The sequence below is a fragment of the Nitrospirota bacterium genome (assembly GCA_023229435.1).
Classification (GTDB): domain Bacteria; phylum Nitrospirota; class UBA9217; order UBA9217; family UBA9217; genus JALNZF01.
The window spans coordinates 1-54,362 of record JALNZF010000022.1 but is presented as its reverse complement, the minus strand read 5'-3'; the positions used below and the strand labels follow the sequence as shown (position 1 = coordinate 54,362).

The window sequence follows — 54,362 nt, the reverse complement described above, 5'->3', positions numbered from 1 at the left end:
TTGTTTTTCTGCATGCTCAATTCATATCATATTTTCCTCATCCATTACAAGCTAAAAACCCTTACGTAGAGCGGGTTCTGTGAGCTTTCAAGCTCATTTTTACCCACTCGGTAAGGACAAGACCCTAAAAACAGAACAGGGCACGCCCTGCATTATGGATGAAACTGTCCTTGACTTTAGGTCTGTTAAATCAGTATACTTCATGAAAATCGAAAAAAGCATTCGACATTCACCAGATACGTGCAGCGTCAGGTTCTTTCTGGAGCGCGTAGATAATTTTTACTGAAGAGCCCGGAATACCTCATGTGATCGGAGTGCAGATCTAATGGAGAACCGAAGAAAGCATAAGAGATACAGTTTGGATCTGGTAGATATAAACGGCAAGATGAGCTTGACCGACATGGTCGAAGTCCTTGACATCAGTCTCGGCGGAGTTGCCCTGAAAGCGGACCGGAGACTTAATATCGGCAAAGAATATTTGATCAAGCTGCAAAAAAAAGGGGGCTTTCTCGAGGTGAAGGGCATTGTCGTCCGTTCGGAGTTAAGCGGTATGAAAGACAAAGGCCACGGAGAAGGGGCCTCGATATACACAGCAGGGTTGGTATTCAAAGACGGCTATACGGATAAGATCGCCGATTTTCTCAAACCGATCGAACATACGAAAAAGAAAGAACCGCCGGCTGTTGATAATCGGCGGCTCAATGTCAGGTTTCAAATCACCACCCCCGGGGAGGACATTTTGAACTATCCTCTCCAGTTCAAGGTGAGATCGATCAGCCTGGGCGGCATGCTCATCCAAACCGAGCAGTCCGTTGAGATCAAAAGTACTATCCCCATGGAATTGTCTCTGAATGCCGACAAGGCTGTTACGTTTATCGGAAGAGCTGTTTCATGCACGCAAACGGAAAATGCGGGACAAACATACTATAATATCGGCGTGGAGTTCACCGATCTGACAGAGAAAGATACAACCCTGCTTCAGACGTTTATCGACTATCTGGCGAAAATCGAGACTAAAAACAACGGCTCATAAACCGGCAAAGAGCTCGGATAAATAATCCTGCTCAGTGTTCCTTCGATGGAGCTCTTCCTGCGTTCCTCCTGAACAAAGCATTGCGTAATGTCAAAATCTAACCACAGAGTACACAGATAACGGCTTGAATTCAGGGGGTAAATACATATCCTACCTTCCTCCCCCTCTGTGTCCCTCTTATTAACCAGCGCTTCTGATCCTGTTCTTGACCCTTTAACCACGAGTTCTCAGAACATCTTACTGAAATAGTGATCTCACCAGGTCCAGGTTTTCACCCTAAATCCCTCGGTGACCTCTGCCTGCGCCCAGCGTTTACGAGTGGAACCGCGAGTGCAGGGTGTGGTTTCATAACTTTCCTCTCCGGTTTTCATAGAACTTTTGACAGTATCCGGACAAACCGGAACCAATTTTACCACGAAGACACGAAGGCACGAAGAAATACAGAAGTAACTTTATATCTTGATTAACCGTATAATTTAAAAGGTTTTCTTTGTGTCTTAGTGCCTTTGTGGTGAAATCTTTCCCCCATTACAGTCATGAAGACCTCGAAGAAAATCTTTTTTTCTCCCCTTCCTCGAATATTGTTACCTTCCCGAACTCGCCATCATACCCCGGCGAGATATGAACATTCCCCGCGCGCATGCGCGAGACAGCCTCGCGGATGAGCGGCGTGCCTGCTCGCTCAATATCATCGAGCGGCGCGTCCAGCAGTATCTTGAACTCATTGCCGAGCCGTTCGAGCATGGGCAGATACAGGGCGTTCACTTTCTTCGTGTTCACCCCGCATTCCAGTCCCTCGGCAATGATCTCCGGCAGGGGGATGATAGAGGCAAAAGGGGGAGCGCCCGAACGTTTGAAGCCTTCTTCCCGGTCCGCGAGTTTCGCAACCCGGTGCATAACGCCAATGGTCACCTTCCTGCCGCAGGCCGGGCAGAGATAATTATTCTCCATCGTTTCTTTCGGCGTCAGGCTCACCCCGCAAGCCCGGTGGCCGTCGTAGTGATACTTCCCCTGCTCGGGGAAAAACTCGATGGTCCCGAGAAATCCTTTTCGCGTCTTGATGGCCTTCATCATTGATGCGTAGGAGATGTCCGTGTCGAGGATGTTCGCCTCGCGCCCGATCTTTGCCGCGGAGTGGGCGTCCGAGTTCGAGACAAGCGTGACCGTATCAAGAGCGGAGAGCCGCCAGTTCATGAGCGGGTCTGATGAAAGCCCTGTCTCGACGGCATGGATATGCGGCGTCAGTTCCTCATAGCATTCTTCCAGTGAATCGAAGCCCGAGGCAGCGCCGAGTACGGAGAAGTGCGGCGTCCAGATATGAGCGGGGATGAGCATGGCATCAGGCGAGGCATCGAGGGTGATCCGGAGCAGTTTCTTTGCGTCGAGCCCCAGAATCGGCCGGCCGTCGGACTTGAGGTTGCCGATCTTTGACAGGGCCAGGTTCAATCGCTCGGCACTCGCGAAGTCCGGCGCGAGAATGATGGAATGGACCTTCCGCGTCCTTCCGTTCTTGCTGTAGATGCTGCTGATCTCGGCGGAGAGGATGAACGAGACATCCGCTTGACACGACCCGGGAACGTCCTCGGTCGTGTGCTTTTTCTTAAGCGTGAATAAACCGTTGCCGGCTGGATCGAGCTTCTTCTTCAGCTCTTTGATCCATTGGGGATGGGTAAAGTCTCCGGTCCCGATAACGGTAATGCCCTTGAGCTGGGCCCATTTCCAGATGCCTTCCGGGCACATATCCGGGCTTGTGGCACGGGAGTAGTGGGAATGAACGTGAAGGTCGGATATGAATCGCACGGCAGATTATAGCATTATCCCAGGGGTTGAGAAACAGAATTTTCGGGTCCGTCTCGAGATCATTTTCCGTGCGTTCACGTATCATGATAGCTTCGCTGCTCTCAAGCGCCCCATCGCTCGTCAAAGCAGAGCTCATCGAGAGACTTCCTCTTCGGACCGTCCTTCTTCTCCTCAATCGGATATCCCAGCGGCAGAAGCCCGATGATCCTGATCGAAGCCGGAATGTTCAAAAGTTTTTTCACCCTCTCCTCGTCATAGACGCCCACGAAGACCGAACCGAGGCCCTGGCCCCGCGCGGCAAGCATCAGATTCTGTGCGGCGATGCCGGCATCCACAAGATAGTAGTTCTGGTCCCAGAGCACGCCTGACAGGGCCGGATCAGCGCAGAATATGATGACCACCGGCGCCCCGGCAAGGGCCTTTTTCGAGGGATTGGACGTGTAGCCCTTGGACGCAAAGTAAGACTCCACGTAAGACAGGTCGCTGATCTTCTCCCGCGTTGCCTTGTCCTTCACCACCACCATGCGCCAGCACTGCATGTTCGCCCACGACGGCGCCATGCGCACTGCATCCAGCACGGACCGGAGCTTCTCGTCTTCAACAGGCCTGTCCTGATATGTGCGGACGCTCCTGCGTGTCTTGATTGCTTCGAATAGTTCCATGGTTACCCCTCCCCTTCATAGAGCATCGAGGCCATCCGGTCTTCATTGGCCTCGATGCTTTCAAGCAACCTGAACTGCACCCGGGCACGGTGAAGATTGTGTGTCGGATAGGCAATCTTGAAATAGGTGTCCCCGCGCAGATAGTCCGCAAGGAAGCGGAGACCAAGCTCAAACGTGATCACTTTCACGGATTGGGGAAGGAGTTCAAGCTCTTTTTTCGTAAGAAACACTCCTGCTTCGCGAAGATAACCCTCCGCGATGGCCTCGAAGAGCGTCATGTCGATGTTGACCGATTCGAGGTCCCTCGCGTTCTCTCCCGCGGGATTCGCGGCGGAGCGCACGCAGTCGCCGAAATCGAAGTGCACGATACCGGGTTTCACCGTATCGAGGTCGAGCATGCACAACGCCTCTCCGGTCTCCCTATGGATCATGATGTTGTTCACCTTCGGATCATTGTGCACAACCCTGAGCGGCAGCTGTTTCGAATCCATAAGCGTCGTGAGGACCGGGGCAAGCGCTCTCCTGCGGGAGACAACGGTTATTTCCGCTTTGACCTCGTCTGCGCGTTGTTTCACATTGGCGATCAGCGCGTCATCAAACTGCGTAAGATAGAGGGGCGTGTGGTGGAATCCGGGAAGCGTATCATGAAGCAAATCGGGCGACAGGTCCGAGACCAGCGCCTGGAATCTGCCGAGGCCGCGGCCGACCTCGTATGCGTGCTTCGCATCCGGGACCGTATCAGCCACAGCGCCGGATTCGATGAAATGGAACATCCGCCAGTATGACCCTGCCTCATCGCGCAGGAACGATCGTTCGTTGCGGGTGTGAATAAGCGCGGGCGTGACAGAAGCAGGATCTGAAATGCCCGAGGCGAGGAGCCTCTTCATGATGTGAGCGGTGACGATTTCGACATTCTCCATCACCTGTTCGGGATGCGTGAATACCGATGTATTGATACGCTGGAGAATGTATTTGCGAACGGAACCGCCTTCCCGGAACTCGCAGAGATAGGTGTCGTTGATCAGGCCGGAGCCGAACCGATCGGCCTTGATGAATGTTCCGGAAATGGAGAATTGGGAGATGATGGATGTGAGCATATTATTATCCGTTCGTGGTGAGCCTCTAATCCGTTCGTGGTGAGCATGTCGAACCACAATCCTATCCTTCGACAAGCTTCCTTCGACAAGCTCAGGATGAACGGAAATATAAACTACATGCAACATTATCCGTTCGTGGTAAGCCTCTTATCCGTTCGTGGTGAGCTTGTCGAACCACAATCCAATTATTTAGCCATCGGTCCAGTCCATGCACTTTTTTATAAAGATTTACCGCTGCACACTTTACTTTTTGCAAGCCTGCTTATCTCTGCCCAATCTCCCCGGATCAATGCTTCTTTTTTCTTTCGACTCCATCCTTTTATTTGCCGTTCGCAAACAAGGGCCTCTAACCGCGTTGGGAAATCTTGTGAGAATGACAAAGTAATTGGAAGCCGCGTCGATGTATAGCCGTGAAACTCACCTGACTGATGTTCGCTTATTCGAGTTTCCAGGTTATCGGTGTGACCTGTATAGTACGATCCATCTGAACATTTTAGTATATAGACCCAGAATGACAAAAGCAGGCTCCTGATAAAGGATTGTCCTTCGACAAGCTTCCTTCGACAAGCTTCCTTCGACAAGCTTCCTTCGACAAGCTTCCTTCGACAAGCTTCCTTCGACAGGCTTCCTTCGACAAGCTTCCTTCGACAAGCTCAGGACGAACGGTGTATCTGCTCGGCATGAACAGAAAGAATCGACGTTCCCCTTACTTCTTCGCGACGATCAAAAAAACCGGAAACTCTTTTTTCCCTCTTCCCTCGACGTCCCGTAGCATGGTCGTTGCCGTGGTATCACGAACATCGTGGAATCCGGCGGAAAGAAGCAGTTTTTTCAGGTGTTCACGGTCAAAGCCCGTATGGAACACTCCCGTGTTGTCGCCATGGAACGACCCGTCTTCAGCGTCAAGATCGGCAAAGCTCAAGAGCCCGCCCGGCAGCAGGAGTTCGTGCCATTGTTTGAACAGCCTTGCCGTGTCCGGCACATGGTGCAGGGTCATGCTGCTCACGAGCAGATGGAATCCGCCTTCAACGCGGCCGCCCTTCTCAAAATCCACGAAGCGGGTCCGTGCATTCGCGATCCCCTGCGTCCTGATCTTTCCCTCCAGAACACCGAGCATGCCCAAGGAACTGTCCACGCCAAGGATGGTCCTGACGAGAGGCTGCAGCCTGAGCGTGACCAGACCGGTCCCGCACCCGAAGTCCAGCACGTCCATGTCGCGCGCCGGCGCCGCCTCTCTGATGATCGCGTCAGCCACCTCGTTCGCAAGCTTCACCCGTCCCGGGTTTGCGTCCCACTGCGCCGCTTCCTTGTCAAAATCTTTTTTCTTTTCCGGTTGCATGGGTCGATCTCCTCTGACCATGATCCTGCATTCAGACGGCAACGATCAAGCCTCAACACCCCTTTTTTATTCCGCTGCTCTTTGCCTTGACGAGCGCCTGATCAGCGTGGTCGATGAGCGCTTTGCGGTCAATGCCGTCGTGGGGGAACGTGGCCGCTCCGAAGCTGATCGTGACACTGCCTCCCGGCAGATTCTCCCGACCCGCAAAAGGATATTCGGCAACAAGCACCCGGATCCTCTCGGCAAAAGCGATCGCCTCTTCCCAGGAGATCTCGGGCAGGATTACCGCAAATGTCTCGAACCCGTATCTGGCCGCGACATTCGATTTGCGGGTATTTTTTTTGAAGAGCTCCGCAATCGTATAGAGCACTTTGTCTCCCGCCGTCTGACCGTGGGTATCATTGTATTTCATAAAATGATCAACAGACATCAAAAGTACGGAAAACACATGGTTATATCTCTTCGAACGTTCGACCTCGGTCGCAAGCAACTCGTAAAAATGACGGTGATTGAACAAGCCGGTCAGGCCGTCCTGCATGGCAAGTTCTCTCAAAGCCGCGTTCATCCGAGTGGCTTCTTCGTTCTTCATTTTCAACTCTTCCAAAAGAATCCTGTTTTCCCGGATCAAATTCACTTTTTCCACCGCCCGCAGAGTTACCATGGAAATAACATTGATATCATCAAAAGGTTTAATAAGGTAGTCGTACGCGTTGGACCTCAGCGCTTCGATCGCGGTCTTCAATTCCGCATGACTGGTCATAATGATGACCTGCGTGTCCGCGCTGATCTGTTTGATCTTTTTGAGCAGATCGATGCCGCTCATTCCCGGCATGACGATATCGCTGATGAGCAGGGAATAATCACCTTTGGCAAATAACTCCAATGCTTCTTCCCCGCTTCCCGCAACATCCACATGATGGCCGTCTTCGGAGAGAACGAGCGATACTACTTGTGAGATGCTCGGTTCATCATCCACTACAAGAATATCTAACTTCATCGTCATCGGCTTCCTCCTCCACCGTTATCGGTTTTTTCACCTGGCGCGTGAACAAATCGTCAAAAGCCGCCACGAAGAACGCAGTTAACTGCATGCGATTACTATCGATATCAACCCTCTTCCGACAATTCCGTCCGGACAAGGGCGAGGATCGCCGAATGGGGCACGATAAGATATTTTTTCTCCTCGAACTCTATCTCCATTGATTGGTCTTTGAGGAAGATGGCGTAATCGCCATCGGCAGCCTGCAGAGGGAGGTACTTAATGTCCTTCTTGCCGGTCCTCCAGGATTCGTCGGGCGTGTTGTCCGGAATGGGATACCCCGGCCCCGTCTTCACCACATGACCGCCCATGATCTTTTCCTTTTCCTTGACCGTGGGAGGAAGATAGAGCCCCGAAGGCGTCTTGTCCATCCGCTCGTCAGGATCGATGAGGACCCTGTCTCCCACGATGATAAGGTTCTTCTTGGTTTTCATGCATCACCTCGACACGATCTCCTGCGATGATCATTCTTGTACCTGCTCATGGTACGCTCGTGGCCGACCGGCAGCACTCACTTGTAATGAGAGCCCCAATGTCTCGACCATTTCCCCGCCTTAAAAATTACACGGAAAAATTTCCTGCTATGATCAATATATCACATCGGACAGGAATTATTATACCAAAATATGCAACCGATAATCCTCTTCTTTCCGTGTTGCCATTGGGGGTTTTTCGCGCTACACTATGCGCATGCACGGGAACGTTAAGCGCTTTTACCCTGAGTATGCAGTAGCATGCTTTTTCATGGATTTTATCCGACATTATCGGTGTCAAAGACGTTAGCTTGTTTTATCAAATTGTGGAAAACATGAATAGGGAAAAGATAAAACTCGGCATCAGTTCCTGTCTGCTCGGCAATCCGGTCCGCTATGACGGCGGCCACAAGCTCGACCATTTCCTGTCCGATACCCTCGGCCAGTATGTGGAATGGGTGCCGGTATGCCCCGAGGTTGAATGCGGCCTGCCGATCCCGCGCGAGGCCATGCACTTGGTGGGCGACCCGGAGAAGCCCCGGCTCATCACGATCCTGACCAACGTGGACCACTCGGCGCGCATGAAAATCTGGGCAAAGAAAAAAGTCGCGGAGCTGGAAAAAACGGGCCTCTGCGGCTTTGTGTTCAAGAGCCGGTCGCCCAGCTCGGGCATGCGCGGGGTCAAGATCTACACTGAGGCAGGCATCCCGAACGCCATTGGCTCCGGGCTCTTCGCCAAAGCGTTCATGGAGAAGTTTCCCCTCCTCCCCGTGGAAGATGAGGGCAGGCTGCATGATCCCGGGATCCGGGAGAACTTCATCGAACGGATCTTCGTCTATCGACGCTGGCAGGAATATGTCAAGGCGGACGGATCTCTCAGGGGGCTGGTCTCATTTCACACGGCACACAAGCTCCTGCTGATGTCCCACAGCCTGAAGCATTACACCGAACTGGGGAAGCTGGTCGCCGCGGGGAAAACGTTCCGCAAAGAAAAACTGCACACGCGCTATCGGGAAATGCTGTTTGAAGGCCTCAGGTTCCTGGCCACGGTAAAGAAGAACACCAACGTGCTGCAGCACATGGCCGGTTACTTCAAGGATAAGCTCTCAGCAGATGAGAAGAAGGAACTGCAGGACGTCATCACGAACTACCACCGGGAACTGGTGCCGCTCATCGTTCCGATCACCCTGCTGCAGCACCATGTCCGCAAGTACAACGTCGAGTACCTTAACCAGCAGGTCTACCTGAACCCCCATCCACTGGAGCTGATGCTCCGGAACCACATATAGAAGCGTCCTGCCTGTCGCGATTATTTGCTCTTGAACAGGCCCCTCACCCCGTTCATTCTCCCGCGTCTGAAACCGGAAGAACCGCGCTTTACAGATTACCGCGCAGTTTTTCCACGGTCAAGATCCGTTTCACCGCCAACTCGTAGGCGGCCTTCCGCATCCGGCACTTTGCTTCGCGGCAGTGGTCATTGACGTCGTTGAACGCCGCGGTCATGATCAGCTTCAGCCGTTCAAGTACTTTTTCTTCCGGCCAGGTCTCGTTGCTTAAATTCTGACTCCATTCGAAATAGCTCACCACGACGCCGCCTGCGTTGGCGAGAATATCGGGGATGACCAGAATGTCCCTGTTGAAGAGAATTTCATCGGCTTGCGCGGTGAGCGGCGCGTTCGCGAGCTCGAGGACGATCTTTGCCTTCACGTCATGGGCATTATTCGCGTCGAGCTGGTTCGAGAGAGCCGCTGGTATCAGGATCTCACAGTCAATGGCAAGAAGCTCTGCAGGGGAAATGGTTCTTGCGCCTTCGAAGCCGGCGACGCTGCCGGTCTTGGCCTTGTGATGTCTGAGCGAAGGGACATCGATCCCCCCCGGGTCCATGATGGCTCCGGTCGCGTCGCTCACGGCCACGACCGTGTAGCCCCAGTAATGGAGCATGCGTGCGGCATTCCCGCCCACGTTGCCGAACCCTTGGACCGCAACACGGCTCCCGTGCGCTTTCATGCCCTTTTCCTTCATGGCCTGCTCAAGCACATGGACGCCGCCCAGCGCGGTCGAGTACCTTCGCGCCCTGATGCCGCCCAGCGCAGGGGGTTTTCCCGTGACCACGGCGGGAACGTGCTCACGCTTGATCCGCTCATACTCGTCAAGTACCCACGCCATGATCTGCTCATCGGTGTACACGTCGGGCGCGGGGATATCCTTGAACGGCCCAATGTGGTCCGCGATGGCCCGGATATACCCGCGCGTAACCAGTTCGAGATCGCGCTTCGAAAGTTCCATGGGATTGACCGCAACACCCCCCTTTGCCCCTCCGAAGGGGATGTTCACCACCGCGCACTTGAGCGCCATGAGGAGGGCCAGTTCGCTCGCATGCTCTTCGTCCATCCCGGGATGAAAGCGAATGCCTCCCTTGGCAGGGCCGCGCGCATCATTGTACTGCACGCGATAACCCGTATGCATCTGGGTCCTGCCCGTGGTCATCTTCACGGGAAAGCTCACCGTAAAGGACCGCCGGGGCGTGGACAGAAGGTCGAGTTCCTCCTGCTTGAGACCGAGGTCGGCGTAGACGGTCTGCAATTCGGTCATGGCGAGACTGCGAAGTTCTCTTTCGTCATGGTGGATACGGTCGTGGTTTGTTTCCATGTGTTTTCCCTCTGGGAAAAAGATCAACGTTCAGAGTTCATAGTTCATGGTAACAACGACTCGAACGCATGACTTTTTCTTAAACTTTGAGCTTTGAACTTGAACTCTGAACTATAATCTTGCCAAACCCGTCTTCTTCGCTGTCTCGGCCACGGCAGCTGCCACGGATGCAACCACCGTGCGGTCGAAAATGCTCGGGATAATATAGTCCTCATGCAGCTCCCCGGTCTTGACCGTGTGGGCGATGGCTTTGGCGGCGGCGAGCTTCACCGCCTCGTTTACGCCGCGCGCCCGCACATCGAGCAATCCCCGGAACATGCCGGGGAAACAAAGCATATTGTTTATCTGGTTCGGGTAGTCCGACCGTCCTGTTGCCATGATCCGCACCAGCGGCATGGCCTCCTCAGGCGAGATCTCGGGCTCGGGATTGGCGAGTGCGAATACGATCGGGTCTTTCGCCATTCTCTTGATGTCATGCGCGGTGATTACATTGGGAGCCGATACCCCGATGAAAACATGCGATCCCTTCATGGCATCGGATATGCTGCCCGTCACTTTTCGCGGGTTCGTGGATTTCGCCAGCGCGCCTTTATAGGGGTCCATATCCGGCTTTCTGCCCGCGTACAGCGCGCCGACCCTGTCACACACGATAATGTCCCTCACCCCCGAGGCCAGGAGTATCTTCGCGGTCGCCGAACCGGCGGCTCCCGCGCCGACGATCACGATCCTGAACTTTTTCAGGTCGCGCTTGAGCAACCTCGCGACATTGATGAGCGCGGCCAGCACAACCACGGCAGTGCCGTGCTGGTCGTCATGGAACACCGGGATGTCGAGCAGACCCCGGAGCCGGGATTCTATCTCAAAACAGCGGGGCGCGGAAATGTCCTCGAGGTTGATGCCGCCGAAGGCCGGCGCGATGTTCTTGACCGTGGAGATGATCCCCTCCACGTCTTTGGTCGCCAGCACGAGGGGGAAGGCATTGATGTTCGCGAACTCCTTGAAGATCATGGCCTTGCCTTCCATGACCGGCAGCCCGGCCTCAGGCCCGATGTTGCCCAGACCAAGGACCGCGGTCCCGTCGCTTATCACGGCGACGGAATTTCCCTTCATGGTGTACCGGTACGTGTGCTCCCGGTGCTGATGGATATCCATGCAGACCCGCGCGACGCCCGGTGTGTAGACTTTGGACAGATCGTTCCGGTCGCGCACGGGGAGCTTGTTCCTGATCTCGATCTTCCCGCCCTCATGGGCCGTGAATGTGCGGTCCAGGGATCTGAGGACCTTCACGCCGCGCAGGCTCGTGATTGCCTTCACGATCGCCTGCTCGTGCTCCTCGTTACGGGCGTTCACGGTAATGTCGCGGAAGATCGTGCCCTTGCCGACGCCGACGATGTCAACCGCGCCCATATCGCCGCCGGCGCTGCTGATGGCCGTGGCGATTTTCGCGAACATGCCGATCCTGTTCTCGATCTCCACCCGTATCGTAATGCTGTAGCTCGGACTGGGAGGGGGTATGGGATGTTTCATGGTATAGTCTCCTTTGTTTCCTATTATAGAAGCTATTCTCCCGATGGTCAACAAAACTGTCGCTAAATAAAAAAAGTTGAAAATTAATATGTTCCGTTTTTTTAAAATCACCGTGCAAAAATCTATTGGAGCAGGTATAATAAGCACCAGGTCAATGTCGTTCTGTTCTCCTGTCTGAGGGAAAGTACTCTATGCCTGACTACCGCATCGAAAAAGACTCCCTTGGTGAAGTAAAGGTCCCCGTGGACGCGCTCTACGGGGCACAGACCCAGCGCGCGGTGGAAAACTTCCCCGTGAGCGGCATGCGGTTCCCCCGCGTCTTTATCCGGACGCTCGGGCTCATCAAGGCGGTCGCGGCGGAGGTGAACGTGGGACTGGGCATGCTCGACCCCACGGTCGCGCATGCCGTTCATCTCTCCGCCCTCGAAGTTGCGGACGGCAAATGGGATGACCACTTCCCGCTTGATATCTTCCAGACCGGCTCGGCAACATCCACGAACATGAACGCCAACGAGGTGATCGCGAATCGCGCCACGCAGATGCTCGGCCCTTCGGCGAAGCCGGTCCACCCGAACAACGACGTGAACATGGGCCAGTCCTCGAATGATGTCATCCCCGCCGCGATCCATGTGAGCGCCTACATTCAGACACATGAAGTGCTCATCCCCTCGCTCAGGCATCTTTATATCATGCTGAAAAAACGTGAGGGTGAATTTGGGTACCTCGTAAAAACGGGCCGCACACACCTGATGGATGCAATGCCGATCAAGCTCAGCCAGGAGATCAGCGGATGGGCCTTCCAGGTCGGGCAGAGTATCGAGCGCATCGAATCCGCGCTGCCCCGCCTTGCAAAGCTCGCGATCGGTGGAACTGCCGTGGGCACCGGCGTCAACGCGCCGAAGGATTTCGGAAAGATCGTCGCCGGCAGGCTTGCCGGCCGCACCAAACTGCCCTTTGTGGAAACAGACAACCACTTCGCCGCCCAGGCGACCATGGACACGGCCGTGGAACTGAGCGGACATCTGAAAACTACCGCCTCTTCCTTCATGAAGATGGCGAACGACCTGCGCTGGATGAACAGCGGCCCGATCGCGGGGCTCGGCGAGATATCACTGCCGTCGCTCCAGCCCGGGTCGAGCATCATGCCCGGCAAGGTAAACCCGGTCATGTGCGAGATGATGATGATGGTCTGCGCCCAGGTCACCGGGAATGATGCCGCCATTACGATCGCCAACCAGCATGGCAATTTCGAGTTGAACGTCATGCTGCCCGTCATCGCCCATAACCTGCTCCAGTCCATCACCCTGCTCGGGAATGCATCCCGGCTTCTTGCTGACAAGGCAATAGCAGGCTTCACTGTTAATCAGGAACGTATTGCAGGCTTGGTGGACAAGAACCCCATACTCGTGACAGCGCTGAACCCCGTCATCGGCTATGACAAGGCCGCGCAGATCGCGAAGAAGGCGTATGCAGAGGGCCGCGCTCTCAAGGACGTTGCCGCTGAGATGACGGGGATGTCGAAGGAAGAATTAAATAAATTGCTCGATCCGAAGAAGATGACCGAAGGCGGGACAGCAGAATAATAATATACGTGTAAGACTTTTTTCTACGCATTATCAACAGCGCCGACTTTTTTTCGTCGTCGTAAAGCGCGAAGGGTAGCGGATTCAGATAGAAACCTGATCTGACAAAGACAACAGTCACTATTTCATCCCCTGAAACAGGATCCATGCCTTCTTTTGGGATCTTTGATGATGTGCGGTCTGCTAGGCATTAGGAGGAGCAGAGAAGTAAAATTGCCGCAAAAAGTAAATATTTCTTCATAGATAGTTTTCCTCAATAGATGATTCGACCGATTCAGGCATGATCCCCCTGTTTCGGTCTAGTCACTTGATCGATCATGCGGTTCGTGACAATGAGATACGAGGACAGCAATAAGGAAAAAGCGGGCCGCATGCCTGTCGTCGGCAGCAGGTGCAGCCCGCTTAATTCAGAGCGCGTACAGATTATTTCCGGCCTCCCAAGCGAAATGCCTATTGCCTGTATTTGATCACGGTCCCGGTGACTGTCGTCGTATACCCATTCAGCAAATACGCCCAGAACCAGGATTCCGAGATAACAGGATTCAGCAGCGCATCTCCGCCTTTGCTCTTGACTGCATTCCGATACGCGTCCACGAACCTGTCGTTCTGTCCGATCGGGATCAAATTGAACAACATGATTCCGGTTGAACTTCCTTCCCCTTCACCCAGCACTTCGTATTTCGCGCTCGACATTTCGGTTGGCAGTTTCAACGGCGCGGAACTGCAACCAAAAGCAAAAACCAGAGAGAGCACAAGACCGACCAGTAGAGCTTTTTTCATTTTCTTTCACCTCCTTTCTATATGAGTTTTATACACAATCGAATGAATAATTCGACTAATGATGTTAATCGGACGTGGGGCTGATATGATATTGAAAGAGAAACGGTGGTCATTATTGCAATTGCTTTAGTAACGATGTCCAAAGGGAGATTCGTTTTCGCCCTCGACATGTCTCCTTTCCATTAAAATAGACCGGATTTTCCAATTTCATTTAACCTCTTTGTAAACATGGAGCGGAATCTGTTATTGATGCGTCATTCTCAATTGTGTGCTACTTGAGTCCGATAAGCTCCTTGGGCATCAGTACGCGTCTTCATAATCACCGACAAATATATCGCTCGTTCGGCATGTTCCAGCTCGCATCCCGCTCCCCGTAAAGGATTTCCTTCTCGGATCCTTCAATACTATGGACTCCGCGAATGAGACGTCAAAAAACGATGAAAATAGTGGCTTGTGTTTCACCAGGCCGCACTTTTACCTCGCTAATAGTGTATGTCGAAGTATATGAAGTCGTCGTGCGCCTTGTGTATTTGTCCAGGGTGATTTCCGCAGTATCGTAGGTCACCTCGATTCCCCATCCCACTCTTTTGGTTCGGGCAAACTCCAGACCGAATGAGCCGTAGAAGCCCGGTGATGAACTTTTAACGTAATCTCCGCTCGCAAAGTACTTTTTTATTCCCGCACGGATATAGGGTGAAGCCCACGAGTCGGTCAACGGAGTATAGCGCAAATCAAGGCCCGCGGGAATTGCGGTGAAATCAGAGTCGGTTGATGATACAATCATGGCCGGACCAAACGTGAATCCGATTCCAAGACCGCTCGAAAATTGAACGTAGGGCTGAAACGATAAACCGACAGACGTCAACAGTTTCGTGTCGACAATATACCCTTTAACCTCTAAGTTGTTTTTGTATACATCTAGAACGTTGTCTATACCTGAAACGTAGGTCAAGCCCACGGGAAATCTCCACTCAGCGGCCTCAACACAGTTTGCTGCAAAGAACAATACCATGGCAATGATGATGCTTATACACCCTCTTAGACGTTTCATCTTCATTTTTCCTCCGTATTCTGTAATTCCTCCTGCTTCGAGGGAAGTGATGGCGATACCATCTCTTTTTGCTTATCTATCAAGATACAAATCAACACAATATTTGCATCCATGTTCATTTTCGTACAGTTTGTCCTCTTTTGCATTGATGACAAAATCGATAGCTTCCGGTGTACCAACATCGCCTATGGAATTGAGCGCTATGAACTTATCGTTCTCTTCATACTGAGCATATTTTTTCTTGAGGAAATCGACATGCTGTTCCGCCCCGAGCGTTTATATTGCCAAGATAGCGCAGGCCCGAGTTATGCGTTCGCCCGCATCAGAGAACCTCATCAGCGCATTCATACCACGGAATTCCCGGTACTCCCGAGTTCCAGCACGGGAAAACATGCACCCTCATCGTTTCGTGCGATCCCCTCCTCCGCACGAATCTCTATCTCTTTGATCATTTGTTCGCTTGCGGAGTAATGTAGCGAGCATTTGTTGATCTTGGACGCGATTTCCTTCACCAGAATAGACATGGCATTGTGAAGCACGGCTCCTCAACTTCATTCCCCGCGAGCGGTAAACTCCTTCTGCAATGCCTGGGATAGCCATGCATCGGGTCTTCCGTATTAATCAATTCACGCTTGCTCTTTTCAGGGCCGACATGACATGAAAGTTCCGGACTCTTTCCTATAATCATCCACGGCTTTTTTTAGGAATTACAGGTGCAGTTAGCCCGTCTTCGGGCTTTATGGCCTTTCTCTGTCTCTCCTTGTCCTGTAGCCAATCTTTATAATCTTCATCTCTTTCTCTCTTATGAACTTTTGCAGTCTCGAGGTCCCATTCATGGGTTTCATTGTTTATCTCAGTGAGGGTACAGTCATAGAGCCATTCAGGAAGCTTGTTCCAATATTCATTATTCTCCTTAACTGGTTCGAGGTCGGAAAAAAAACCGGCTGAAAAAATACCATAAGGTCGCACGTAAATATAATATATTTTTCCATTAGCAAGTTCAGCATCAATAAACATATACCTATCACGCCCAGCGCCTAAAATACCTGTCTTCTGCAGTGTAAGAACAGCGAATATATGTTTGCCGGCAGACACCTGAGTAATGGTACAGTTTTTTAAGCCTTTTACCACTCCAATAATTTTTTCATCATCATATAAAGCAAAAGGCACGTCAAGTGCATAAAAATCCGGGCGCACAAATACAACAGTTGCCTTATCATTTGAAGGGGTCGGGAAACCCGCCTGTAAAGATTCTTTTACTGTGTAAGGTATGCTCGGGGCACATGAAAACGAAAACAATAAAACAACAGCAAGCAAAATATTTCTTTTTATCTCAAATCTCCTTAATATCAGACATTCTATTTTCATCAGCATCTTTCTATTCCTCCTTCTAAATGTTTATAATCCGAGATAAACTCTCTCTTCACTTATCCTGCCTGTCAGGTTCCATTTCTTACCTTTCCTCAACGTCCGATCATAGCAGGTACCTTCAGTTATTTCCATGCTCTCGTTAATAACAAAGGATTTCCGCACCTCTGGTGAAGGAACGTACGCAGCAGGTTTATACCTGACATGAGCCAAATCGAACGCACAACCATAAAGAAATAAAATTAACAGCATAGTGAATAATACCTTTAATCTCGTCTGCATTTTTATCTCCATTTAAAACCTAAAATTGCAACTAAGAGATTCTGTTTTTTTATTGAAAACATCAAGAGAACCTTTGGCGTTGTGGAAAGAATGCAATTCTTATGTTACGCAATGCGACCGTCACACCCACAACGGGTACTGAATTTGAACCATCGGTGTTGGCAACAGCACCACTTACGCAAAAGTCGACAGGGCTGCAATTCGCTCGTTAGAACAATATCGATATTCCCAAACTTATTTCTTTGAGCTGTATCTGGTCACTGAACGCGTAGGGGACGACATAATAGATTCCGTTTCTAATGTCTACTATTTCTTCGAGTTCGTGGTCGCCATTCACGATGTATTTTTTAAAATCTGCCCGCAGAAAGACGTTGCGCGTAAGGAATATCTTCACTCCGGCCCCGTAGTTTGTCGTTGATAAATTGTAATCTATAAACATTGATTTGCCCGTACCCACCGTCACAAAGGGAACTATACGGCCTATGGGAAACTGTAGCAGCGCATTGATGTTGATAAGTCCAATGCTGGTGTTTTCTTCGGAGGATCTTTCGGTGCCCCCCGCGTCAAAAAGATATGCGTTGTACCTAGTTCCTGCGTCTGCGATCGCTATTTCTATTCCGAAATTACTATTGAAGTTGCCGCCGACTCTTAAACCGTAGATGTTGCCGTTCGTAATGTTAGTGGCAATTCTGTGACCGCCGTCGACATTTTGCTGTATTCCAGCATTAGCGGTTACTGACCCGCCAAAGAGCCCAAGCTCTAAGCCCGTCCGCATTTCCGCCCGTGCGTAGGAAACCGCAAGTGAGAACAACAGCGTTATCAGAACTAAAGATAGTCGTTTTCCCAACATAAATATTTCTCTTTAAAAGGATTCTTCATTCTGCAATAGTCCTGCTGATAGAAGCTGACATAACCATTCTCTCAAGTAAATGACTTTAGAGAATGTCAGTCTAAATTTGAATTATAACAGACGGAAAGATACGGATAGGATACGGATTCGAAAATAAGCGGCTTATTTCGAGGTAAGGGCTTTGTAAATTTCCTTTGTTTCAGGAGATGGTTCGAAGTCGGGGATGGCGGCGAATGTTTTTTTCAGTCTATCATAAACCACCAATGCCTCATTCCGGTGGCCGAGCCTTCGATGGCACAGCATGAGACGCTGATAAAGCTCCTCGGCGAATGGGTCTGTCGCAATGCCCCTCTCAAGGAGATCTATGGCTTTCTCAAACTCGCCTCGTTCCTCATACAACCGGCCGAGTTGCTTTACATATTTAAAGAACTTGTTCTTCAAACGCTCGCGGATGTCTTCCGCAATCGGGACCGAGTCGTCGGCGCAACAGGGGCCATGGTACAGGGCTAAAGCCCTCTCTATCGACTGGATGGCCTTTTCTGTTTTATCATTTTTTAATGCATCATCAGCTTTTCCGAGGATGCGCTCGAAGGCCCATATGTCGACCCAGCAGTAACGAGCATCCAGGGTCACCCGTCCATTACTTAGGGATATCGCCTTTTCAATTCCCAACAGCCGCCGAAGGCGGTGCAAGGCAATGGCAAAGGCCTTGTGCGATGAATCAGCCTCCGCTTCCGGCCATAGAATATCGGTCAATTTTTCCTCAGGCACTTCTCTTCCACCCAGCATGATAAGCGCCTTGAGCATCGCAATGGGTCGTTGCTGGGCTTTTCTTGAAAATCTGACAGGACTTCCTTCTTTCACAAGACTGAACCTGCCGAGCGTATACACCTTTACGGCCCAGGACCAGGCTTCGATGTCGAGGGGCGCGGCATCGGGAAGAAGGTTGCGTTTCTTGATAAGGGTCTGTACATATTCCGTCTCAATTCCGGCTTGAAGCGCCTTGCAGCAGAGACCGGCCACAAGGTCGGGGCGCAACGTATACGTATTTATGAATCCACACTCTCTTCCCAGTGCCATTCCTTTCCGAAGCAACGCAAGCCCGGCCTTTTCCCTTCCCCCGTCAAAGGTAAACAGGGCATCCGTCAAAAGACAGATGAATTCCATATATCGGTACCTGATAAGTTTCGCAATCCTAAACGCTTCTTTCAAATGATGTAATGACTTTTTGTGTTCTTTTAGTTCGTGCAGCACCTGTGCATATTCAATGTGGCAAAAGGACTCAGCAAGCGGGAACCCCGTAACTTCGGCCTGTTTCAAAGCTGCATCAACATGCACGGCGGCCTGGTTAAAATCTTTGTGGAGCAGAGCGTTATAAGCCAGAAGAAACCGATAATAGCCCTTGCCGGTCAACGGATCGCTTACGGATAGATACGTCATCCTCCCAAAAAGTTTATCTGCATTCTTGAAATCCCCTGCATCAAGCGCGCTCAATGCGCCCTGTCCCAGTAATAAAAAATCCATGATAAAAACCCCGGTGGACGCGGAAAGATCGAGCCCGCTCTGAACTACCTTCATGCACTGTTCATTGTCGGCGGTATATGTCAGATACATCGCCTCCACCCACTTCATGGTAAGAACGGCAAGCGGGGTCGCCTCGTTGGATTCCGTAAATCGCTTGCACGAATCGAGTACAAGCGCCGCTTCTTCAAGGCTACCCGAGTTCATCTCATGGAACGCATAATTCGAGAGAGTCAGCGCCCTTAAGCGCTTGTCGCCTGACTGGTCCGAAAGAGCGAGCGCCCGCGTTCCCCATGACCCTATATCCGGATGCTGCGGTTGCCGGTGAATCAACGCCATGAACATGCTGGAGGCCACTCGGGTCTCTATCTCTCCCGGGAGCCCTCCCCCTAAGGAACGCATGAGTTGCTTGAGCCGGGGGATCCACTCGTCCAACAGCTTTAAATTGCTCAGGCCGAAGATGCAGGAGTCGACGATTTCCGCCCATGTCATATATGCCCCTGCCGCGTCTTTTCGCTTCCTGAAAATCAAGAATGCCTTTTCCAGATGCGCTCGGCTCTTTCCGGGATTACGGGGCATGCGACAGATTGCGAGATAGTATTGAAGCCACGGATCGTTGTCGAGCAAATCCTTGGGAAGGCTCGTTATCCAGGCCTCTATCACCTGGCCCCTTCCCTGTTTGATAAGCGACTGGCCGCGCTCCATTACCATCCGGATGATCCATTTCCATTCGGAACAGTCCCGGAACAAGCCAAAGGCGTCCTCGAACCTCTCCGCTTCATACAGAATTACAGAGGCCTTCTTCTTCAACAGGGGAAATTCATCAACCAAGTAAGCTTTTGCGCGCGACAGAAGGAATTCACGAAAGAGCGGGTGATACTGATATACAAGACTGGCGTGAGCTCGTCTCTCGGTGAAATAATTATTGCGGTATAAACCTGATAGTATCCGGCCTGCATTGCCGGCCCCTGTCAGGCATTCGGCCATGTGCGCGTCCATGATGGGCAGTATCGCGGTCTTTAACAGAAAACCGCGGACATCAGAACCCAGTTTCTCCAATATTTCCGAAGAAAAGTACTCAAAGATCGTATCCTCTGCTACGGCCTTCATCTGTCCCGGCTCAAAAACCCCCTTTTTCGTCTTCTCGATCATGAGGATGAGACCAGCCATCCACCCTTTGGTCCTTCCATGAAGCTCGCGCGCTAGGTCCGATGATTGTTTCTCTTTAAGCTTAAAACGAATTATCTCTTCGGATTCATCAAGGGTCAGGGCAAGCTCGTCCCAGCCGAGGACTTTCAGACGACCATTAGCCTCCATCCGAGCAAGAGTCCCGGACGGTGCACCCCTGCTGATGAAGATGACCGTTACTCCAGCGGGAAGGACTTCAAGACCCTCGCTGAGCACCCCGTGGAATTGTCCGCCGACCGGCGCATCCTGGTAATTGTCAAAGACGATGCAATATGGCGTCTTTAACCGGCTGTACAGGTCTTCAAAATAACGACGTGTAAAAACAGGCAGCCCCGGCAGGTATTCCGGGGTCAATAACGGAAGAGGACGCTTTGTGCGGGATGATGCCTTTTTTGCGGCAAGCCCCATGTAATAAAAAAATGTGGCCGCGTCCGCATCCTGGCAGTCCACTTGATACCACAAGCATGGCAATGAACGGGCCTCCAGGTAACTGCTTATAAGGACGGTCTTGCCGGAGCCGGGAGGTCCAGATACCCACATGGCTGATCGTCGTAGGCCGGAATCCAAAAAAGCAAAGAGCCGATTTCTGGGCAGGACCCCGGTAAAGAAAGGGCGGGTGATTTTGGTATATGGGGCGGCCTCGGGTTTCATTTAAAAATCCTCATGCTTACGAGAATCCAGGTTTCCTCTGCTTTTCGGAGACTACTTCCCCCGGTCGAGATATCCTTCACGAGGAGAGACGAGCTGCCTATCCTGCCGGAGAAACGAAGACACCCGCAGGACGTTGATGTTTATGTTGCCTTGTCCTGTCTCACACTTTTCTATGCTCCAAACCGTCATGTAGCACACATGTGCATTCCATCGTCACACTGAAAAATGATCCGTTATATATCCTCGAACAGTCACGCATCATTCTCAACTATCAAAAAGCAATTCAAAATTTCGGGGAGTGATGATGCGTATTCCCTTGAACACTTTTAAGTCAAGAAGATCCTTGTCTCCCGTAACAAGATAATCAACTGCTCCTTCCCAAGCGCAGGCGAGCACATTGTCGTCATCTTTATCGCGGCAAGCCCCGTTCGGAATTTCGGAAGGATGCACAATATCCTGGGCAGCCTCAGCAATCAACGCCAGGGCGTTTTCCCGTTCCTGTTTTGTCGCTGAAAACTTCTTGGTAAGGGTTCGTTCGAATTCGTGAAGGATGAAGGGACAGGTGATGAGGTTGAATTGTTGTTTCCGCGCCCGCGTCAGAAGTTTTGAGCAGACGCCTTCAGTGAGAAAAGCCGCGAGGAGCACATTTGTATCGAAGAGCGCCTTCACGACACTTCCTTAAAAATATCTTCGTCCGTTACCATACCCTTCTTCTTCGCCCGTGAGCCGAGGTTTTTCCGCGCCCCCTCAAACCGGGATTCCCAAAGATAGATGCTGATCGATTCCTTGACAACGTCGCTCTTGTTCCTCCCTTGGTTCTTTGCGAAACGATCAAGCTCACGGGCAACCTTGTCGGGCAGACTTATTGACAGTACTGATCTCATGGCAAACCTCCTGCACTACAATACACTACATAGCGCGGTTCTGTCAAGTTGGCGTTCTGATTTTTGTCTATAATGAATCTCGCCATTTCTCTAACCCGCGTTCACGGCGTATACGCGTTCTTCCCGAGCAAGTTCGGCGGCATACAGGAGAACAGCTTGAATGTCTTCATTTTCAAGATCGGGATAGTCCTCTAACAATTCCTCGGATGTAACGCCTCCGGCAAGGGCTTTGAGGATCTGCTCCACTGTTATTCGCAATCCTCTAACGGTTGGCTTACCAACCATGACTTTGGGATTGACAGTTATTCGTTTCAGCAATTCTCCGGGCTTTTGTTTGTTCATTTGAAGAGACCTCCTCCATAAGAAGCTTCTCCTACACTGTTATGAGAACTTTTCATCATCTACGCACGGTATTACTGTAGCACATTCAAAATGTGCTTTCAATCAATTTTCCTGTCGCTTTGCCCTTGTACTGCTTTAATTGTTCAAGTATAATTACGTCATTGCGTAAGGAGCTGTCATGTTCCCCACCTCCACTGTCGGCAGAAAAATACTGATGGCCATCACGGGCCAGATGATGGTCCTGTTTGTCATCGTCCACCTGATCGGCAATACCACGGTTTACTTCCACGGCCTCAATGCGTATGCCGCCGCGTTGCATGCCTTGCCGGTCCTTGTCTGGGCATTCCGATTATTTATGGCGGTGACGCTCTGTCTCCATGTCTATCTCGGCATCGTGCTGACTCTGGAGAATTGGAAGGCGAAACCCGGTTCATACGCCGTCTCCAGTCATATCAGCACGACCTTCGCCGGACGAAACATGATCTGGACCGGCTCTCTCATCAGTGTGTTCCTTGTCTATCACCTGTTGCACTTTACGCTCCAATTCATCGACCCCGCGATCTCCGCGCTCAAGAACCCGGACGCCCTCGGCCGGCCGGATGTGTTTATGATGGTAACACGCAGTTTCCTGCAAATCGGCATTGTATCCTTCTATGTCGTATCGGTGACTGGCCTGCTGCTGCATCTCTACCACGGGATCCAAAGTTCCATCCAGACCTGGGGACTGAATAATGAAAGTTCCCTTCCTGTTATCACCCGGGGAGGGCAGATCGCTGCGACGATCCTGTTTCTTGGGTATGCTGCAATACCTGTGGTGATCGTGATGGGAATAGTGAAATGAAAACGCATTGGGGCAGAGGGCAGCGGGTTAAACACTATGCTCCATGCGCCATGCCCTATGCGCGGAGCATAATCGTATGATCCTCGACGGCAAAATACCATCCGGCCCGCTGCACGAGAAGTGGGACAAACGTCTCGCCGAGATAAAGCTCGTGAGTCCGGCCAACAAGCGGAAGTTCCGTGTCATCATCGTCGGCACCGGTCTGGCCGGCGCGTCCGCAGCCGCTTCCCTCGGCGAACTCGGCTACAACGTCGATGCCTTCTGCTTTCAGGACTCGCCCCGCCGCGCCCACAGCATCGCGGCGCAGGGAGGCATCAACGCGGCAAAGAACTATCCGAACGACGGCGACAGCATCGAACGGCTTTTCATCGATACGGTCAAGGGAGGAGACTTCCGTTCCCGCGAGGCGAATGTCTACCGTCTGGCGCAGGTGAGCGGCGCTATCATCGACCAGGCCGTTGCCCAGGGAGTCCCGTTCGCCCGCGACTATGCCGGTTATCTCGACAACCGTTCATTCGGCGGGGCCCAGGTTTCGCGAACGTTCTACGCACGCGGCCAGTCAGGCCAGCAGCTCCTGCTCGGCGCCTACGGCGCAATGATGCGCCAGATCAAGGCGGGCACGGTCACGCTCCATCCCCGGACCGAGATGCTCGACCTGGTGGTGGTTGACGGCCATGCAAAAGGGATCACGGTGCGTGACCTCGTGAGCGGAAAGATCCAATCATACGCGGGTGACGCAATCTGCCTCGCGACCGGCGGGTACGCCAATATCTTTTACCTTTCCACGAACGCCATGGGCTCGAACGTGACCGCGGCGTACCGGGCATATAAAAAAGGCGCGTTCTTTGCGAACCCCTGCTTCACCCAGATCCATCCGACCTGCATCCCGGTCACCGGCGAACACCAGTCCAAGCTCACCCTGATGTCAGAGTCCCTCCGGAACGACGGCCGCATCTGGGCCCCGAAGAACAAGGGGGACAAGAGAAAATCCAACGAGATCCCGGAACCCGACCGCGATTACTTTCTCGAGCGAAAATATCCCGCCTACGGCAACCTCGCGCCGCGCGACATCTCCTCCCGTGCCGCAAAGGAAGTCTGCGACGAAGGCCGGGGCGTGGGGCCGGGCGGCCGCGGGGTGTTTCTTGATTTCGCCGACTCCATAAAACGCCTGGGCGAGGACACGATCCGCGAGCGCTACGGAAATCTGTTCGAGATGTACGCGCGGATCACCGACGAGAACGCCTACCGGCAGCCCATGCGCATATACCCCGCGCCGCATTACACCATGGGCGGGCTCTGGGTGGACTACAACCTTGCGAGCAATGTCCCCGGCCTCTTCGTCCTCGGCGAGGCGAACTTCTCCGACCACGGCGCGAACCGACTTGGCGCAAGCGCTTTGATGCAGGGGCTGGCGGACGGCTACTTCATCCTCCCGTATACCATTGCGGATCATCTTGCGAAGATTGCTCCCGGCGCCGTCGCTGCCGATCGTCCTGAATTCAAGAAGTCCCGCGAGGACGTCGATGCATCCGTGAAAAAGCTCCTGTCGATCAACGGCAAGAAAACCGTGCACGAGTTCCATTACCTGCTCGGCAAGATCATGTGGGAACAGGTGGGCATGGCGCGCAGCAAGGAAAGTTTGAACAAGGCGCTCGCGCTCATTCCGGAACTCCGCGCCGAGTTCTGGCGGGATGTGAAGGTTCCGGGGTCCGGCATGGACCTGAACCAGGAACTCGAGAAGGCGGGCAGGATCGCGGACTTTCTCGCATTCAGCGAGCTCATGGCCAGGGACGCCCTGCTGAGAGACGAATCCTGCGGCGCCCACTTCCGGGTCGAGCACCAGACACCGGACGGCGAGGCAATACGCGACGACAAGAACTTCAGTTATGTCTCTGCCTGGGAGTACAAGGGCATGGATAAAGAACCTGAGCTTCACAAGGAACCGCTGGAGTTCGAGCATCTGAAACCGGCGACAAGAAGTTACAAATAGAATCATTGCAAAATGCAAAATGCAAATTGTAAAGTGCAAATTGCAAAATGAGTAGACCGTAAGCTTACACTTTGCATTTTGAAATTTGCATTGGAGTCCATCCAAATGAATCTCACCTTATACGTCTGGCGTCAGAAGGGTCCCGGGGACAAGGGGCGGCTGGTACGGTACGAGGCAAACAATATCATCTCCGAGATGTCCTTCCTTGAGATGCTCGATGTGGTGAACGAAGGCCTCATCAAAAAAGGTGAAGAACCCATCGCCTTTGACAGCGATTGCCGTGAAGGCATCTGCGGCATGTGCGGCCAGGTGGTGAACGGCATCCCGCACGGTCCTCAGGAAAAAACCACGGTCTGCCAGCTTCATATGCGCTATTTCAAGGATGGCGATACCCTATATATAGAACCCTTCCGCGCACGGGCATTCCCGGTGATCAGGGACCTGATCGTGGAGCGGAGCGCCTTTGACAAGATCATCCAGGCCGGGGGCTACATTTCCGTGCACACGGGCGGTGTTCCTGACGGCAACGCCGTCCTGATCCCGAAGCATGACGCGGACATCGCGATGGATGCGTCAGAATGCATCGGCTGCGGGGCCTGCGTCGCGGCCTGTCCGAACGGCTCGGCCATGCTCTTCACCGCGGCCAAGGTGACGCACCTCGCCATGCTGCCGCAGGGCAGGGTCGAAGCGGCACGGCGCGTTTGCATCATGACCGAGGAAATGCTTAACCAGGGATTCGGCAATTGCGGCAACCACTACGAATGCCAGGCGGTCTGTCCCAAGGGGATCAAGGTGCAATTCATCGCAAAGCTGAACCGTGAATTCATCAAAGCAAAGATACCGTAAATCGAGGAATCGATATTGCGAAGGAATCTTTCCTATGCTATCTTATGGGAACAGGCAAACAACCAGCACGGATAATATTCAGCGATCCCTATCACTTTAAGGAGGGCACTATGAAACGTCTGGCACTCGCAATCGCAATGATGTTCGCAAGCTTTGTCTTCTCCACCACGTTGTTGGCCGCTGATACCCTGGACCTCACCATTCCGCTCCCCCTGACCGGCAAACAGGCGAAGTTCGGCGAGATCATGAAGCGGTCCTACGAAATGGCCGCGGAAGAGATCAACGCCAAGGGCGGTATCAAGGGCAAGAAGCTCGCCCTGTCCTTCGAGGACTCCACCGGCAAGCCGGAGACGGCCCGGGCGATCGTCGAGAAGCTGATCGACTCGAAGAAGCAGCCCATCATCGTGGGTGAGTATACCTCGGCCTGCGCCAAGGCCGTGGCAGCCGTGGCCGAGGAACGCAAGACCCCCTATCTCGTCGTGGCGAGCGCGGACGACGCGATCACGCAACAGAACTATAAGTACGTGTTCCGCCAGAACCAGGTGAACGCGCATTATGCCGATGCCTTCGTCTCCTTCCTGAAGGAAGTCGTGAAGCCAAAGACAATGGCTGTCCTTTATGAGAGTTCGGCCTTCGGCACCTCGGGCGCCGACGCCATGGAGAAGGACGCGAAAACGCTCGGCATCAAGGTGGTGCTGAAGGAAAAGTTCGAGACCGGGGCCATTGACTTTAAACCCCTGCTGTCCAAGGTGAAGTCCGAAAAACCTGATGTGATCTACACGATCTCCTATGCCAATGAGGCGCAGATGATCATGAAGCAGGCCAAGGAACTCAGGGTCGAAGCCAAACTGTACGCGGGCGGCGCGGCCGGGTTCGCCATCCCGGAGTTCATCGACGGCGCGAAGGATGCGGCCGAGTACGTGATCAGCGCCACGCTCTGGACACCCCAGGTCAAGTATCCCGGCGCCAAGGAGTTTGCCGATAAGTACAAGGCCAAACACGGAGACTTTCCCTCGTATCATGGCGCATCAGCCTATTCAGCAATTTACGTGACTGCCGACGCCTTGAACAGGGCAAAGGACTGGACTTCGGACGGCATCCGGAACGCGCTCAAGGCCGTGAATCTCATGACTGCCTTCGGTCCGGTCAAGTTTGAGGACAGGGAAGGCTATCAGAACCAGAACTTCGCGGAGACCCTTGCCATCCAGGTGCAGAAGGGCGAGTTTGAGACGATCTGGCCCAAGACACAGGCAAGCAAACCATATATTTTCCCGGTACCGACGTGGAAGGAACGCAGATAAATCGAGTGCGAAGTTCGGAGTGCGGAATGCGGAATAACGTCGTGTCTTTCCGCTTGAGTTTAACTCCGCACTCCGCACTCGCCACTCCGCACTGAGGTATCCATGACCGCTGTCCAAACCGAAGTCCTGCTCCAGACACTCATATCCGGCATCCTGCTGGGCGGGCTCTACGCCCTGATCGGCATCGGCATGACCATCATCATGGGCGTCATGAAGATCATCAACCTTGCCCATGGCGAACTCATGATGGTGGGTATGTACATCGCCTATGTCTTGTACGCCTATTTTCATGTCGATCCTTATCTCTCGATCTTCATCGCGGCTCCGGTCCTTTTTCTGCTCGGCATCGCGCTCCAGAAATATCTGATCAATCCGGTCATGAAAGTGGACTCCATCCTGCCGGAGAACCAGGTCATCCTCACGGTCGGGATCGGGATGGTGCTGGCAAACCTGGCAACGATCATCTTCAAGTCCGATTACCTGCAAACGCCGGTGAGCTACGGCACGAAGGCATGGTACCTCTCCGATTTCTGGAAAAATTCACCCTTTGAGCTGTCGTTGTCGTTCCCCTGGAGCGTCTCGTTCGTATTTTCCCTGCTGATCACCGCGGGACTCTGGTTCTTTCTGACCAAGACGGACACGGGCAAGTCCATCCGGGCCACGGCGCAGGACAACGACGCTGCCTTGCTCATGGGCGTAAACATTGGACGGATGCGGGTGATCACCTTCGGCCTCGGATCCGCTCTCGTGGGATCGGCAGGCTGTTTGTTCATTCCCATCTACTACATTTATCCCGACATCGGGGGGCAGTTCACGCTGATCGCCTTCGTCATCACCATCCTGGGCGGACTCGGATCGACAGTGGGGGCCATTATCGGCGGCCTGATCCTGGGACTTTTTGAATCGCTCACCGCAACCTACATCGGCATGGGGTGGGCCCCCGTCGGACGGTTCGTCATCTTCGTTGCCGTGCTGATCTTTATTCCCGGCGGCGTGGCGTCGCTGCTCAAGACAAGGAAGTTCGGAAAATAATATAATTTGATTTACCGCAAGGACGCAAAGAGCGCAAAGGACTTCATGAGCATTCTCATCTCAATGCCTGATTCCTTCGCGCCTTGGCGGTTCAAGCATTTTAATTCCGGGTCGTCAGGGCTTTGTTCATGAAAAAATATTTGCCTTCCATAACGCTGGTGCTGATGGCCCTCATCCCCTTCCTGGGCCTGAACAGCTATCTCATGCACATCCTTATCCTGGTCATCATGTGGTCGGTGATCGGGATGGCCTGGAATCTTCTCGGTGGCTACTGCGGCCAGGTTTCCTTCGGCCATGCCGCGTTTTTCGGCGTGGGTGCCTATACCAGCGGCATGCTGTACAGCAAGCTGGGGATCTCCGGATGGTGGGGCGTGCCTGCCAGTATCGTCGTGGTCACCATTTTCGCACTGGTCATCGGCTACGTCTGTTTGAGGCTGCGCGGCCCCTACTTCGCCCTGGCCACGCTTGCCATCGGCGTCATCCTCAGGATCGTGGCGGAGAACCTTGTGCAGGTGACGGGCGGGGACCTCGGCATCATGATCCGCGAACGGAGCTGGATCGAAAAGACCTGGTACTACTATATCATCCTGGCGATAGCCGCGTTATCGTTCCTGCTCGTGAAAAAGATCATCGGATCAAAGCTTGGCTACTATTTCGTCGCCATCCGCGAGGACCAGGATGCCGCGGAATCACTGGGTATCAACACGACACTGTATAAGACCATCGCCCTCTGCCTGAGCGCCGTGATCACCGGCTTCGCGGGCGCCTTTTACACGAACTACATGGGATACATCGATCCGAAGGTCGTGTTCGCCCTTCACGATATCTCCATCATCACCATCATGGTCGTCATGGTCGGCGGCGTCGCGACCTTTTCAGGGCCCATTGTCGGCGCGATCATCATGGTGATCCTTGCGGAGGCCATCAGGTCCATCCCGATGCTCGGCACGGCGCATCATACGTTTTTCGGCATCCTGCTGATCGTTATCATCATTTTTCTGCCCAACGGCATTGTGGGTGATTTTGCTAAACTGAAGAAACTGGTCGGTCTTTCACGGAGGACCGCATGAGCTTCATCAAGATACAAAAGGTCTCCCGCTTCTTCGGCGGGATTTCCGCGATCAAGGACGTGTCCTTTGAGGTCAGAAAAGGAGAGATCCTCGGCCTTATCGGGCCGAACGGAGCAGGTAAGACGACCCTGTTCAATGTGGTGAACGGATTTTATTCTCCTTCGCGGGGCCATGTCTTTTTTCAAGAACAAAAGATATCCGGCCTCATGCCGCATCAGATCTGCCGACGAGGCATAGCCAGGACCTTCCAGGTCGTGAAGCCGCTCCAGCGGATGTCCGTGCTCGACAATGTCGTTGCATCGTCATATCTCCGCGCGAAGGACAAACGTGAGGCCGTGGAGATCGCGCGCGAGGCGCTTCAATTCACGGGACTGTATGAGGACCGTGACGTCATATCACGGGGATTGCCGCTCGGCAAGAGAAAGCGGCTTGAGATCGCGCGGGCGCTTGCCACACAGCCGGAGGTCCTGCTCCTTGACGAATCCTGTGCCGGGTTGAACTCGACCGAGCTTGACGAGTCCATCGGCATCATCCGCAAGATCAAGGACCGCGGCATCACCATCATGATCATCGAACACCACATGAAGGTCATCATGGCCATATCCGACCGGATCGTGGTGCTGAACTACGGGGAGAAGATCGCCGAGGGCACGCCGCTGGAGATCCGGAGCAATCCACTGGTCGTCGAGGCGTACCTGGGAGAGGCGCAGAGTGCTTGAGATCAGGAACATAGACGTATTCTACGGCGACGTCCAGGTGCTCTGGGACGTTTCCTTCGAGGTCAGGCAGGGCGAGGTCGTCGCGCTCATCGGCGCGAACGGCGCCGGCAAATCGACAACGCTCAAGACCATCTCCGGGCTTCTTCGGCCCCGCAAGGGCAGGATCCTGTTCAACGACGCACCGATCCATACGATCGAGGCGTTCAAGCTCGTCGAGCTGGGGATCGCCCACTGCCCCGAGGCACGGCGTCTCTTTGTCGAGATGACGGTCGAGGAGAACCTGGACATGGGGTCGCTCCGGGGCGAGGCGAGGCAGCAGCGCGCGAAGACCAAGGAGATGGTTTTCGGCCTCTTCCCCCGGCTGAGCGAACGAAGAAAACAGCCCGCGGGATTGTTGTCGGGGGGCGAGCAGCAGATGGTGGCGATCGGCAGAGGACTCATGGCAATACCGAAACTTCTCATGTTCGATGAGCCATCGCTGGGGCTTGCGCCGATCCTCGTGCGCGAGATCTTCGATATCATCAAAAAGATCCGGGAGCAGGGGGCCACGGTCCTGATCGTGGAGCAGAATGTGAAGCAGACCCTGGCGATCGCCGACCGCGCGTATGTGCTCGAAAGCGGCAAGGTGGTTATGCAGGGGACCGGCAAGGCATTGCTGAACGATGAGCATGTAAAAACTGCATATCTGGGAGTATAGCCGGGCACATTGCGCCCGGAAAACTCAAGCACCAAATGACAAATCTCAAATAAATTCCAAATACCAATCACCCAATTGGAATTTTGGTCATTGGATATTATTTGGGATTTGAGATTTCGGATTTGAAATTTGGAATTTCCCCTGGAGGTGCCCATGTTTGTTTCCGACTGGATGACGAAAAAGGTCTTTACCATAAGCCCCGATGATTATCTCTCTGACGCCATCACCCTGATGAAGGATAAAAAAATCAAGCATCTTCCGGTAATCAGAAATGGCAAATTGAAAGGCATTGTGTCGGACCTCGACATCAAGGATTACGGCCCGTCAAAAGCCACGACCCTGGACATCTACGAGCTCCATTATGTTCTCGCGAAGACGATGATCAAGCAGATCATGATAACCAAAGTCATCACCGCGTCGCCTGACCTGCCGGTCGAGGAAGCGGCGATGATCATGCTCGATTATAATATCGGATGTCTTCCCGCAGTGGACAATGGGAACCTCGTCGGCATAATTTCGGACAAGGACATCTTTCATGCCCTGGTGGACATCACCGGCGTAAGGCACGGCGGCATCCGGATATGCGTTACGATCGAGGACCGGGCCGGATCCATCCGGGAAGTGGCTGACATTATCCGAAAACACAACTTCCGTCTCCTGGGGATACTCACCTCGTATGAAGGGATAAAAGACGGTTATCGAAGGGTGGTCATCAGAACTCAGGGCAAGGGTGATTTCAACGGCCTGAGGGCAGAGATAGAGCGCACTTTCGGATCCTGCCAGATAAAGAAGGGATAGCCACTAGAGCGTCATAAGCACCAGATCATGTCTGTTCAGTGCCAGATAAATTGCGTCCAGCTGCGCCTTGCTCTGCGCAGTAAAGGTGACCGTGATCGACAAGTACTTGCCGCCGCTGCTCAGCCGGCTCTCAAAGGTAACACCGTCGAGCCCTTCCACATGCTTTTCCATGATCGCACTCACGACCGGGTAAAGCTCGTCAGTATTTTCCCCCATTACCTTGATCGGGAATATGCAGGGGAAATGAAACAGGCTGTCTTTCTCGATATCTTTCACTTCGTTATCCCGGCAATCATATCAAATCCTTTGAAGGGGATTGCGTGGCAGTCTCTACTTCAGCCAGTTCATGAGCATCTCAATCATCGGTTAGTTTTCGTCAGATTCATCTACAAGTGTGCACAGGCGACCGATAAATGGGAGGTGCAGAATACCGGTAGAATCCTGCACAGGTACACGATGAGTTCACACGCCGCGTAGCGGTCGGCGTGGAACGACTGGTTAGAATAGAATTGTTCGGGTGTGCTACGGTTATTCATAATAACCTTTGGTATTATCGAATGTATTTGATTATTTATCAGATTTAATATTGAGGTTAAATGCCGGGTCTTTCGTTGAATCGAAATCGCCTTGCTTTCCATAGGCGTTTACTTTGCCATCTACGAATCGAACGAAATGGTCGACATGATTACTTTCGTAAATATAGTATTTTGTATTCAAATGTGCCTTAAATTGAGAGGGAGGTACTCCCATTATTTTCAAAACGTCAGATTCTGTCATGCCAACACTTAATTGTCCCAGCCTTTGGGGAATGATATAATCGAAATCGCCTTTCTTTACATAGGCGTTGAATTTGCCATCTATTAATTGAACAAAATAGTCTCCGGTATGAGTTTCGTAAATAAGATATTCTGTGTTCAAATGTGACCTAAATTCTGAGGGTGTTACTTCCATTGTCTTCATAACGTCTGCTTTTGTCATGCCAACACTTAACTGACCTAGCCTTTGAGGAACGACTGATAATGATGCACAAGCCGTCAGGAGAACAAGAACACATACGATAAAGAAATATCTCATTTGCATTACCCCTTTCAAATATTCAACGTTGAGCCGCTTGCCGGTTATGGGCTTGCTATGCATTGCAGTTGGTACATATATGATCCATTTTCTTGATTGCTTTTTTCCAACTATCTGAGTCATATGGCTCGGACTTAAGAAAGGCAAAATATTCCTGTAATTCAAGGTCAATCGCCTTTAGGAACTTCGTTGCGTTTACTGTTTTGTTGTTTCTGTCCAAAAGTTCTCCCTTTCTGGTAATTTTCCAGCCATCGTATGTTTCCCCTTGATGAAGCACACCACACCGGATATTTGAATAGAACTGTTCACCTACTCCTTTAAAAATATTCAAATGCTTAGAGGATGAAAAAAACTCATCGAATGCCTCACCGCCTTTAACACCGGTTCTTTTCCATCCTTTCTTAAAGGAGTGCAAAGCCTCAACCATAAGACAACCAATAGCTATCATGCTAAAGCCATGTTTACTGTTGTTGTTCTCAAATGGATCAACATATCTTTCTCTAAACCTTTCAAGTATGAGATCCGCAATTCGTGATGTGTTTTTTTGTGCCTTAAAAACACGATATTGTTTTATTGTAACTGAGGACGAAAGCTTGGTTTCTACCATGTCTTTCTCCATGTATAATAATTTACATCCCGGGTCACGCGCCGCCCTTTGGCGCGTCGCTATGGACCCGCTGGTTGGCAGTGGCTTAATTCACGGAAATTAAATACTTGCTCGCTCTTGCTCGCAAAGCTTTTGGAATGTTGATCTTTGATATTTGGCGGTATGTTTTTGTTGTTCCTATTTCTTGAAGCAGGCTTACGGTGGCACCATCAAAACCGGGTTCAATGGAATCGTCAAAGCCGGATAAATCAAGTTTATCACTTACCAAAACGAACCCGTCTTCGTCTAATAATGTATATTCTATTTTCTTTAATTCCAAGAAGCCACCTTGAGCCGAAAAAGGAGCAATTGATAAAGTGACTTCCCAACCCCACTCATATTCATCTTTATGATCCACCGTAGGCCCGATAAGACGCCAGCCATCTGAAGGAATAGAAATTCTCGATGCATTTTTAACGCGACCCCAGACGGCAAATTTACGGCCTTTGTATCTGTGCCAGGCTGTATCAAGCATGTTATTATTCGATGCACTCTGGGGTGGATCAGAAAAAAAGATCATTTTCATTTCAGGTTTGACTTCAGCTCTAATCTTTATTTTGTAACAATCGCCCGCCGATGTATCTTTATACCAACTTTCATCAAGTTCTTGAATAACCTTTACATGTGCATTTGAAAATGCAGCCAAAAGATCCTTTTGAATTTCTAAGTTCTCGACTTTCGTTTCGCTCTTCACGTACGTTAATGCCGCTTCCGAAGCTTTGCGCTTTGCATCTATAAGCGCAAACTGTTCAGTTTGCTTTTTTGATTTATCGTCTCCCATGCAAGCATAACCTTCCGCCTCAATAATCGTTGTCTGGATTGCGGCCTGAGCAGCGTGAAGAATTGAAGAATATAAAAAGAAGCAGGCGAAAAGAGTTAAAGTCTTAAACAAATGCATCGCAAATTCTCCTTTAAGTTTTTTACCGATAATAATCATCAGAGATGAACAATGCGCCATCGGCGAAACTGCTGTAGCCCTTAGCCTTCGTACTCAAATCGCCGACCTCTATAACAAGTGCTGAAGAACCTTGAGTATGCTGAATTATGACGCTATGAACGTTTAATAAAGCGCGGATAAGCGCAACGTATCTAGGAATATTGCGCTGGAATTCCTGATAGAATTTTTATTGCCCCAAGGATTATCAGCGTGAAGAAGAACGCTGCATTTATCGCATACACGCTCGTAACGCTTCTTAGAAAGGTATTCACCCCGGAAGGGTGGGTAGTGCCAGCCATTTGTCGTCTTGACCCGTGGGGCCAGAGGTCGCGGATAGGAATATGGATTTATGGCTGTCAAAGAGGCAAGTATTTCCCTTCCGTTGAAGTTCTTTCTGAAATCGCCCGGTTTTTTCGGTGCCGCTGTACGCCATTGTTCGTATTTTGACTTGTGCGGGGCAATTGCCGCGTAAGCTACGAGTTCAAGGGTCTTCCGGAGTTGAAGGCAAGCGCTTTCTGTGTCCAATCGCGGCTGCGTTGTAGCTCCGGCAGCGTACCGTTCAGCCGCCGCTAAGCGATGTTTCGCCTCTTCCATGCACTCTACGTAAATCGAAAGGGCTTTCTGGCTCTGGGCGTCCTGCATCAGCATCCTCTGCTTTCGTTGTTTGTCCAACAATGAGTTGAGCCCCGCGCTGTAGAGCCCGGGACTCGAATGATTCGTTATCAGTTTATGACTTCTAAGAATCTTGAACTCATCCATCCAGCTTTCGATGCATTGGCGTCATTATGACATCTCTTTACCTGATTTGCATATAACTTTGACTCTCTGGGCCTCCAAATAAAACAACCGGCTCTGGTCCCTCACCTACATCTTTTATAGCTGAAATGAGGAACTTCTGAGATTGGCGTCTTAGACCAGATGAAAGCGTTAATGTAACAATATGCTGCCCGTCTCCGGCCCAAGTTTGATTTTTATTATCTCCCCAGTATGGATAACCCACAGGAACTTTTATATATATTCGCCTAGGAAAAGTAACCACTCGTATTTCTTTGATTAAATTCTTTTCGGTATATGGAATAACCTCTTGTCTTATCACGAAGCTATTCTTTGCGTGATCTAAGCCCGCATATTGAGTTACCTCAATCGTACAACTCACATCTTTCAATTTGGATAAGAAGCGAAGATGAATTACGGCCTCGTACCAAGACTTTTCATTATCGACCGTGCTAGCCAACACAAAGTTTTCAACGATAGCAATCTTACTTCGTTCCTTTATCCAGCTTCGAAGTTGGGAGCTATCATTAAAAGCATCCGCATACACTATACCCAAGAGCAATGCGATTGAGCATATGAGGATCCAGTTCCAAGGAAGTCTCTCCATCTTTTGGCCCAAAATTTTTGTTAGCCATTTCTTTCCTATCCACACAATTAAAGCTATCAGAGTCGATATCCCTGGAATTGTATACTTCAATCTATTCTCCTTCGATGCATATTGCGCGGGTGTAGGGCGCGTTTTTCAGCGACCCACACGACCCGCAGGGTGGGATTCGCAAGGCGGTGCGGCAACTTCGAATAAAGAATCTGTTGATATACGGGGCAATATCCTAATGCCACCATAGCCCAGCGTTCCACGTGTAGCATAGTTGTATTCAAAAACAAGTATGTCCTCTAACCCATCACAATTGAAATCTGCGCGTGCCGCTTCAATAAGTTGTTGTCCATCAATTCGGTTTCAATCACAAGAAGATTATTTTTGATTTTTTCACAAACATTAGGCCCTTGTCTACTTGCCTTTAATGGTTATTATATTTATTATGATATATGGCTTTCAGCTCTTCAACGGTTTTATCAGTTTTCCAGGAAACCAGCCTCCCATCATCATCAAAGAATAGAGTTATGCCATTTTTTTTATAATCCCAAACCTGCAAAACAGAAGTGCGTTTTCCTTGATACGCTGAACCACCAAATGCATTCCATACTGCTGAAAAAGTTTTTTCGTCAGAAGTTGCGGTAATGCTTCTCATTGTTTCAGGGTATCCCCAAACATCAACAAAATCCCGTAGGTCAAACTGTAGTTTAATAATACCATTGCTAATTTCTTTAGCATCATTATGCAATCTACTATATTCATCTCTATGCAATCCACCAGCACAACCGACGAATAAGACAAGAAGTACCAAAAGTATTTTTTTCATAAAATCTCCTTTCTATTGTACACAGGCTCTTATTTGGGGACCTTTAATTGTAGCCATGCTATGTAAAGCCCAATGATGCCAAGTATTAGATTAATCGTGATACCGATTATCCATTTCCAGTGATCGAGCCAGAATTTTTTAAGGGTAATGCCTGAAAAAAGTATGGAATTGATAAAAAAACCACGCGGTCCCATAGCAAACTTACCGGGATTATCAGTCCAGCCCGTCTTGAATAGCTTGATGGCTTCGGAACGCATAACTATTTTCCCTTTGGGGAGTTTAAGCCGATGATAAACCCAAGTTTGATATTCTGGTGGATTGCCCATAGGTTGAAAATTATCCTTTGGTAGGCGGCTTTATACCGCAAGGAGCATCTATGAATCTTGTGAAAAAGTTTATGGCTTCTTCGGAACGTGTTTGGGTTGCGACGTTTTGGTTGTGCCTGTTTGTACTGATTGTGAATGTGATGTCATTGTTGTCACAGGAGAAGACGAGATCGTATATTGATTATTTGGAGCAGCGGATTGCATCGGTCGAAAATATTGCAATAGAGCTACAAACAAGGCAGCAAGAGCAATCCAAAAAATAGGAACAAGCGACCAATGAGGCTTAGTTAATTTTTGGATATCAGATTTCATTGATGTAATATTATCTTCGGTTTCTCGTAATTGTAGTTCAGTGTCGATTTCAGCAACGACAGATCCGACACTTTTACTTTCTTCCCTTATTTTCTGTAATTGTTCGGAAGTAAATTTAGTGCGATTGGAAAACCGTCTAGTCATATATCACCTTATCTTTTTATTTTAAATGCTCAGCGGACTTGTCCGCCTGGAGCGTGTGGTTGGTAAATTCCAACAAGGGGATGACTATCCCCCTCGTTAATACCTAAAATCCGTTATTAGCTAGCCCCCTAGGTAATCCCGGATTTTCGGAGTTAGCTAGTTTAGCAATGATTATGCCACATTGGCTCCAATATTAATGACGAATATATTCTTGATTCTGGGAATTGTCAACGATGTTGATTGGGCATTTTTGGAGTAGTGGTAACAAATTCAAGTTGTAATTTGATGAGTTTCAATAGATGGCATCTTTAACGACTACAGGAAGTACCGGACGCTGCATATTAAAGCCGTCAATCGCTACGATCCGGGCTTTAGATTGCCGGTACCGGGCCGTTTTCTGCATGATAGCATAAGCCGCGCCGAACGATCCGCGAAAAAATAGTCCATCCCCCAGTCGATCAATACGACTATGCGATTGCGGAACCCGATGAGGTTCATCAAATGCACGAAGAGCCACAACAGCCAGGCCGCAAACCCGGTGAAGGATATCCCCGCCAGGCGCGCGACAGCCGCGTTTTTGCCGATCGTCACCATGATTCCGGGATCGCGGTAACGGAACGGCATGGGAGCAACGCCCCGGACCTGCCTTTCAATGTTGTCCGCCGCAGCCGCCCCTTGCTGATTCGCCACGGGTGCCACCTGCGGGAGAAACCGGCCGTCTTCCTCGAACCCCGCCAGGTCCCCGACCACATACACCTCCGGATGTCCGGCAACCTGGAGCGTAGGCAGGACGGCAATCCGACCGCCCGCTGTCTGCGGAAGGCCCCACGATCCGAGGCGTGGTTCGCCCTGGACTCCGCTTGTCCAGACCACGGTTTCGGTAGGCAATACAGTTCCGTCGTGAAACATTACACCCCGTTCGGCGATCGAGCGGACTGAGGTTCCGAACAGGACCTCGACCCCCATCGAGCGTAAGCGCCTGAGGGCATACGCGCGCAGGGCCTCCGGCATCATCCCGAGGACATGGTCCTGGGCCTCGACGAGCACAACGCGCACCTCCCGCCTGCCGAGCCCCGGATAGTCCTTACTGACCGGCCCCCGGATAAGCTCCGCCAGCGCACCCGCATACTCGACGCCCGTCGGCCCACCGCCTACGATTGTGAAGGTGAGCATGCGCCGCCGCTCCTCAAGGTCAGTCTCTTTGTACGCCAGCTCGAACCGGCTGAGAATGTGGTTGCGCAGATCGATCCCATCATCCATGGTCTTAAGCGGGAATGCATGTTCCTCTGCTCCGGGTATCCCGAAAAAATTGGAGACACTGCCGATCGCGAGAACAAGAAAATCGTAGTGAATGTCCTTCCCGCGCGTCAGGACGACCTTTGCCTTCAGGTCAATGCCGGTGATGTCGGCCATGGTGAACTCAGTGTTGCCGAAGTCGCGAACGATGGTTCTGATCGGGGAGGATATCTCCTCGGGACCGACCTCGGCCGCAGCCACCTGGTACAAGAGCGGAAGGAATGTGTGGTAGTTGTTCCGGTCGACCAGGATGACGTCGACCGGGTACCGCGCAAGGCGCTTTGCGGTCCACAAGCCGCCGAACCCGGCCCCCACGACCACGACACGTGGTCTCTTTCGCGACGTTTCCATACAACCTCCTCCACAAGAACACAGGGGGACTATAGGATTTCTCCTCTGGTTCTCCCTTGAAATGTCGGCGAGTGAAACTATCAGGATGTACGTATTGTAAAAAAATATATCATAAAACCCATGAAACAACCAGTAACACGTAATTGTCTGAAGCGTCTTTTGCCCGATTGGAAGACATCGTCGGCAGGAGCGATAGGGTTATCGGATCAAGTGGAAACATCCGCGGGAATCAGTACTCACTCGAACTGTTGCTCCCCGTTAGCTAAACCTGTCGCATATATTAAAAAGCCGGGGAAGCGTTCCCGGCTTTTTGGTCCTCTTGTCGACGATGTTATTTCTATTACTACGCTACGCGGCCAATGGTCTCGTCCTCATCACGAACCTTTTTTCCAAAACGCAAGCTTTTTCATGATCCCCGTGTACTCAAGCTCGTTCATGTGCAGCATGGCCGCTCCGAAAAACGCGGTGATCAGGGAATCTTCCAGAGGACCTCGAAATTGCAGATGATGATATCCGGCTCGCCGGACTTGTCCTTCATGATCTCCCCGTTGGAGTCGACCGCGAGAAGCAGGTCGTTGGCCTTCAACAACGACCCGTTATATCCGGCCTCTCGCAACCGCGAAATGACCCTTTCCAGGAACTTCCTGCTCTGTGATTCTTCAATGATCTTTTTGCGCACCGCCTTGACCAGGTCCACGGGCGTGAGCAGCGACCCCTCGTGCTGCGACACCCATTCATCCGGACCATTGTAGTAACCGCGGATCGTAATGTAGTTGTGCCCCTCTCCCAGAACGGGATGACCGTCGCTGTCGAGGATCGCCTTGTGGGTTTCATACTTTCTGCGGTCGATCGAGTGCTCCTCTTTCGCACTGCCGGTCATGTAGATCGCCCGCACATAGGTCGCATGGATCCCCTGCTCATTGAGCGACTGGGAGATGGCGAACTCCTCGAAAGGGCTGTTGATGCCGAAATGCCGGATCTTTATGATCTCTTCAGCAGTGTATTTGCTGTCCGTCGGGACCTCTCCGACGCGGGACGTTTCCCAGACGAGATGGATGTTGTCCTTGGTGACCGTGTAATATACTTCATTTGCGTCTGACAGGCTCAGGGATGGGGTTTTCCGCCAGCGCTCCGGCAGGAAATAATCGAACAGCCGCGCGTTCCGTCCGACAACCCACATGCGGCCGCCGGTGCTTTCCGCGCGGCCGAAGATATAGGGCACGCCGAAGATCTCCATGCGGGTCAGGTGCGAAGGCAGCGGCGTCGGTTCGAGCCGGTCCCGCATGTCGTCAAGATAGGAATGCCGCCTCGATGCCTTGACCCGGTCCTCGTGTTCGGGCGTCCGGAAGAGCAGCTCATAATCGATGACCGAGTATTTCCCGACGCTCAGCAGGTGGTGGACCAGGTCCACCTGCTTCCGCGCCGCGTCGGCCTCCCCGCTCCTGCCCGCCTGCTCGATGCGCCCGCAGTCCTCTTCATCGAGGATCACGTGCTCGGGCTTCATGTCGGCCATGTGGTACCCTTTTTTGCTCAGGTCTTCGAATGCCTTCTTCTGCATGGTCTGAAGATGATGAACGATGTCGGGGAGTTCAAGCTTGATGTGCTCGAACGTCTCGATCAGGTTCTTGCCCCGTATCCATTCGTAGACGAGCTTGTACTGTTTGAGGATGTCGATGTCAATGCCGCGATGGCGCGCGCGAATGCGGTTGATCCTCGCCCGCGATCGTCCGCTCTGCCAGAACTGCATTCTCTGGGGCGGCACGTAGATCGCCAGGGGCCGCTGCGCGCGGATCCAGTTGATCCGCTGGCCGACCTGCTTGTCGGCCATCTCCATGACCAGGGCGAACTCCTCCCAGGGGCTGTTGAACTCGGCGCTGACGAACTCCTCGAGCGTGTGGGTGTTGATCGGGACGTCCTCCCCCACGCGGCAGTTTTTGACGACCAGGTCAAGACTCGTGCCGTTGACGCGTCTCGTGGGCACGCGGAACACGGAACTGGTCCCGAGCAGCCGGACACGGTGCCTGGTGAACCATTCCTCCTCGTACCAGTTCTTGATCTCGAGATGTTTCTGATGCGGCTCGGCGAACCGGGTGCAATACAGGTCTCCGCCGTCCTCGGTCTTCGTGTGCAGATATACGACACCCAGCACGTTCACAAGGGCTTTATGGGGAGTGGTTTTTTTCATTAGGTCGATAAAAATAAGATGCAGGCTTCACCACTAAGGCACGAAGACACGAAGAAAATACTTTAAGAACAATTGTTCTTTCGCTTTGTGTCTTGGTGGTAAAAAGTTTTCAATTCTACCCCAGCCTCTTCCGGAATTCCTCAAGCTGCATCCTGAGCCGCTCGGGCAGCCGGCTCCCGAACTGCGCGAAGTGCTGCTCGATGTCGGGGATCTCGGCCTTCCATGCCTTGAGGTCCACGTTCATGAGCGCCTTCATGTTCTCCGATGGGATGTCGAGTTTGGAGAGATCGAGGTCTCCCTCCTTCGGCATCAGGCCGATCGGCGTCTTGACCGCGTCCCGTTTGCCTTCGACGCGTTCGCACATCCACTTGAGCACCCGGCTGTTGTCGCTGAATCCGGGCCACAGGAACCTGCCTTCCGGGCTCTTCCGAAACCAGTTCACATAAAAGATCCTCGGGGCCTTCGCGCCCAGTCGGTCGCCCATGGCAAGCCAGTGGTGAAAGTAGTCGCCCATGTGATACCCGCAGAAGGGTTTCATGGCAAAGGGGTCCCGCCGCAGGTTGCCGACGGCGCCGATGTTCGCAGAGGTGGTTTCCGACGCGGCTGTTGCGCCGAGAAACACGCCGTGGTCCCAGGAAAAGGCCTCGGTGACCAGCGGCACGACGCTGCTCCTGCGGCCGCCGAATATAAAGATGTCGATGGGTACGCCCTCGGGGTTCTCCCAGTCCGGGCAGATGACCGGGCATTGCGATGCAGGCGCGGTGAAGCGCGCGTTCGGATGAGCGGCATCATCCTTGCCGGCCGGCGTCCAGTCGCGGCCCTTCCAGTCGATAGCATGGGATGGCGCGTCGTCCGTCATTCCCTCCCACCAGATGTCGCCGTCATCTTTCAGCGCGCAGTTCGTGAAGATGATGTTCTGCTTCAACGTGTCCATGGCCATGGGATTGGTGTCGTAAGAGGTGCCGGGGGCGACGCCGAAGAAGCCGCTCTCGGGATTGATGGCATGGAGCCTGCCGTCCCCACGGATCTTCATCCACGCGATGTCGTCGCCGATGCACTCGCACTTCCAGCCCTTGATGGAGGGCTGCATCATGGCGAGGTTCGTCTTGCCGCACGCCGAGGGGAAGGCGGCTGCGATGTGAAACCGCCTGCCTTCGGGACTGGTCAGACGCAGGATCAGCATATGCTCCGCCATCCAGCCTTCCTTCCGGGCCATGTTCGAGGCGATCCGGAGGGCGAGACACTTCTTCCCGAGCAGGGCATTTCCGCCGTAGCCCGAACCGTAGGACCAGATCAGGTTCTCTTCGGTGAAGTGACTGATGTATTTCTTTTCGATCGGCGCGCAGGGCCAGGCAGCATCCTTCTGACCCTTTTCGAGCGGAGCGCCGATGGAGTGCAGGCAGGGGATGAACTCACCCTTCTCGCCGAGCACGTCGAGGACCTTTGTCCCGACCCGGGTCATGATGTGCATGTTGCAAACCACATACGGACTGTCGGTCAATTCCACGCCGATCTTGGCTATCGGCGAACCAACGGGCCCCATGGAAAAGGGAATGACGTACATCGTGCGACCCTGCATGCAACCCTGGTACAGGCCCTTCATCGTTTTTTTCAGCTCGTCGGAATTGACCCAGTTGTTCGTGGGTCCGGCATCCTCCTGCTTCTTCGTGCTGATGTAGGTCCGGTCCTCCACGCGCGCCACGTCGCTCGGGTCCGTGCGGAACAGGTGGCTGTTCGGCCGCTTTTTGAGCGGGATCGCCATGCCGAGCGTCTGCATCAGCGTCATCAACCGGTCGTACTCGGCCTTTGACCCGTCGCACCAGACGGTGGCGTCGGGCTTACAAAGGTCAACGACTTCCTTGACCCAGGCGTTCAGCTTTTCGTGTCTCGATCCGTTCTTCATCAGGCATTCTCCTCGACATCAGGTTCCCGTTTCCGGCCCTGTCCGTATGGTCCGCCGGCAACCGGTCATACTCGATCATGCTGAGCGGTATGAAGGGTTATTATGCATAATTCGCAAATAAAGTAAAGAAACAATCCAGGGGACAAAAAAACCCCGCGAACATCGCGGGGTTTGTGAATACGACGCGTTCCCCCGGTTCAGCGCTGTATGCTCGCCTTTTCCATGATCACCGAATATTTGTATCCGGAGCCGAAGTCCTTGTCCTTGAAAACAGTGCCCCTGACCGTGATAACATCTCCCAGTGCGGGAAGTGCATCGGAGGTGGCCACCAGGTCGTTGGTGCCCTGCTTGGGATCTCCGGTACCGTCCTGCAGGTGGATCCAGTTCTTTCCCATGATCCCGGCAGAAATCTTTACCACCTTCCCCTTTACCACCGCGGTTTTCTCATGCAATGCCGTTCGTTTCTCAAATATTTCACCAATGGTATAAGCGTCCGGACCCGTTGCCTTTGCCACCTTGATATCCTGAGCTGGGGGAGAGACTGTCTTGCTGACTTCGGTTTTCTTGTCGGCTTTCTCCTTGCCGCTTGCAGACGGCGCATCTGAGAGCGGCCCGCCTGAGAAGATGATCGAATCGAACGTCCTGCCGAGCGATTTGCTCGGGAAATTGGCCATCTCGGTGCCGGGTTGTAGCGACATCTGCTGGCCCACCGAGACCTTCATCTCCGGTATTGCCGCCCAGGTCTTTTTTCCCTTTTTCTCAAGAAGGACATAGGTGTATCCGCCGGAATTCATGGTCTCCAGAACCTTGCCCGAGAGTGAGGAGGAATCGAGAGAAGCCTCTGCTTTTTTCACTTTCATCTCCGGCGGCGGAACGGGTGACGGCTTATCCGTCACGGCAAAAGCGGAGACAGCTGAAAAAATCAGTGCGGTGATCGTTACAAAAGGTACTGCACGTCCAATAAGTCGTTTCATTTGTTTACTCCTTCTATAGTGGTGATTTGATCCAGTCCGTTGTCGGGTGAATCATGATTTGTGTACAGGAAACTTACCGCTTTCGGCGCAAATAATCAAGCAGGTTTTTCAGAGCTTGTACCCGATCCTCCGCAGAAATTCCCTCCGTTGCGCCTTGTCAGCCGGCGTTTCCACACCCTTCGGAGAGGAACCGTCGATCACGCCAAGAATGCCCTTGCCCTGGGGCGACGCTGCAACCACCACTTCGAGCGGGTTCGCCGTGGCGCAAAAGATTCGGCAGACCTCGGGACAGTTCTTGATCGGGGTAAGGACGTTGACGGGGAATGCGTTCTTGAGATAGATGCAGAACACGTGGCCTGCACCGATGGCTTGAAGCGTTTTCATGCAGGCCTTGATGAGGTCCTCGTCGTTCCCTTCCGTGCGGATGAGGCAGGGACCCGACGCCTCGGTAAAGGCGATGCCGAACTTCGCCTGAGGGACGGTCGTGGCGATGATCTCATACAGGTCTTCCGCGGTCTTGATGAAATGGGTCTGGCCGAGGATGATATTGCAGCCTTCGGGAATATCAACGGTTACGCTCTGCAGGTCCATATGCGCCTCCCCGAAAGGATTGATAACGGGTTAATCATGATGCGAGAGCCGGAATTGACTTTAACGAAAGAGGATCGAAGCGGGATCCTGCCCTCGATCAGAGCGGGTTCTTATTCAGCACCGCGGACTCGGTGCCGTTCTGGAGCAATTCAAGCATACGGGCCAGGGATTCTTCGTGGAGTTCCTGAATGAGTTCCTTGTCCACACCCCGCTTTCTCTTCTTGTTCAGGAACGAAAGAAAAACCATGCTTTTGTAGATCCGCTTGTTGGTCTTGAAGGAAAAGATGAAACTGTCAAGGGAGTTTTCGAGCAGCAGGTCGCTCCGTTTCCGGACCGCCCTGCTGATCATGACGGTCTGGAGCCAGTAGGTCTTATCGATCAGGCTGTCAGCCTTCATCTCGACCCACGTATGCCCCATGTTCCCCATCTCATCCGTCAGAGTCTCATGCGCCACAGTATCGGCGGCAAGATGGGACAGGTAGCCGTAGGCAAACGCCCGCTCGGGCCAGGTCTTTGCCTGGTCCAGCAGTTTCAGACCCACGTCCCAGGAGTGCGAACTTTTGTCGTCCGGGAGATACTTTTTGCCGAGGATGATATCGGCCATGAGGTTGCCGTAGAGGAAATCCTGCCGGTGTTTTTTGAGAAGCGCGAGGATGCCGGCAGGGATGAGCGGTGCACAGTTCAGCAGCTCATTGCCGAGATACATGTGGGTCAGGGGACCCCATGCAAAAGCAAAAGAAGGAATCAGGATGAAACCGGCAGCAAGAAATAAAATGAATGACATGCGCTCTTTTTCTGGCTCATATGAAAAATGGCCTGAATAATAAACTCTGTCATAATACCTCTTGGGGACCCTCTGCGTCAATACAAAATTGACCGGTAAACCCCGTTAGATCACAAGCTATCTGACGATTATAGATTGTGGCGTTGCACCACAATCTCTCTAATGGATAATTTTCGCGGACAGGAGTCGGCGGTATTCTCTACCGGGGTAAATCTCACTTTTTTCATAGGGTTCGGGAAAAGACGGTCCTCGGATTTGCGATCAGGAAACGGCTACTTGCACCCTGCGCAGGAAGAGGAAGAACAGCCGCCGCAGCCGGAACTGCTGCTTGAAGCGCCTGACGCGGGTCCGCTCGAAGATTTACCCATGCCAAACCGGGACATGAGCTTCTCGGTCTTCTTTGAGCCGCACTTCTCGCAGGCAACTTCCGGATTCGATCCGAAGACAAGCTTCTCGAAATCGGCGTTGCAGTCATTACAGTGATATTCGTAGATGGGCATGGTTTTTTGGTTATTGACAAACCACCATAAACCGTCATTCCCGAGTGCCTCTATCGGGAATCCAGGTTTTCGCATTTTTAAGCAAGCACCAGATCCCCGATTAAACCATTCGGGGATGACACTCTTTGATTGCAACCAGAGGTCGCGCGCTATGTTAACTCATTCCGCATGTCGAATGGAATGCCTTCCCTCGTCTGTCTCTATCAAGGACGATCCTCAATCGAAAGCGCTTCTTCCAGCAGTTGCACCGGGTGCACCACGCCGATCTCCGAACCGTTCCGCTTCAGCGCATCGGCTATCTGCATGCAACAGCCCGGACAGCCCGTGGCGACCACCGCAGCGCGGGTTGCGACAATATTGTTTACCTTGTCCACGGCGATACCGTCGGAAAGCTCCCGGTGGGTTATCCGCATCACCCCGCCGAACCCGCAGCAGCGGTCCGGGTCCTTCATCTCCACGAGCGTAAGTCCGGGGATGGTCCGAAGCAGGTCTCGTACGGTCCGCGACAGTCCCTGGCCTCTGCCGAGGTGGCACGGATCATGGACCGTTACGCTTTTAAGAACCGGGTTAAGCTTGACCCCTTCGATCCGACCCGCAAGAAACTCGTGGATGTCGAGCACAACCGGCGTCTTCGCGCCGGGCCGAAGCAGTTTAGGGTAATCCCTTTTAAACGTCAGGCCGCACGAGGCGCAGGCGGTGACGATGGCGTCCACCTCAAGCGCTTCGAAGAGCGCGGCATTGTGCGCGGCAAGCTCTTCCGCCGACTGCCGGTCGCCGAGCGAAAGAAGCGGCCTGCCGCAGCACTTCAAGTCGTCCGGCACGATCACATCATATCCGATCGCGTTCAGGACGCGTATCGTCGCTTGACCAATGTCCGGATGAAAATACTCAACCGCGCACCCCGGGAAAAAAGCAACCCTGCCTTTTGCCCTGTGCGATTTTTCTTTTTCATTCCGCACTCCGCATGGAGCCTGCCCTCGAACATCTTTATCGGGGGCACTCCGCAATCGTTGCCCCTTGATCCTTGACCCCGGACTTTTTGAGTAATGAAGCGCAACCGGCGCGAGCCATGCGGCAGCGCGGATCAGGGCCGGCTGCTTCACCGTGCCGGCAATGACGCTGCTGATGATCCCCATGCCGGATTCTGCAACCGCCTGCTCTTTTGCAGCCTGAAGGATCTCCGTCACGGGCACATTGCTCGGGCAGGCCGACTCGCAGGCCAGACAGGTCGTGCACGTCGCGAGGCGGTCTTTGAAAATCTCCGAGACCGTAAGCCGTCCGTCCAAGACCGCCTTGATGAGAGCCACCCTGCCGCGGGCCGAGAACGACTCATCGCGTTCATGCAGATAGGTTGGACACACCGCGCCGCAGGACCCGCACTTTACACAGCGATCAATGTCATCGCGGTGCACCTCAAGAGAGATTTGTCTTTTTTTACTCCGCACTCCGCACTCCGAACTCCGAACTGATCGGCTCATGGCAGGATCATCACCGGCGTGCCGAGGGAAACCACCCGGTAAATCTCGTCAACGTCGGCATTGTCAAGGGCGATGCAGCCGTCGGTCCAGTTCGTGCTGACGTCCCGCTGCTGCGCATTCCCGGCATCAAGCGTTCTCCCATGGATTCCCACGGCCCCGCCGAGCCGGGTCTCCCAGGGCGGCGACAACCGGCCCTCGATCGCGTTCTTGATCATCGCATATTCAACATAAGAGATCATCCCCGACTGGAGCCCGTAATCCGCGTGTTTCATGCCGGGATAGCTGAGGCCCATGAACTTGTAGAACCGCTTGCTGTCGTTCATGGTGCAGATGTAAAACTCTCCCTCCGGCGTCCGCCGGTCTCCCATCCTTTGTTTATCACCTTCCCGGTAGCCCTTGCCGAACACCGCCCGGTATGTTTTTACCGGTATCTCACCCTTATAGAGGGTCAGGGTATACCGGGACTTCCAGATTACGAGTTTAAGCCGGCCGGCAACAGACGAGAGCAGGGACGCGAAGATGTCCGTTTTGCCTGTCGACGTCTCAGGCGACGGAGAAATGCAGCAGAGCAGCAGGAACGCGGCAAGGAGTCTGAGGATACAGCAGCTATTTCTTCGGAACAGCACCATTCATCCACCCGCGATCACGCGCGGTTCTTGTCCTCGTATTGTCGGGCACAGGCGTCGCTGCAGAAATACGTAAGTGTGCCCCGAATGCGCCGCGCTACAGCGCGGTCCTTTACCACATAGGTGTGGCATTCGGGATCCAGCACCATTTCATCACCCATAATCTGCTTGCCGCGACGTTGTTCATCAACGTGGTAGGTCTTGACCGCCGACCGGATCACGGTTTTGAGCGCGGAATAGATCACAAAAATAACAAGGAAAACCAGTAAACCCCGGATCATCGAATATCCTTTCTGAGAATTTCTAATTCTGTACAAGCCAGAACCGAAAGGGCGTCTCTCGCAGAGCACGCGGAGAACGCAGAGTTAAATCAAAACCTTTACGCTTGATTTTAACCCAGAATTTATTTAGATTTTCTCTGCGAACTCTGCGCCTCTGCGAGAAAATTCTTGCCGTTTTGAGAAGAATTTGATCAATTAGTTACTACACTACAAACGCGACCAGAATCAATGCCTGAAATGCCGCATCCCGGTCATGACCATGGCGATGCCGTGCTCGTTCGCCGCCTTGATTACCTCTTCGTCCTTGAGCGACCCGCCGGGCTGGATAACGGCGGTGGCGCCGGCCTTCGCCGCTTCATCGAGTCCATCGCGGAAGGGGAAGAAGGCGTCAGACGCAAGCACGGTCCCCTTGAGCGGGAACTGCGCCTTCATCACGGCGATACGCACCGAATCAAGACGGCTCATCTGGCCGGCCCCGATGCCGATGGTCTGGTCTTTCGTGGTAAAGACGATGGCATTCGACTTCACATGCTTGCAGACCTTCCAGGCAAAAGCGAGCGCCTCGAATTCATCGTCCGTGGGTTTTCGCGCGGTCGCGACGGTCAGCTTCCTTACGTCGGCGATCCGGCCGAGGTCGCGGTCCTGATAGATAAGCCCGCCCGTGATCTTTTTCAGGTCCATGCCCTCGGGCGCGCCCGTCACCGTGGGCCCGATGTCGAGCAGCCTCAGGTCCTTTTTCCGCTTGAGCTCTTCGAGCGCGTCAGGCGCGTACTCGGGCGCCACCACCACTTCCACGAACGTGGACGTGAGTTCCCTGGCGGTATCAAGATCCACCATGCGGTTGAAGGCGATCACCCCGCCGAAAGCCGAGACCGGGTCGCAGTCACGCGCCTTGCGATAAGCCTCCACGGGCGTCGCCGCCGTGGCCACACCGCAGGGGTTGTTGTGCTTCACGATGACCACGCCTACGGCGTGGTCAAACTCCTTCGCGAGTTCGAGCGCGCTGTTCGCGTCAAGGAAGTTGTTAAAGGACATTTCCTTTCCCTGCAGCTGTCTCGCATGGGCAACGCTCGGCTCCCTGCGCCCGAATTCCCGGTAGAACGCGCCCTGCTGGTGGGGGTTCTCGCCGTAGCGCAGGTTCTGAACCTTCTCAAGCTGGAGCGTGAGGATGTTGGGGAAGCGGGTCTTCTCGTCTGCCGGCACCTGGCTGTCGAGCCAGGCGGAGATCGCACTGTCGTAGCGGGCGGTATGGAGAAAGACCGTGCGGCAAAGCTCGAAACGGGTCTTTGCCGAGACCTCGCCGTGCTTCTGAAGCTCTTCGAGCACTCGGCCGTAGTCGCGGGGCGACACCACCACGGCCACGTCAGTGTAATTCTTGGCCGCGGAACGAAGCATGGTCGGGCCGCCGATGTCGATGTTCTCGATCGCGTCCTCAAGCGTGCACCCCGGCTTTGCCACGGTCTGTTCGAAGGGGTAGAGGTTCACAACCACCAGGTCGATGGGCTCGATGCCGTGCTGTTGCATCTGTTTCACATGTTCTGGATTGCCGCGCCTGCCGAGGATCCCACCATGCACCTTGGGGTGCAGGGTCTTGACCCTGCCGTCGAGCATCTCGGGGAAGCCCGTGAACTCCGACACGTCCTTGACCTTGACGCCGGCATCGCGAAGCATCTTTGCCGTTCCGCCCGTGGACAGGATCTCAATGCCGAGTTTCTCAATCCCCTTGGCGAAATCGAGAATACCTTCCTTGTGTGAAACACTGATGAGCGCGCGCGTCACTTTGGCCACAGGTGTCCTCCGGGAAAAAGATGAAATTTTAAAGCAGAATGTGAAGAATTGTAACCGAAAGAACGGTGAAAGTCAATTTATGATGAGCTCTTAAAAGCGGGTGATCGCCGCTGAGACGCGGTAGCCGTCAAAAAATCTGCCGCTTAGCAGGCTGTTGAAAAAGTCTTTTTGTGGTTCGACAGGCTCACCACGAACGGATAAATACGAATAAATTCAATACACGCTCCGTTCGCCCTGAGCCCTGAGCTTGCCGAAGGGTCGAAGGGTAAACTAAGTGTTTTTCAACAACCTGTTAGAGAAGCACACAAGGATCGCAGAGAGAATTAAAACTGAAATACATGGTTTCAGGTTTTTCTTTGAGTTCTTTGCGTTCTGGTTTGTTCTAGTCAAGTATTTTTTATAAAGAGCCTTGCTCTCAGTTAAGATATCAGTCTTAGGTGCGGCACCTTACCCAACTCTGGTATTTTGAGGGTCTCGACAGAGCCCGAACCTTGCTTCATTGGGATTAAGGTGCAAGCGGGGAGTTATGTAAGCTTTTGCAGAAGGTCGGCATGGCCGCCTTAGATAACGCAAACGATAATCGCCCCGCTTACACGCAAAGACACTTGTTACGCAGCCTCCTTGAGTTGATACTGGGTTTCTGAGTAATTGGGTACGTACTCGCTATGATCACGAACCATCGCAAAGAGAATTCCGAGAAGCTTTCGGCCGACAGCCACCAGAGCCTTGGGCTTGGGCATGCCCCGATCACAGGCGCTCCGATACCACTGGTGCATTGCGCCGCCTTTTTTGACGGTGTTGAGGGCGGCAAATTCCGCCCTCTGTGTCAATATAATTGAGACACCTCCCCTGTGGTAAATTAGAGTAGAGGGCGGGGAGGAGAAATCTATATGATAGCTTCAAAGATCAAAGCATCCCATAGAAACGAAGGAGCCCGTAGGGCGACTGAGGTTCCATGGGGAAAGACCCCGCAAGAAGTTAATTCGCATCAAGGTGTGGCTGCGGTCCTGCCGAACCCTGAGGTTCCGGCTAAAGCCGCTCGGCGACGTTTTACTGCTGAATACAAGCTTCGTGTCCTTACGCTTGCAGATGCCTGCAATGAACCTGGGTGTCTTGGTAAGCTCCTGCGCCGCGAAGGGCTTTATGCATCAAATCTCGACACCTGGCGACGTCAGCGCGACCGCGGCGTACTATCCGGCCTCACGCCCAAGAAGCGGGGTCGTAAGCAATCAGTCCATGATCCTCTCCATGCAGAGAACGAGAAGCTTCGCAAGGAGAATGAGCGGCTTACCAGTCGCCTCAGGCAGGCCGAAATCATTATCGACGTGCAAAAAAAAATATCACAGATTCTGGGGATCCCTCTTGCGACCCCCGAGAACGAAGGGAGCGAGTGATGGAAGCCGCTCTTACTCTTTCTTCTGATATTGGGATCAAATCAGCGTGTGCATCGCTCGATGTTCCTCGTTCAGGGTTCTACCGGACGCAGGCGCGGAAAAATGCGCCTCCCGTGGTGCCGATTAAACGTCCGAGTCCTCCTCGTGCATTGTCTTCAGACGAACGGCAAGGAGTTCTCAATATTCTCTACGCTGACCGGTTCGCGGACAAGGCACCCCAGGAGATCTATGCAACCATCCTGGATGAAGGAAAATATCACTGCTCTATAAGTACCATGTACCGCATCCTCGACGCGAACCAGGAGGTCAAGGAGCGTAGGAATCAGCTCAGCCACCCCGTGTATCAGAAGCCGGAGCTTTTGGCCACGGGACCGAACCAGGTCTGGTCCTGGGATATTACCAAGCTCTTAGGCCCGGCAAAATGGACCTACTTTTACCTCTATGTGATTCTGGACATCTTCAGCCGCTACATCGTTGGCTGGATGATCGCCCCCAGAGAATCGGCTGCCTTGGCGGAAAAGCTCATCAAGGAAACCTGCGCAAAGCAGAATATCGAAAAAGGGCAGCTCACGATTCACGCGGATCGCGGCTCGTCCATGAGGTCCAAGCCGGTTGCCTTGCTCATGGCCGATTTGGGCGTCACTAAGACCCACAGCAGGCCATATACGAGCGATGACAACCCTTTTTCAGAATCTCAGTTCAAGACGCTCAAGTACCGGCCGGACTTCCCCGATCGGTTCGGCTGCATCGAGGATAGTCGGGGGTTCTGCCAGGTCTTTTTCCCTTGGTATAACACCGAGCATCACCACTCCGGCATCGGATTGCATACGCCGGAGTCTGTCCACTACGGATTTGCGCAGGACGTGCAAAAAGCCAGAGGCGAGGTGCTTCGTACCGCGTATAAGGCACATCCTGAACGGTTTGTGAAAAAAGCTCCTGTTCCTCCTTCATTACCGGACGCGGTGTGGATTAACAAACCGAAACCGGTTCCTTGGAGCGTGGAAAAAGTACACTAAATTCGGTCGCGGGGTGTCCCAAAGTTATTGACAAAGTACAGAAGTTTCCGCATCAGCGGCCGGCCGCGCTTGGATATGTGGCGCTGACCTTTATGTCTGCCGGAGCTCACTTCGAAGAGATCCAGTCCGGCAAGCTTCATGACTTCACCCATGGTGCGGAACTTCCGAAAGTCTCCCACCTCTCCGATCAAGCCAGCGGCCGTGACCTTGCCGATCCCTTTGAGCGAAAGGAGTGTGTCGCTGTAGGGAACAGAGGCAAGATGAATTATCATCTCCTGCTCCAAGCTCTCGGTAAACCGCTCCGAGGCTTCTATAAGGGAAAGAAGCTCGTGTATTTCCATCACGACGCTCGCTTGGCCTTCGGCGATGCCTACGGTCGATTTAGCACCGTCGTAGAGCGCTTGGGCGCGGTCTTCCTTCAGTTTTCCCCGGCTGACCTTTCTCAGCGTCTTGGTAAGGTCGGGAAGACCGTAGGCCGCGATCTCTTGCGGCGTTGGATAGTGTTTCAAGAGATACTTGGCGCTTGCGCTCGTTACGCCTTTCATAACCTGCAGGAACTCCGGGAAGATGCTCGCCAAAAGACACTGGATCTGATTCGCCAGGGCCGTATGGCGTTGGGTGCTTCGTTCTCTGGCCTGGCTGAGCCGGCGAAGCTCGGCAGCTGGCCCCTCGGGGATCACCACCGTGAGGAATCGGCCTATCGCAATGATATCGGCAATGACCTTGGGATCCTTCTGGTCCGTCTTGTTCGGCGAATTGTCCGTTACCTCTTTGAAGCGTTTCGTATGCAGTGGGTTGATCTGCACCAGCTGCGCTCCTCGCGCCCGCATGAAATGCGCAAGGGGTTCGCCATAAGGGCCGGTGGACTCGTACCCGAAGATAATGCCATCAAGGTTGTGAAGCTTCTGAGCAAGGGATACCCGCTCCCAGAATTCCCAAAAACTCGCGCCGTTATTCTCGACAGCGAAAGGCTTTATGTCAGTCCCATCAGGACAGCGCCAGTATCCAAAATGTTTGTCTTTACCAATGTCAGCAGTCACGATAAGAAGTTTCCCATTGACGAACGAACGCTTTTTTGTTTTAATCGGTTTCAAGGCTATACTCCTTTCCTCGGTTTGGTTTACCAACTTGCCAGCTGGTTTCAAATCGAGAAAGAGTATAGCCTATTATTTTGGGCTTAGCTACTTTCTACAATATAGCAAGCTTTTGCGGCCAATCTGAGTAGTTACTTATTTTCAATGCACATTTCTCCGTGTCTGCGGTAAATTATGACTTTTTACGAGATTATCAAGGAGTGTATCTTCCCTTATTTCGCCAGCCCTGTCCGGAAGGCAGCGAGCCACCGGATGTGGCTTTTCTCCTCGCTAATGACCTCGTCAACAATCTCTTTTTCCTTCACGATGGCACGCAGCTCAAAAAAGTAGAGCAGCGTCTCTTTTTCGAACCCCATCGCCAATTTCACGGCATCCCGCACGGTCTTTACATGGTCCATGGACGGAAGGGCCTTGCCCTTGCCGAGAAAAAATTCGGACTCGACAAAGGCCCGCATATAATTGCTCACCTCTTCCCACTGGACCGGCTCGGATCCTTTCGCCGCGACCATCGTCTTCAGCTCGGTGAAGGTCTTCTCATGCGCCTTTTCCTTGGAAGCCAGGGTGGTAAAAAGCTTGACAAGGTCTTCGTCCTTCTTGAACTTCTCGGCCATGCTGGTATAGAACTGGTACCCGAGCGTTTCCGTCCGGATCGCCATCTCCATGATCTCATCGATCGAATATTTGTTCATGCCTGTCTCCCTTATAAATAAATCGAATGAATGATGCCTGCTGTGCGCTTCCAGAACTGTTCCTCGAAAATAATAGCGTGTTACAGAGAAGGTGTCAATCGAATTTTGTTCCGTCAACTGCGGTTTCCCCGTTGAACCCGAAAACATAAACACAGCGGCCCTGGCGCAGAAACACAAGACAGGCCTGCATAGCCAAATAGTCGCCATTACTCCCTCACTCTTCCTGCCGCGTTTCGGGGTGTAATCCCAAAATGATAATGTCCTAATTCGCCAAAATAGAAATGTCCTATTTCCAGTTACAATGCCTAACGTTAATAGGAGGGCATTGTGGCAGAAAAGGACATGATCACCATGAGCAGGGAGGA

General features: G+C 52.6%; 52 protein-coding genes. 13 read left to right on the top strand and 39 right to left on the bottom strand.

Features of this window, described 5'->3' with window-relative positions; translation table 11 throughout:
* Nucleotides 1-358 precede the first annotated feature (358 nt).
* On the top strand, nt 359-1,033 hold the full coding sequence (locus M0R70_13125; protein MCK9420313.1) for a PilZ domain-containing protein: 675 nt from the start codon (nt 359-361) through the stop codon (nt 1,031-1,033).
* A gap of 534 nt (nt 1,034-1,567) precedes the next feature.
* On the opposite strand, the gene M0R70_13120 is transcribed toward M0R70_13125, so the two are convergent.
* From M0R70_13120 to M0R70_13090, 7 genes are all read right to left on the bottom strand, one after another.
* Nucleotides 1,568-2,833 (bottom strand): endonuclease Q family protein, encoded by a 1,266-nt coding sequence (locus M0R70_13120; protein MCK9420312.1) that lies wholly within the window; start codon nt 2,831-2,833, stop codon nt 1,568-1,570.
* A 101-nt stretch (nt 2,834-2,934) separates the two neighbouring features.
* Entirely contained in the window at nt 2,935-3,495 is a 561-nt protein-coding gene (locus tag M0R70_13115; protein MCK9420311.1) for a nitroreductase family protein, read from the bottom strand.
* A gap of 2 nt (nt 3,496-3,497) precedes the next feature.
* Complete coding sequence (locus M0R70_13110) at nt 3,498-4,592, bottom strand: aminoglycoside phosphotransferase family protein (GenBank protein ID MCK9420310.1); 1,095 nt, start codon at nt 4,590-4,592, stop codon at nt 3,498-3,500.
* A 218-nt stretch (nt 4,593-4,810) separates the two neighbouring features.
* Entirely contained in the window at nt 4,811-5,110 is a 300-nt protein-coding gene (locus tag M0R70_13105; GenBank protein ID MCK9420309.1) for a GIY-YIG nuclease family protein, read from the bottom strand.
* A 188-nt stretch (nt 5,111-5,298) separates the two neighbouring features.
* Nucleotides 5,299-5,931 carry a class I SAM-dependent methyltransferase gene (locus tag M0R70_13100; GenBank protein MCK9420308.1) on the bottom strand — a complete coding sequence of 211 codons (633 nt, stop codon included), beginning with the start codon at nt 5,929-5,931 and terminating at the stop codon, nt 5,299-5,301.
* A gap of 52 nt (nt 5,932-5,983) precedes the next feature.
* Nucleotides 5,984-6,934 (bottom strand): diguanylate cyclase, encoded by a 951-nt coding sequence (locus M0R70_13095; protein MCK9420307.1) that lies wholly within the window; start codon nt 6,932-6,934, stop codon nt 5,984-5,986.
* 104 nt (nt 6,935-7,038) lie between these two features.
* Nucleotides 7,039-7,404 carry a co-chaperone GroES family protein gene (locus tag M0R70_13090; GenBank protein MCK9420306.1) on the bottom strand — a complete coding sequence of 122 codons (366 nt, stop codon included), beginning with the start codon at nt 7,402-7,404 and terminating at the stop codon, nt 7,039-7,041.
* A gap of 374 nt (nt 7,405-7,778) precedes the next feature.
* On the opposite strand from M0R70_13090, the gene M0R70_13085 reads away from it, so the two are divergent.
* The gene (locus tag M0R70_13085) at nt 7,779-8,732 is read left to right on the top strand and encodes a DUF523 and DUF1722 domain-containing protein (GenBank protein ID MCK9420305.1); all 954 of its coding nucleotides are present in this window, start codon (nt 7,779-7,781) and stop codon (nt 8,730-8,732) included.
* Nucleotides 8,733-8,820: 88 nt separating this feature from the next.
* Here M0R70_13085 and M0R70_13080 read toward each other — a convergent pair whose 3' ends face one another.
* Together M0R70_13080 and M0R70_13075 are read right to left on the bottom strand one after the other, a co-directional pair.
* A complete protein-coding gene (locus M0R70_13080) occupies nt 8,821-10,092 on the bottom strand; it encodes a Glu/Leu/Phe/Val dehydrogenase (GenBank protein ID MCK9420304.1) in 1,272 nt (423 codons plus the stop codon).
* A gap of 111 nt (nt 10,093-10,203) precedes the next feature.
* On the bottom strand, nt 10,204-11,619 hold the full coding sequence (locus M0R70_13075) for an NAD-dependent malic enzyme (GenBank protein MCK9420303.1): 1,416 nt from the start codon (nt 11,617-11,619) through the stop codon (nt 10,204-10,206).
* A 191-nt stretch (nt 11,620-11,810) separates the two neighbouring features.
* On the opposite strand from M0R70_13075, the gene M0R70_13070 reads away from it, so the two are divergent.
* Nucleotides 11,811-13,202 carry a class II fumarate hydratase gene (locus M0R70_13070; protein MCK9420302.1) on the top strand — a complete coding sequence of 464 codons (1,392 nt, stop codon included), beginning with the start codon at nt 11,811-11,813 and terminating at the stop codon, nt 13,200-13,202.
* Nucleotides 13,203-13,652: 450 nt separating this feature from the next.
* Here the strand turns inward: M0R70_13070 and M0R70_13065 are convergent, their stop codons facing one another.
* The 8 genes from M0R70_13065 to M0R70_13030 all read right to left on the bottom strand — a co-directional run bounded on the left by M0R70_13065 (nt 13,653) and on the right by M0R70_13030 (nt 22,119).
* Entirely contained in the window at nt 13,653-13,982 is a 330-nt protein-coding gene (locus tag M0R70_13065; protein ID MCK9420301.1) for a hypothetical protein, read from the bottom strand.
* A gap of 427 nt (nt 13,983-14,409) precedes the next feature.
* The gene (locus tag M0R70_13060) at nt 14,410-15,039 is read right to left on the bottom strand and encodes a porin family protein (GenBank protein MCK9420300.1); all 630 of its coding nucleotides are present in this window, start codon (nt 15,037-15,039) and stop codon (nt 14,410-14,412) included.
* A 678-nt stretch (nt 15,040-15,717) separates the two neighbouring features.
* The gene (locus tag M0R70_13055) at nt 15,718-16,407 is read right to left on the bottom strand and encodes a hypothetical protein (GenBank protein ID MCK9420299.1); all 690 of its coding nucleotides are present in this window, start codon (nt 16,405-16,407) and stop codon (nt 15,718-15,720) included.
* Between the two features lie 484 nt (nt 16,408-16,891).
* Complete coding sequence (locus M0R70_13050; protein MCK9420298.1) at nt 16,892-17,533, bottom strand: outer membrane beta-barrel protein; 642 nt, start codon at nt 17,531-17,533, stop codon at nt 16,892-16,894.
* 162 nt (nt 17,534-17,695) lie between these two features.
* On the bottom strand, nt 17,696-20,713 hold the full coding sequence (locus M0R70_13045) for a tetratricopeptide repeat protein (GenBank protein MCK9420297.1): 3,018 nt from the start codon (nt 20,711-20,713) through the stop codon (nt 17,696-17,698).
* Nucleotides 20,714-21,157: 444 nt separating this feature from the next.
* On the bottom strand, nt 21,158-21,562 hold the full coding sequence (locus tag M0R70_13040) for a putative toxin-antitoxin system toxin component, PIN family (GenBank protein MCK9420296.1): 405 nt from the start codon (nt 21,560-21,562) through the stop codon (nt 21,158-21,160).
* Nucleotides 21,559-21,777: a ribbon-helix-helix domain-containing protein gene (locus M0R70_13035; protein MCK9420295.1), complete on the bottom strand. Its 219-nt coding sequence runs from the start codon at nt 21,775-21,777 to the stop codon at nt 21,559-21,561. The genes M0R70_13040 and M0R70_13035 overlap by 4 nt, the downstream gene beginning before the upstream one ends.
* Before the next feature lie 90 nt (nt 21,778-21,867).
* The gene (locus M0R70_13030; protein MCK9420294.1) at nt 21,868-22,119 is read right to left on the bottom strand and encodes a DUF433 domain-containing protein; all 252 of its coding nucleotides are present in this window, start codon (nt 22,117-22,119) and stop codon (nt 21,868-21,870) included.
* A 178-nt stretch (nt 22,120-22,297) separates the two neighbouring features.
* Between M0R70_13030 and M0R70_13025 the strand changes: the two genes are divergently transcribed.
* The 9 genes from M0R70_13025 (at nt 22,298) to M0R70_12985 (ending at nt 31,413) form a co-directional block, all read left to right on the top strand.
* Entirely contained in the window at nt 22,298-22,960 is a 663-nt protein-coding gene (locus M0R70_13025; GenBank protein ID MCK9420293.1) for a succinate dehydrogenase cytochrome b subunit, read from the top strand.
* A gap of 76 nt (nt 22,961-23,036) precedes the next feature.
* Nucleotides 23,037-24,950: a fumarate reductase/succinate dehydrogenase flavoprotein subunit gene (locus M0R70_13020; protein ID MCK9420292.1), complete on the top strand. Its 1,914-nt coding sequence runs from the start codon at nt 23,037-23,039 to the stop codon at nt 24,948-24,950.
* Between the two features lie 105 nt (nt 24,951-25,055).
* Nucleotides 25,056-25,796 carry a succinate dehydrogenase/fumarate reductase iron-sulfur subunit gene (locus M0R70_13015; GenBank protein ID MCK9420291.1) on the top strand — a complete coding sequence of 247 codons (741 nt, stop codon included), beginning with the start codon at nt 25,056-25,058 and terminating at the stop codon, nt 25,794-25,796.
* Between the two features lie 110 nt (nt 25,797-25,906).
* Nucleotides 25,907-27,097: an ABC transporter substrate-binding protein gene (locus tag M0R70_13010; GenBank protein MCK9420290.1), complete on the top strand. Its 1,191-nt coding sequence runs from the start codon at nt 25,907-25,909 to the stop codon at nt 27,095-27,097.
* A gap of 102 nt (nt 27,098-27,199) precedes the next feature.
* Nucleotides 27,200-28,129: a branched-chain amino acid ABC transporter permease gene (locus tag M0R70_13005; GenBank protein ID MCK9420289.1), complete on the top strand. Its 930-nt coding sequence runs from the start codon at nt 27,200-27,202 to the stop codon at nt 28,127-28,129.
* Between the two features lie 128 nt (nt 28,130-28,257).
* On the top strand, nt 28,258-29,199 hold the full coding sequence (locus tag M0R70_13000) for a branched-chain amino acid ABC transporter permease (GenBank protein ID MCK9420288.1): 942 nt from the start codon (nt 28,258-28,260) through the stop codon (nt 29,197-29,199).
* Nucleotides 29,196-29,918 carry an ABC transporter ATP-binding protein gene (locus M0R70_12995; protein MCK9420287.1) on the top strand — a complete coding sequence of 241 codons (723 nt, stop codon included), beginning with the start codon at nt 29,196-29,198 and terminating at the stop codon, nt 29,916-29,918. The genes M0R70_13000 and M0R70_12995 overlap by 4 nt, the downstream gene beginning before the upstream one ends.
* Complete coding sequence (locus M0R70_12990; protein ID MCK9420286.1) at nt 29,911-30,615, top strand: ABC transporter ATP-binding protein; 705 nt, start codon at nt 29,911-29,913, stop codon at nt 30,613-30,615. The genes M0R70_12995 and M0R70_12990 overlap by 8 nt, the downstream gene beginning before the upstream one ends.
* 153 nt (nt 30,616-30,768) lie before the next feature.
* Complete coding sequence (locus M0R70_12985) at nt 30,769-31,413, top strand: CBS and ACT domain-containing protein (GenBank protein MCK9420285.1); 645 nt, start codon at nt 30,769-30,771, stop codon at nt 31,411-31,413.
* Between the two features lie 3 nt (nt 31,414-31,416).
* Here the strand turns inward: M0R70_12985 and M0R70_12980 are convergent, their stop codons facing one another.
* From M0R70_12980 to M0R70_12885, 20 genes are all read right to left on the bottom strand, one after another.
* Complete coding sequence (locus tag M0R70_12980) at nt 31,417-31,689, bottom strand: DUF493 domain-containing protein (GenBank protein ID MCK9420284.1); 273 nt, start codon at nt 31,687-31,689, stop codon at nt 31,417-31,419.
* Between the two features lie 291 nt (nt 31,690-31,980).
* Entirely contained in the window at nt 31,981-32,610 is a 630-nt protein-coding gene (locus M0R70_12975) for an outer membrane protein assembly factor BamE (GenBank protein ID MCK9420283.1), read from the bottom strand.
* Nucleotides 32,543-33,094: a hypothetical protein gene (locus tag M0R70_12970; GenBank protein MCK9420282.1), complete on the bottom strand. Its 552-nt coding sequence runs from the start codon at nt 33,092-33,094 to the stop codon at nt 32,543-32,545. Before M0R70_12970 ends, M0R70_12975 begins: the two co-directional genes overlap by 68 nt.
* Before the next feature lie 85 nt (nt 33,095-33,179).
* Nucleotides 33,180-34,091: a hypothetical protein gene (locus M0R70_12965; protein ID MCK9420281.1), complete on the bottom strand. Its 912-nt coding sequence runs from the start codon at nt 34,089-34,091 to the stop codon at nt 33,180-33,182.
* Between the two features lie 775 nt (nt 34,092-34,866).
* Nucleotides 34,867-35,541 carry a hypothetical protein gene (locus M0R70_12960; GenBank protein ID MCK9420280.1) on the bottom strand — a complete coding sequence of 225 codons (675 nt, stop codon included), beginning with the start codon at nt 35,539-35,541 and terminating at the stop codon, nt 34,867-34,869.
* 322 nt (nt 35,542-35,863) lie between these two features.
* Nucleotides 35,864-36,265, bottom strand: coding sequence for a hypothetical protein (locus M0R70_12955; protein ID MCK9420279.1), 402 nt, complete (start codon nt 36,263-36,265; stop codon nt 35,864-35,866).
* 29 nt (nt 36,266-36,294) lie between these two features.
* Nucleotides 36,295-36,591 (bottom strand): hypothetical protein, encoded by a 297-nt coding sequence (locus M0R70_12950; protein MCK9420278.1) that lies wholly within the window; start codon nt 36,589-36,591, stop codon nt 36,295-36,297.
* A 69-nt stretch (nt 36,592-36,660) separates the two neighbouring features.
* A complete protein-coding gene (locus tag M0R70_12945) occupies nt 36,661-37,047 on the bottom strand; it encodes a hypothetical protein (protein ID MCK9420277.1) in 387 nt (128 codons plus the stop codon).
* A 357-nt stretch (nt 37,048-37,404) separates the two neighbouring features.
* Nucleotides 37,405-38,694, bottom strand: a complete 1,290-nt coding sequence (locus tag M0R70_12940) for an NAD(P)/FAD-dependent oxidoreductase (protein MCK9420276.1) — start codon at nt 38,692-38,694, stop codon at nt 37,405-37,407.
* A gap of 469 nt (nt 38,695-39,163) precedes the next feature.
* Nucleotides 39,164-40,879 (bottom strand): hypothetical protein, encoded by a 1,716-nt coding sequence (locus M0R70_12935; protein MCK9420275.1) that lies wholly within the window; start codon nt 40,877-40,879, stop codon nt 39,164-39,166.
* Between the two features lie 115 nt (nt 40,880-40,994).
* The gene (locus M0R70_12930) at nt 40,995-42,782 is read right to left on the bottom strand and encodes a phosphoenolpyruvate carboxykinase (GTP) (GenBank protein ID MCK9420274.1); all 1,788 of its coding nucleotides are present in this window, start codon (nt 42,780-42,782) and stop codon (nt 40,995-40,997) included.
* Between the two features lie 197 nt (nt 42,783-42,979).
* Nucleotides 42,980-43,756, bottom strand: coding sequence for a DNA-binding protein (locus M0R70_12925; GenBank protein ID MCK9420273.1), 777 nt, complete (start codon nt 43,754-43,756; stop codon nt 42,980-42,982).
* A gap of 108 nt (nt 43,757-43,864) precedes the next feature.
* Entirely contained in the window at nt 43,865-44,347 is a 483-nt protein-coding gene (locus M0R70_12920; protein ID MCK9420272.1) for an adenosine-specific kinase, read from the bottom strand.
* A 97-nt stretch (nt 44,348-44,444) separates the two neighbouring features.
* Nucleotides 44,445-45,131: a zinc dependent phospholipase C family protein gene (locus M0R70_12915; protein ID MCK9420271.1), complete on the bottom strand. Its 687-nt coding sequence runs from the start codon at nt 45,129-45,131 to the stop codon at nt 44,445-44,447.
* A gap of 272 nt (nt 45,132-45,403) precedes the next feature.
* Nucleotides 45,404-45,631, bottom strand: coding sequence for a zinc ribbon domain-containing protein (locus M0R70_12910; protein MCK9420270.1), 228 nt, complete (start codon nt 45,629-45,631; stop codon nt 45,404-45,406).
* A 203-nt stretch (nt 45,632-45,834) separates the two neighbouring features.
* Nucleotides 45,835-47,076, bottom strand: a complete 1,242-nt coding sequence (locus M0R70_12905; protein ID MCK9420269.1) for a (Fe-S)-binding protein — start codon at nt 47,074-47,076, stop codon at nt 45,835-45,837.
* A 29-nt stretch (nt 47,077-47,105) separates the two neighbouring features.
* The gene (locus tag M0R70_12900; GenBank protein MCK9420268.1) at nt 47,106-47,738 is read right to left on the bottom strand and encodes a L,D-transpeptidase; all 633 of its coding nucleotides are present in this window, start codon (nt 47,736-47,738) and stop codon (nt 47,106-47,108) included.
* Between the two features lie 14 nt (nt 47,739-47,752).
* Nucleotides 47,753-48,016, bottom strand: coding sequence for a hypothetical protein (locus tag M0R70_12895; GenBank protein ID MCK9420267.1), 264 nt, complete (start codon nt 48,014-48,016; stop codon nt 47,753-47,755).
* Between the two features lie 225 nt (nt 48,017-48,241).
* Entirely contained in the window at nt 48,242-49,804 is a 1,563-nt protein-coding gene (gene purH / locus M0R70_12890; protein ID MCK9420266.1) for a bifunctional phosphoribosylaminoimidazolecarboxamide formyltransferase/IMP cyclohydrolase, read from the bottom strand.
* Between the two features lie 608 nt (nt 49,805-50,412).
* The gene (locus tag M0R70_12885; GenBank protein ID MCK9420265.1) at nt 50,413-50,634 is read right to left on the bottom strand and encodes a hypothetical protein; all 222 of its coding nucleotides are present in this window, start codon (nt 50,632-50,634) and stop codon (nt 50,413-50,415) included.
* Nucleotides 50,635-50,799: 165 nt separating this feature from the next.
* On the opposite strand from M0R70_12885, the gene M0R70_12880 reads away from it, so the two are divergent.
* Nucleotides 50,800-52,214 (top strand): IS3 family transposase gene (locus M0R70_12880; protein MCK9420264.1). Its coding sequence is split into 2 segments (ribosomal slippage): nt 50,800-51,142 and nt 51,142-52,214, totalling 1,416 coding nucleotides; the frame shifts between segments, so codons are not numbered across the junction.
* On the opposite strand, the gene M0R70_12875 is transcribed toward M0R70_12880, so the two are convergent.
* Both M0R70_12875 and M0R70_12870 read right to left on the bottom strand, forming a co-directional pair.
* A complete protein-coding gene (locus M0R70_12875) occupies nt 52,211-53,308 on the bottom strand; it encodes an IS110 family transposase (GenBank protein ID MCK9420263.1) in 1,098 nt (365 codons plus the stop codon). The two genes, M0R70_12880 and M0R70_12875, sit on opposite strands and share 4 nt — an antisense overlap.
* 212 nt (nt 53,309-53,520) lie before the next feature.
* Nucleotides 53,521-53,997: a ferritin family protein gene (locus M0R70_12870; GenBank protein MCK9420262.1), complete on the bottom strand. Its 477-nt coding sequence runs from the start codon at nt 53,995-53,997 to the stop codon at nt 53,521-53,523.
* Nucleotides 53,998-54,362: the final 365 nt, after the last annotated feature.

Excerpts from the sequence above, each read along its gene's own strand:
- M0R70_13115 (MCK9420311.1), bottom strand. The coding sequence starts at position 3,495 with ATGGAACTATTCGAAGCAATCAAGACACGCAGGAGCGTCCGCACATAT.
- M0R70_13110 (MCK9420310.1), bottom strand. The coding sequence starts at position 4,592 with ATGCTCACATCCATCATCTCCCAATTCTCCATTTCCGGAACATTCATC.
- M0R70_13100 (MCK9420308.1), bottom strand. The coding sequence starts at position 5,931 with ATGCAACCGGAAAAGAAAAAAGATTTTGACAAGGAAGCGGCGCAGTGG.
- M0R70_13095 (MCK9420307.1), bottom strand. The coding sequence starts at position 6,934 with ATGACGATGAAGTTAGATATTCTTGTAGTGGATGATGAACCGAGCATC.
- M0R70_13090 (MCK9420306.1), bottom strand. The coding sequence starts at position 7,404 with ATGAAAACCAAGAAGAACCTTATCATCGTGGGAGACAGGGTCCTCATC.
- M0R70_13085 (MCK9420305.1), top strand. The coding sequence starts at position 7,779 with ATGAATAGGGAAAAGATAAAACTCGGCATCAGTTCCTGTCTGCTCGGC.
- M0R70_13080 (MCK9420304.1), bottom strand. The coding sequence starts at position 10,092 with ATGGAAACAAACCACGACCGTATCCACCATGACGAAAGAGAACTTCGC.
- M0R70_13075 (MCK9420303.1), bottom strand. The coding sequence starts at position 11,619 with ATGAAACATCCCATACCCCCTCCCAGTCCGAGCTACAGCATTACGATA.
- M0R70_13070 (MCK9420302.1), top strand. The coding sequence starts at position 11,811 with ATGCCTGACTACCGCATCGAAAAAGACTCCCTTGGTGAAGTAAAGGTC.
- M0R70_13065 (MCK9420301.1), bottom strand. The coding sequence starts at position 13,982 with ATGAAAAAAGCTCTACTGGTCGGTCTTGTGCTCTCTCTGGTTTTTGCT.
- M0R70_13060 (MCK9420300.1), bottom strand. The coding sequence starts at position 15,039 with ATGAAGATGAAACGTCTAAGAGGGTGTATAAGCATCATCATTGCCATG.
- M0R70_13055 (MCK9420299.1), bottom strand. The coding sequence starts at position 16,407 with ATGCTGATGAAAATAGAATGTCTGATATTAAGGAGATTTGAGATAAAA.
- M0R70_13050 (MCK9420298.1), bottom strand. The coding sequence starts at position 17,533 with ATGTTGGGAAAACGACTATCTTTAGTTCTGATAACGCTGTTGTTCTCA.
- M0R70_13035 (MCK9420295.1), bottom strand. The coding sequence starts at position 21,777 with ATGAGATCAGTACTGTCAATAAGTCTGCCCGACAAGGTTGCCCGTGAG.
- M0R70_13030 (MCK9420294.1), bottom strand. The coding sequence starts at position 22,119 with ATGAACAAACAAAAGCCCGGAGAATTGCTGAAACGAATAACTGTCAAT.
- M0R70_13025 (MCK9420293.1), top strand. The coding sequence starts at position 22,298 with ATGTTCCCCACCTCCACTGTCGGCAGAAAAATACTGATGGCCATCACG.
- M0R70_13020 (MCK9420292.1), top strand. The coding sequence starts at position 23,037 with ATGATCCTCGACGGCAAAATACCATCCGGCCCGCTGCACGAGAAGTGG.
- M0R70_13015 (MCK9420291.1), top strand. The coding sequence starts at position 25,056 with ATGAATCTCACCTTATACGTCTGGCGTCAGAAGGGTCCCGGGGACAAG.
- M0R70_13010 (MCK9420290.1), top strand. The coding sequence starts at position 25,907 with ATGAAACGTCTGGCACTCGCAATCGCAATGATGTTCGCAAGCTTTGTC.
- M0R70_13005 (MCK9420289.1), top strand. The coding sequence starts at position 27,200 with ATGACCGCTGTCCAAACCGAAGTCCTGCTCCAGACACTCATATCCGGC.
- M0R70_13000 (MCK9420288.1), top strand. The coding sequence starts at position 28,258 with ATGAAAAAATATTTGCCTTCCATAACGCTGGTGCTGATGGCCCTCATC.
- M0R70_12995 (MCK9420287.1), top strand. The coding sequence starts at position 29,196 with ATGAGCTTCATCAAGATACAAAAGGTCTCCCGCTTCTTCGGCGGGATT.
- M0R70_12985 (MCK9420285.1), top strand. The coding sequence starts at position 30,769 with ATGTTTGTTTCCGACTGGATGACGAAAAAGGTCTTTACCATAAGCCCC.
- M0R70_12975 (MCK9420283.1), bottom strand. The coding sequence starts at position 32,610 with ATGACTCAGATAGTTGGAAAAAAGCAATCAAGAAAATGGATCATATAT.
- M0R70_12970 (MCK9420282.1), bottom strand. The coding sequence starts at position 33,094 with ATGGTAGAAACCAAGCTTTCGTCCTCAGTTACAATAAAACAATATCGT.
- M0R70_12965 (MCK9420281.1), bottom strand. The coding sequence starts at position 34,091 with ATGGCGCATTGTTCATCTCTGATGATTATTATCGGTAAAAAACTTAAA.
- M0R70_12955 (MCK9420279.1), bottom strand. The coding sequence starts at position 36,265 with ATGAAAAAAATACTTTTGGTACTTCTTGTCTTATTCGTCGGTTGTGCT.
- M0R70_12950 (MCK9420278.1), bottom strand. The coding sequence starts at position 36,591 with ATGGGCAATCCACCAGAATATCAAACTTGGGTTTATCATCGGCTTAAA.
- M0R70_12945 (MCK9420277.1), bottom strand. The coding sequence starts at position 37,047 with ATGACTAGACGGTTTTCCAATCGCACTAAATTTACTTCCGAACAATTA.
- M0R70_12940 (MCK9420276.1), bottom strand. The coding sequence starts at position 38,694 with ATGGAAACGTCGCGAAAGAGACCACGTGTCGTGGTCGTGGGGGCCGGG.
- M0R70_12935 (MCK9420275.1), bottom strand. The coding sequence starts at position 40,879 with ATGAAAAAAACCACTCCCCATAAAGCCCTTGTGAACGTGCTGGGTGTC.
- M0R70_12930 (MCK9420274.1), bottom strand. The coding sequence starts at position 42,782 with ATGAAGAACGGATCGAGACACGAAAAGCTGAACGCCTGGGTCAAGGAA.
- M0R70_12925 (MCK9420273.1), bottom strand. The coding sequence starts at position 43,756 with ATGAAACGACTTATTGGACGTGCAGTACCTTTTGTAACGATCACCGCA.
- M0R70_12920 (MCK9420272.1), bottom strand. The coding sequence starts at position 44,347 with ATGGACCTGCAGAGCGTAACCGTTGATATTCCCGAAGGCTGCAATATC.
- M0R70_12915 (MCK9420271.1), bottom strand. The coding sequence starts at position 45,131 with ATGTCATTCATTTTATTTCTTGCTGCCGGTTTCATCCTGATTCCTTCT.
- M0R70_12910 (MCK9420270.1), bottom strand. The coding sequence starts at position 45,631 with ATGCCCATCTACGAATATCACTGTAATGACTGCAACGCCGATTTCGAG.
- M0R70_12900 (MCK9420268.1), bottom strand. The coding sequence starts at position 47,738 with ATGGTGCTGTTCCGAAGAAATAGCTGCTGTATCCTCAGACTCCTTGCC.
- M0R70_12895 (MCK9420267.1), bottom strand. The coding sequence starts at position 48,016 with ATGATCCGGGGTTTACTGGTTTTCCTTGTTATTTTTGTGATCTATTCC.
- M0R70_12870 (MCK9420262.1), bottom strand. The coding sequence starts at position 53,997 with ATGAACAAATATTCGATCGATGAGATCATGGAGATGGCGATCCGGACG.